The 55,720-nt window shown below is 66.9% G+C and carries 35 protein-coding genes; 24 read left to right on the top strand and 11 right to left on the bottom strand.

The genetic code is table 11. The features are described from left to right. Position 1: 1 nt before the first annotated feature. From GLA29479_RS05310 to GLA29479_RS05260, 11 genes are all read left to right on the top strand, one after another. Positions 2 to 610, top strand: a complete 609-nt coding sequence (locus GLA29479_RS05310; protein ID WP_144436362.1) for a hypothetical protein — start codon at positions 2 to 4, stop codon at positions 608 to 610. Positions 611 to 673: 63 nt separating this feature from the next. Next, the gene (locus tag GLA29479_RS05305) at positions 674 to 2,023 is read left to right on the top strand and encodes an XVIPCD domain-containing protein (RefSeq protein WP_057970996.1); all 1,350 of its coding nucleotides are present in this window, start codon (positions 674 to 676) and stop codon (positions 2,021 to 2,023) included. Between the two features lie 205 nt (positions 2,024 to 2,228). Beyond that, on the top strand, positions 2,229 to 2,528 hold the full coding sequence (locus GLA29479_RS05300; RefSeq protein WP_057970995.1) for a YciI family protein: 300 nt from the start codon (positions 2,229 to 2,231) through the stop codon (positions 2,526 to 2,528). Beyond that, on the top strand, positions 2,528 to 2,821 hold the full coding sequence (locus GLA29479_RS05295; RefSeq protein ID WP_057970994.1) for a BolA family protein: 294 nt from the start codon (positions 2,528 to 2,530) through the stop codon (positions 2,819 to 2,821). The genes GLA29479_RS05300 and GLA29479_RS05295 overlap by 1 nt, the downstream gene beginning before the upstream one ends. Positions 2,822 to 3,003: 182 nt before the next feature. Next, positions 3,004 to 4,044 (top strand): LacI family DNA-binding transcriptional regulator, encoded by a 1,041-nt coding sequence (locus tag GLA29479_RS05290; protein ID WP_057917843.1) that lies wholly within the window; start codon positions 3,004 to 3,006, stop codon positions 4,042 to 4,044. A gap of 103 nt (positions 4,045 to 4,147) precedes the next feature. Next, the gene (locus GLA29479_RS05285; protein ID WP_057917844.1) at positions 4,148 to 7,180 is read left to right on the top strand and encodes a TonB-dependent receptor; all 3,033 of its coding nucleotides are present in this window, start codon (positions 4,148 to 4,150) and stop codon (positions 7,178 to 7,180) included. 138 nt (positions 7,181 to 7,318) lie between these two features. Beyond that, positions 7,319 to 9,010 carry a glucoamylase family protein gene (locus tag GLA29479_RS05280; RefSeq protein ID WP_057970993.1) on the top strand — a complete coding sequence of 564 codons (1,692 nt, stop codon included), beginning with the start codon at positions 7,319 to 7,321 and terminating at the stop codon, positions 9,008 to 9,010. 67 nt (positions 9,011 to 9,077) lie between these two features. Further along, entirely contained in the window at positions 9,078 to 10,367 is a 1,290-nt protein-coding gene (locus tag GLA29479_RS05275; protein WP_057970992.1) for a sugar ABC transporter substrate-binding protein, read from the top strand. Then, a complete protein-coding gene (locus GLA29479_RS05270; RefSeq protein ID WP_057970991.1) occupies positions 10,364 to 11,242 on the top strand; it encodes a carbohydrate ABC transporter permease in 879 nt (292 codons plus the stop codon). The genes GLA29479_RS05275 and GLA29479_RS05270 overlap by 4 nt, the downstream gene beginning before the upstream one ends. Continuing rightward, positions 11,239 to 12,075 carry a carbohydrate ABC transporter permease gene (locus GLA29479_RS05265; protein WP_057970990.1) on the top strand — a complete coding sequence of 279 codons (837 nt, stop codon included), beginning with the start codon at positions 11,239 to 11,241 and terminating at the stop codon, positions 12,073 to 12,075. Before GLA29479_RS05270 ends, GLA29479_RS05265 begins: the two co-directional genes overlap by 4 nt. A gap of 134 nt (positions 12,076 to 12,209) precedes the next feature. Continuing rightward, the gene (locus GLA29479_RS05260; protein ID WP_057973076.1) at positions 12,210 to 15,365 is read left to right on the top strand and encodes a discoidin domain-containing protein; all 3,156 of its coding nucleotides are present in this window, start codon (positions 12,210 to 12,212) and stop codon (positions 15,363 to 15,365) included. 94 nt (positions 15,366 to 15,459) lie between these two features. On the opposite strand, the gene pgl is transcribed toward GLA29479_RS05260, so the two are convergent. The 4 genes from pgl to GLA29479_RS05240 all read right to left on the bottom strand — a co-directional run bounded on the left by pgl (position 15,460) and on the right by GLA29479_RS05240 (position 20,502). Continuing rightward, complete coding sequence (gene pgl, locus GLA29479_RS05255) at positions 15,460 to 16,206, bottom strand: 6-phosphogluconolactonase (RefSeq protein WP_082638296.1); 747 nt, start codon at positions 16,204 to 16,206, stop codon at positions 15,460 to 15,462. 198 nt (positions 16,207 to 16,404) lie between these two features. After that, positions 16,405 to 17,406, bottom strand: coding sequence for a glucokinase (gene glk, locus GLA29479_RS05250; RefSeq protein WP_057970989.1), 1,002 nt, complete (start codon positions 17,404 to 17,406; stop codon positions 16,405 to 16,407). Continuing rightward, positions 17,403 to 18,824 carry a glucose-6-phosphate dehydrogenase gene (gene zwf, locus GLA29479_RS05245; protein WP_057970988.1) on the bottom strand — a complete coding sequence of 474 codons (1,422 nt, stop codon included), beginning with the start codon at positions 18,822 to 18,824 and terminating at the stop codon, positions 17,403 to 17,405. Before zwf ends, glk begins: the two co-directional genes overlap by 4 nt. Positions 18,825 to 19,095: 271 nt before the next feature. Beyond that, a complete protein-coding gene (locus tag GLA29479_RS05240; RefSeq protein ID WP_057917849.1) occupies positions 19,096 to 20,502 on the bottom strand; it encodes a GH1 family beta-glucosidase in 1,407 nt (468 codons plus the stop codon). 108 nt (positions 20,503 to 20,610) lie between these two features. On the opposite strand from GLA29479_RS05240, the gene GLA29479_RS05235 reads away from it, so the two are divergent. The 3 genes from GLA29479_RS05235 to GLA29479_RS05225 all read left to right on the top strand — a co-directional run bounded on the left by GLA29479_RS05235 (position 20,611) and on the right by GLA29479_RS05225 (position 22,867). Next, positions 20,611 to 21,705 (top strand): ABC transporter ATP-binding protein, encoded by a 1,095-nt coding sequence (locus GLA29479_RS05235; protein ID WP_057917850.1) that lies wholly within the window; start codon positions 20,611 to 20,613, stop codon positions 21,703 to 21,705. 261 nt (positions 21,706 to 21,966) lie between these two features. After that, complete coding sequence (locus GLA29479_RS05230; protein ID WP_057970987.1) at positions 21,967 to 22,287, top strand: hypothetical protein; 321 nt, start codon at positions 21,967 to 21,969, stop codon at positions 22,285 to 22,287. A gap of 22 nt (positions 22,288 to 22,309) precedes the next feature. Then, positions 22,310 to 22,867: a hypothetical protein gene (locus tag GLA29479_RS05225; protein WP_057917852.1), complete on the top strand. Its 558-nt coding sequence runs from the start codon at positions 22,310 to 22,312 to the stop codon at positions 22,865 to 22,867. Between the two features lie 115 nt (positions 22,868 to 22,982). Here the strand turns inward: GLA29479_RS05225 and GLA29479_RS05220 are convergent, their stop codons facing one another. The 5 genes from GLA29479_RS05220 to GLA29479_RS05200 form a co-directional block, all read right to left on the bottom strand. After that, the gene (locus tag GLA29479_RS05220; RefSeq protein WP_211265034.1) at positions 22,983 to 25,205 is read right to left on the bottom strand and encodes a TerD family protein; all 2,223 of its coding nucleotides are present in this window, start codon (positions 25,203 to 25,205) and stop codon (positions 22,983 to 22,985) included. Further along, positions 25,206 to 26,450, bottom strand: a complete 1,245-nt coding sequence (locus GLA29479_RS05215) for an MFS transporter (protein ID WP_057970986.1) — start codon at positions 26,448 to 26,450, stop codon at positions 25,206 to 25,208. 249 nt (positions 26,451 to 26,699) lie between these two features. Next, positions 26,700 to 29,120, bottom strand: coding sequence for a TonB-dependent receptor (locus tag GLA29479_RS05210; protein ID WP_425599960.1), 2,421 nt, complete (start codon positions 29,118 to 29,120; stop codon positions 26,700 to 26,702). 88 nt (positions 29,121 to 29,208) lie between these two features. Then, positions 29,209 to 32,229, bottom strand: a complete 3,021-nt coding sequence (gene pgmB, locus GLA29479_RS05205) for a beta-phosphoglucomutase (RefSeq protein WP_057970985.1) — start codon at positions 32,227 to 32,229, stop codon at positions 29,209 to 29,211. A 264-nt stretch (positions 32,230 to 32,493) separates the two neighbouring features. Then, positions 32,494 to 33,519 (bottom strand): LacI family DNA-binding transcriptional regulator, encoded by a 1,026-nt coding sequence (locus GLA29479_RS05200; protein WP_338039929.1) that lies wholly within the window; start codon positions 33,517 to 33,519, stop codon positions 32,494 to 32,496. 331 nt (positions 33,520 to 33,850) lie between these two features. On the opposite strand from GLA29479_RS05200, the gene smc reads away from it, so the two are divergent. The 10 genes from smc (at position 33,851) to GLA29479_RS05150 (ending at position 50,402) form a co-directional block, all read left to right on the top strand. Further along, positions 33,851 to 37,354, top strand: a complete 3,504-nt coding sequence (smc, locus tag GLA29479_RS05195; protein ID WP_057970984.1) for a chromosome segregation protein SMC — start codon at positions 33,851 to 33,853, stop codon at positions 37,352 to 37,354. A 175-nt stretch (positions 37,355 to 37,529) separates the two neighbouring features. After that, positions 37,530 to 38,300, top strand: a complete 771-nt coding sequence (zipA, locus tag GLA29479_RS05190; protein WP_057917858.1) for a cell division protein ZipA — start codon at positions 37,530 to 37,532, stop codon at positions 38,298 to 38,300. Positions 38,301 to 39,155: 855 nt separating this feature from the next. Beyond that, the gene (ligA, locus tag GLA29479_RS05185; protein ID WP_057970983.1) at positions 39,156 to 41,687 is read left to right on the top strand and encodes an NAD-dependent DNA ligase LigA; all 2,532 of its coding nucleotides are present in this window, start codon (positions 39,156 to 39,158) and stop codon (positions 41,685 to 41,687) included. Continuing rightward, positions 41,684 to 42,670, top strand: a complete 987-nt coding sequence (epmA, locus tag GLA29479_RS05180) for an EF-P lysine aminoacylase EpmA (protein ID WP_057970982.1) — start codon at positions 41,684 to 41,686, stop codon at positions 42,668 to 42,670. The genes ligA and epmA overlap by 4 nt, the downstream gene beginning before the upstream one ends. Before the next feature lie 116 nt (positions 42,671 to 42,786). Further along, the gene (locus tag GLA29479_RS05175; RefSeq protein ID WP_057917860.1) at positions 42,787 to 43,503 is read left to right on the top strand and encodes a DUF3011 domain-containing protein; all 717 of its coding nucleotides are present in this window, start codon (positions 42,787 to 42,789) and stop codon (positions 43,501 to 43,503) included. A gap of 179 nt (positions 43,504 to 43,682) precedes the next feature. After that, positions 43,683 to 44,447, top strand: a complete 765-nt coding sequence (locus tag GLA29479_RS05170) for a DUF3011 domain-containing protein (RefSeq protein WP_237051775.1) — start codon at positions 43,683 to 43,685, stop codon at positions 44,445 to 44,447. Between the two features lie 156 nt (positions 44,448 to 44,603). Beyond that, positions 44,604 to 45,662 (top strand): S-methyl-5-thioribose-1-phosphate isomerase, encoded by a 1,059-nt coding sequence (gene mtnA, locus GLA29479_RS05165; RefSeq protein ID WP_057917862.1) that lies wholly within the window; start codon positions 44,604 to 44,606, stop codon positions 45,660 to 45,662. 530 nt (positions 45,663 to 46,192) lie between these two features. Then, on the top strand, positions 46,193 to 48,847 hold the full coding sequence (gene gyrA / locus GLA29479_RS05160; RefSeq protein ID WP_082638976.1) for a DNA gyrase subunit A: 2,655 nt from the start codon (positions 46,193 to 46,195) through the stop codon (positions 48,845 to 48,847). A 204-nt stretch (positions 48,848 to 49,051) separates the two neighbouring features. Continuing rightward, complete coding sequence (locus tag GLA29479_RS05155; protein WP_082638294.1) at positions 49,052 to 49,645, top strand: YceI family protein; 594 nt, start codon at positions 49,052 to 49,054, stop codon at positions 49,643 to 49,645. A 397-nt stretch (positions 49,646 to 50,042) separates the two neighbouring features. Then, positions 50,043 to 50,402: a DUF1428 domain-containing protein gene (locus GLA29479_RS05150; protein WP_057970981.1), complete on the top strand. Its 360-nt coding sequence runs from the start codon at positions 50,043 to 50,045 to the stop codon at positions 50,400 to 50,402. A gap of 132 nt (positions 50,403 to 50,534) precedes the next feature. Here GLA29479_RS05150 and GLA29479_RS05145 read toward each other — a convergent pair whose 3' ends face one another. Both GLA29479_RS05145 and GLA29479_RS05140 read right to left on the bottom strand, forming a co-directional pair. Beyond that, a complete protein-coding gene (locus GLA29479_RS05145) occupies positions 50,535 to 52,451 on the bottom strand; it encodes a M4 family metallopeptidase (protein WP_248842798.1) in 1,917 nt (638 codons plus the stop codon). Between the two features lie 917 nt (positions 52,452 to 53,368). Continuing rightward, positions 53,369 to 54,919, bottom strand: coding sequence for a M4 family metallopeptidase (locus GLA29479_RS05140; protein ID WP_057970980.1), 1,551 nt, complete (start codon positions 54,917 to 54,919; stop codon positions 53,369 to 53,371). Positions 54,920 to 55,720: the final 801 nt, after the last annotated feature.

Genomic DNA, 55,720 nt, shown 5'->3' with positions numbered 1-55,720 from the left:
AATGAACCAAGCAAGGACAGTCGCCGCCGCCCTGATGTTGGCGTTGGCGGGCTGCAACGCGCCCGAGGCCGGCAAGGCCAATCCGGCCGATCCGGCCGCGACCGCGACTCCGGCTTCCGCCGAGCCCGCTCCGGCCGGGCCCGCGGCCGCCCAGCCGGTGCCGGCCGAGGCCACGCCTGCGGCCCCCGCCGGCACGGCGGTGCAGTTGCCGGCCGAGGCTTGCGTGAAGAGCGAGGACGGCTTCGCCTCGTTCTTCGAGCAATTCGTCTACCAGGCGAACGTACGCTCCGCTTATTCGGCGCCGAAGATCGAGATCCGCGACCTCAAGGACCCGGGCAAGCTGCTGGAGTCGCAGACGCCGCAGCAGGCCGGGCCGTTCAAGATCGCCCTGGTCGACAACCAGTGGTCGTACGACGAGCCCGGCAAGCAAGCCGGCCAGCTCGACCGGGTCAAGATCGACCGGACCCTGAGCGGCGACCGCATGCGGGTCGACTTCGTCAAGGCCGAGTTCTCGCCCGACGAGGAAGTGGTCAAGACCCTCGGCAAGCCGGAAGCGTATGTGTTCGAGTTCAAGCAAGGGTGCTGGCAGCTGACTCAACAGTTGCGTTGAACCCCGGCCTCTCCCGCGAGCGGGGCAGGCCGTCCGGATAAACCATCGACAAGGAGAAGTACGATGCCCAAGTATTCGATCGTCGAATCGGTCGGTCGTGGCGTACAGCACGTCCACGATTACGAAGACCTCGAGCGCCACCATCCCACCCGCGGCAACGAGCGCGGCCGCGTCTACGGCACCGTCAACGGCGAGCGCGAAGAACTGCTCGGCAACTACGCCGGCACGCCGACCGTCTCGCGCGACGGCGACCACTACGTTTCCAAGGACTTCGTGCTGCAGGCTGGCGGCTCCAGCGCCGTCGCCGTGCCCGCGGTCGCCAACGGCTACATCGGCCGGGTCGACGCGCGCGACGGCATCGTCCAGATCTACGACCGCCCGGCCAACGACCCCAACCGCGAGATGATCGCGCAGTACCGCCACATGGACCTGCGCAACACCGAGCTGAAGGTCGGCGACCGCGTCGAATACGGCCAGCCGCTCGGCATCCAGGGCGGTTTCAACAAAGGCGATCCGAACGCCTTCGGCAAGCACGTCCACGTCGACATCAACACCGGCTACCTGCCGCAGATGGAGCGTTACGTCCGTGACATCGACAGCGGTGCGATCAGCACCGATCGCCGCCCGCCGCATTCGGACAACCTGACCGGCCCGGCCCAGGTGAGCAACGTCTCCGGCAACGGCCGCACCGTGCACACGCCGGGCGGCCCCGGTTCGACCACCCAGGCCGCGGCGATGGCCGACGGCGTGCTGCGCAAGGAAGAGCGCGGCCCCGAGGTCCAGGCGATGCAGGAACAACTGGCCCGGCTCGGCTACAAGGATGCGCAGGGCCATGCGATCGTGGCGGACGGCAAGTTCGGCCAGCACACCAAGGAAGCGGTCGAGGCGTTCCAGCGCGATCACCACCTCAAGGTCGACGGCATCGCCGGCCCGCGCACGCTGGAGGCCTTGAAGAAGGCCGAGCCGGCGCACGCGCACGATGCGCACGACCATGCGCGCACCGCCGCCGACCCGGCGCGCGCGCCCTTGCTGTCGGATGCCACGCATCCGAACAACGCCATGTTCCGGCAGGCCGTCGATGGCCTCGAAAAGCTCGGCCCGCAGGCCGGCTTCAAGAATCGCCAGGAAGTCGAGAACGCTGCGGCGACGTTGACCTACGAGGCCCGCGTCAGCGGCCTGACCAAGATCGACCACGTCGCCCTCAACGCCAACGGCAACGGTTTGTTCGCGGTGCAGGGCGGTCTCAACGATCCCACCCATCACCGCGCCTACGCCGACAAGGCGATCGCGGCGAACCAGCCGGTCGAGCAATCGACCCAGCGCCTGCAGCAGGACGTGCCGCAAGCGGCGCAGCAGGGCTCGCAGACGACGCAGCAGCAACAGCAGCAACCGGCGCGGCCGATGGTGGCGTGACCGCCGCGGCCAATGGTGGCGTCACCGCCAATGGCCCGCGTCGGCAGACGCGGGCCGCTTGGTCGATGCAGGGCCGGCACGCCGATGCGTCTGGGCGCGCGTCGCATGCGAATACAGCCGACCGGGTGCGCGCAAGCCGGCCCGTAGCCTGCGAGAATGCAGCCTCGCGCGGTGTGCGCGTCCCTCACGAGGTCGAAGTCCAGGCATGTGGTATCTGATCGAAGGTTATGACGTCGCCGACTCCTTGCCCGCGCGCGGCGCGGCGCGTCCCGCGCATCTGGCGCGCCTGACCGCATTGCGCGACCAGGGCCGCTTGTTGCTGGCCGGGCCGTGTCCGGCGATCGACGCCGAAGACCCGGGTCCGGCCGGTTTCAGCGGCAGCCTGATCGTCGCCGAGTTCGAATCGCTTGAGGCCGCGCGTGCTTGGGCCGATGCCGACCCCTATGTCGATGCCGGCGTGTACACGCGGGTCGAGGTGCGTCCGTTCCGCAAGGTGCTGCCGTAGTGGCCGGGCCGCTGCCGCGCGAGCAACGCGTCGAGGCGATCCGCGCCGCGATCGAGACCGCGCTGGCACCGGTTTCGCTGGAGGTCGAAGACGAAAGCCATCGTCATGTCGGCCATGCCGGCGCCCAGGACGGGCGCGGGCATTTCCGCGTCGCCGTGGTCAGCACCGCCTTCGTCGGCTTAAACCCGATCGCGCGTCATCGCGCGGTCTATGCCGCGGTCGGCGAGCTGATGAACACCGACATCCATGCGCTCTCGATCAGTGCGCGTACGCCGGACGAAGGCGCCGGCTGAAACGTCTGACGAACACGGCGGTTGAAGCGGTGCGCCGGATCGCACAGCGCATGTCGCGCTGCAGCATGCGCGCCTGTGCAGGAAGCCGCTAAACGCTTTTCATAACAAGCGCTTTACACTTGTTCTTGAAAACGTTTACAGTCGGGCCACTTTCCAGCCGCGAGGGGCGGTCCAGGAACGTGATGAGCGTGACGATCAAAGATGTCGCCCGTGCGGCGCAGGTGTCGGTTGCGACAGTGTCGCGGACCTTGAACGGCCATGGCAACGTGGCCGAGGAGGTCCGGCGTCGCGTGCTCGCGGTGGCCCAGGACCTGCGCTATACGCCGCACGCCGCCGCCCGCAGCCTCAGCAGTCGCCGCACCCATACCTTGGGCGTGGTCCTGCCGGACCTGCACGGCGAATTCTTCTCCGAACTGGTGCGCGGCGTCGACCAAGTCGCACGCGAGCATCGCCTGCACCTGTTGGTGTCGAGTTATCACGGCCGGCCCGAAGAGCAGGCCGCGGCCTTGCGCGCGATGCGCGGCCGGGTCGACGGTTTGCTGGTGATGTCGCCCTATGTCGCCGCGCAGGCGCCGATCGTCGATGAACTCGACGCGGCCATGCCGATCGTGCTGATCAACACCCAGAGCGCCGTGCCCGGCCTGTTGTCGCTCAGCGTCGACAATTACGGCGGCGCCCGGGCCATGGTCGAGCACCTGGTCGATTGCGGTCATCGCCGCATCGCCTTCATCGCCGGTCCGGAAGACAATTTCGATGCCCACGAGCGCCTGCGCGGCTATCGCGAAGCGCTCGCGCGGCTGTTGCCCGATGCGAGCGAATGGGTGTTGCCGGGCCAGTTCGACGAGGCCTCCGGCCATCGCGCCGGCCAGGCCTTGCTGGCCGCGCCGCAACGCCCCGATGCGGTGTTCGCGGCCAACGACATGATGGCGCTGGGTTGCTTGTTTTCGTTCGTGCAGGCGGGCCTCAAGGTGCCCGACGACATCGCGGTGGCGGGGTTCGACGATATCCCGCTTGCACGCTATGTCCACCCGACACTCACGACCATGCGGGTCAATATCGCCGAGCTCGGTGCCCGGGCGGCGCGTCTGCTGTTGACGCAACTGGGTACCGAAGCCGCTGCGCAGGAGCAACAACCATCCATGGACGAGCCGCGGCAGAGCGAACCGCTGCGGCCGGAACTGATCGTGCGCGAGTCCGGAGTACGCCGAGGGGGCGGTGGCTGATCGCGTCGAAAAAAATTTGGACGAACGTGTAAGCGATTACAGAGCAGAGATTGCTCCACCGTTGCAACCTTGCAGTACGTGCTCCTTGGAGGGAGGAAAGCATATGAACCCACACCACTCGCGTCGCTCCAGTTACAAATCCGAGAATAAATCCGACAGTTCCAGGCCCAGCCGCAGCCTGCTGGCCTGCGCGCTCGCCAGCTGCCTGGCGATGGCCGCGCCGATCGCCTTCGCCCAGGGCACCGCAGCGACGATCCGCGGTGTGGTCAGCGGCAACGCCGGCCCGGCCGCGAACGCCAGCGTCACCGCGACCAATCTCGCCAACGGCCTGACCCGCAAGGTCCAGACCGGCGCCGACGGCAACTACACCCTGGCCGGCCTGCCGCCGGGCACCTACCGCATCGACGTCAGCGCCGATGGCCAGAGCAATACCCGCAACGTCACCGTCGCCGTCGGCCAGGCCGCGACGCTCAACGTGTCGACCGGCGGCGTCGCCGAGGCCGCGCCGAGCGGCGAGGCGACCGACCTGGACAAGGTCACCGTCACCTCGACCGCGCTGGTCGAGACCCGCACCTCGGAAATCGCCACTTACGTCAGCAACAAGCAGATCGCCGCGCTGCCGCAGGCCTCGCGCAACTTCCTGGCTTTCGCGGACATCGTCCCCGGCGTGCAGTTCAAGACCGGCACCGAAGGCTCTACCTCGCTGCGCAGCGGTGCCCAGCTCAGCAACGGCATCAACGTCTACGTCGACGGCGTCGGCCAGAAGGACTACGTGCTCAAGGGCGGCATCACCGGCCAGGACTCCAGCCGCGGTAATCCGTTCCCGCAGCTCGGCATCGCCGAGTACAAGGTCATCACCTCCAACTACAAGGCCGAGTACGACCAGCTCAGCAGCGCCGCGATCACCGCGGTGACCAAGTCCGGCGGCAACGAATTCCACGGCAGCTTCTTCTGGGACCACACCTCGGACCAGTGGAACGCCAAGACCGTGCGCGAAGAAAAGGGCGAGGTGCCCAAGGCGCAGTCCAAGGAAGAGCAGTACGGCGCCTCCTTCAGCGGCCCGCTGATCCAGGACCGGATGCACTTCTTCGTCACCTACGAGGCCAAGGAATACAACTCGCCGCGAGCGATCACGCCCGGCCGCAATTTCCGCATCGACCAGTTGCCGGCACCGTTCCAGGAGATGGCGCGGCAATCGATCAGCGCGCCGTTCAAGGAAGACCTGTACTTCGGCAAGATCGATTGGGCGCCGGGCGATGCCCACCTGATCGAACTGACCACGAAATACCGCAAGGAAGACGAGCTGACCAACATCGGCGGCGCCCGGTTGGCCGAATACGGCACCCTCAAGGCCGGCGAGGAAACCCGCGTCGACCTGCGCTATCAGTACAGCGCCGCCGACTGGATCAACGACGCTCACATCACCTACGAGGACGTGACCTTCGGGCCGCGCCCGGCGACGCTGAGCAACGGCTTCAACCTGCGCGTGCCGCGCCAAGGCCAGGAAACGCGCAACAACCCGGAGATGGAGGAAGTCCTCAACTTCGGCGGCGGCGGCGACTTCCAGGACAAGGGCCAGAAGGGCTATGCCTTCCAGAACGATTTCACCTGGAACGGCTGGGAAGGCCATACCGTCAAGGCCGGCCTCAAGTACAAGGCCATCGACATCACCGCGATGGAGAAGCAGCCGTACACGCCGCAATACCGTTACGACATCCGCAACTTCGCCACGCCGTACGAAGTGCGGTTCTCCGGTTCGGCCACCGGCTTCCCGCCGGCGGTGAAGTCCAAGAACAAGCAATTCGGCATCTATCTGCAGGACGACTGGGAGGTCAACGAGCACCTGACCTTGAATCTGGGCCTGCGTTGGGATTACGAGACCACGCCGAGCTACGAGGATTTCGTGACCCCGGCCAACCTGGTCGCGGCCCTGAATGCCTACCCGAACATCCACAACGCCAACGTCGATTACGACATCAACGATTACATCAGCACCGGCAACAATCGCAAGGCGTTCAAGGACGGCTGGCAGCCGCGCCTGGGGTTCTCCTACGATCTCAACGGCGACGAGCGCCACGTGATCTTCGGCGGCGCCGGACGTTCGTATAACCGCAACCAGTTCGACTACCTGTCGTTCGAGCGGTATCGCCTGGCGTTCCAGCAGATCACCTACCAGTTCAATTCGCCGAACCACACCTGTACGGTCACGCCGACCGGCAACTGCTTCAACTTCGATCCGAGCTTCAACGACCCGGCCACTTTGGCGGCGTTGGCCCTGCAGCGCCCGAACGCCGGCAACGAGGTGTTCCTGCTCAACAACGACCTGAAGACGCCGTATTCCGATCAGTTCAGCCTCGGCATGCGCAACGCCTTCGCGATGTTCGGCCACGACTGGAATTCGTCGGCGACCCTGCTGCATATCCGCAGCCACGACGGCATCTTGTTCACCCTCGGCAACCGTCTCCCGAACGGCAACTTCTACCCGCCGGGGGTGAGCTTCGGCAGCCCGCCGTTCGGCCAGAACCTGCCCGGTTTCGGCAACTTCTTCATCGGCAACAATGCCGTCGAGACACGCTTGAACTCCTTGCTGCTGTCGCTGGACAAGCCCTTCACCGAGGAGTCGGGCTGGGGCGTCAGCCTGGCCTACACCTACAGCGACGCCAAGGAGAACCGCAACAACTCCGACATCTTCGCGTTCGATTATCCGAACCTGGACGACGTCGGCTTCACCCGCGCGCTCGGTATCTCCAAGCACCGCCTGGTGGCCACCGGCATCATGGATTTCTACGGCATGACCCTGTCGGGCAAGCTGACCCTGGCCAGCCCGGAAGCGGAGGAATCGCTGAACTGCATCACCAACGGGCCGAACCACTGCTACTTCCAGCCCTATACCCCGGGCGACACGATCGGCTTCAAGCAGTTCGACCTGGCCTTGCAGAAGGAGTGGGACACCGGCACCGACTTCAAGTTCTGGGTTCGCGGCGACGTGCTGAACGTCTTCAACTGGCGCAACTACATCGACTTCGACACCTTTCGCGGCGTAGTCGGCAATCCGAACGAACGCCTGGGCGAGCGTCGCGACAACATCGCGCTGCCGACCCGAAGCTTCAAGCTGTCGATGGGCTTCAACTGGTAAGCAACAGGCACCGGCCGTCTGCGGACGGCCGGTGCCGGGTTCTGCGATCGCGGGCCGGCACGGATGTTTGCGGCAACGAACTTTTCTTCATTGCATCGATCTAAATCCCAACACGAAGACACAGGGGTCTTTCGTTTCATGCACCACGCCAAGTCGACCACACGTGCGGTCTCCATCGCTGTCCTGGGCGCGCTGCTGCTCGTCTTGTCCGCGTGCAAGAAAACCGAGACCGGCTCGCAGACGCAGCCTATCGTGAGCGCCGAGCCGGTGGTGATCGAGCCGCTCAAGCAGGAGCGGCTGGAGCTGCCGCCGCTGTTCCGCGACATCGAAAAGCGCACCTTCCAGTTTTTCTGGGACACCACCAACGAACAGAACGGCCTGACCCCCGACCGGTATCCCTCGCGCCCGTTCGCGAGCATCGCCTCGGTCGGCTTCTCGTTGACCGCGTATCCGATCGGCATCGAGAAGGGTTGGGTCAGCCGCACCCAGGCGGTCGACCGCACCTTGCTGACCCTGAAATTCCTGCGCGACCTGCCGAGCGGCCCGCAGGCCAGCGGCAAGGGCAGTTACAAGGGTTTTTACTATCACTTCCTCGACATGCAGAAGGGCCAGCGCTACGACAGCTGGGTCGAGCTGTCGAGCGTGGACACCGGCTTGCTGATGATGGGCGTGCTGTTCGCCCAGTCGTATTACGACCGCGACGACCCGCGCGAGAAAGAGATCCGCGAGGTCGCCGACACCTTGTACAAGCGGGTCGACTGGACCTGGCTGCAGCAGAACAAGCCGCTGATCTCGATGGGCTGGTTCCCCGAGAGCGGTTTCATCAAACACGACTGGGTCGGCTACAACGAGGCGATGCTGTTGTACGTGCTGGCCTTGGGCTCGCCCTCGCATCCGGTCGGCCCGGAAGCCTGGACGGTGTGGACGCGCACCTACAACGATGTCTGGGGCGTGTACCAGGGCGAGGAGTTCCTCGCCTTCGGCCCCTTGTTCGGCCATCAGTACAGCCACGTCTGGATCGATTTCCGCGGCATCCAGGACGACTACATGCGCGAGCGCGGCATCGATTATTTCGAGAACAGCCGCCGCGCCGCCTACGCCCAGCGCGCCTACGCCATCGCCAACCCGATGAAGTGGGAAGACTACGGCCCGGAAGTGTGGGGCCTGACCGCGAGCGACGGCCCGCAGCAGACCTTGCAGGAGTACCGCGGCGAGCAGCGCCAGTTCCGCCATTATTCGGCGCGCGGCGCCGGCCTGCGCGAGAACTTCGACGACGGCACCATCGCGCCGACCGCGGCCATCGCTTCGCTGCCGTTCGCGCCGGAGATCGTGATCCCGACCACGGTGACCATGCACGAGCGCTACGGCGAGTACATCTATTCGAGCTACGGCTTCCTGGATTCGTTCAACCCGAGTTTCAAGTACGACATCCCGCTCAAGACCGGGCGCCTGGTGCCGGACCAGGGCTGGGTGTCCAGCGACTACATCGGCATCGACCAGGGGCCGATCCTGGCGATGATCAGCAACTACCGCAACGAGTTCGTCTGGAACGTGATGAAGCGCAATCCCTACATCCGCGCCGGGCTCGAACGCGCCGGATTCAAGGGCGGCTGGCTGGCCCCGGCCGATGCCAAGGGCGATGCTGCGAAGGACAAGGACGCGAAGGGCAAGGAAGGCGAGCCGGCGAAAGCCGGTGCCGCCGCGCCGGGCGCGCCGGCGAAACCGGCCGGTGCGATGGACCCGGCCACCGCGCGTGCGCTGGGCGAGGCCGAGTCGCGCGCGGGGCGCGGCAACGCGCCGTCCAAGCAGACCCCGCCCAAGCCGGAATGAGCGCTTGAACTGCCCATCGACGCCCGCGCATGACTCCTCCGCCCGCGGCGGCGGCTGGGGCAAGGCGTTGCGAGGCCTGGTGGCCTTGTGCGCGCTGGCGCTGCTCGGCAGTTGCAGCCATCGCGACGACGGCCGCGAAGTGGTCCGGTTCTGGGCGATGGGCTTCGAGGGCGAGGTCGTCACCCAACTGATTCCCGAATTCGAGCGTCGCCACCCCGGCATCCGCGTCGAAGTGCAGCAACTGCCGATCACCGCCGCGCACGAGAAGCTGCTGACCGCCTTCGCCGGCGACGCCTTGCCCGACGTGTGCGCGATCGGCAATACCTGGATCTCCGAGTTCGCCTTGCTCGATGCCTTGACGCCGCTCGACCCGCGTCTGGCGCAGACGCCGTCCGTGCAGGCGCGCGATTATTTTTCCGGCGCCTGGGACACCGGCGTGATCGACGGCCGCGCCTATGCGGTGCCGTGGTACGTGGAAACGCGCCTGCCGTTCTATCGCCAGGACCTGCTCAAGCAGGTCGGCATCGCGCGGCCGCCGACGACCTGGGCGGAATGGAAGACCGCGATGGCGGCGATCAAGCGCGAGGTCGGCCCGGATCGCTACGCCGTGTTGTTTCCGCTCAACGAGCCCGAGCCGCTGCTCAATCTCGGCATCCAGTCGCCCGACCCGTTGCTGCGCGAGGACGGCCGCTACGGCAATTTCCGCAGCCCCGGTTTCAAGCGCGCCCTGAGTTTCTACCGCGAAGTCTTCGACCGGCGTTGGGCGCCGCTGGCGAGCAATACCCAGATCGCCAACGTCTGGAACGAATTCGGCCGCGGCTATTTCAGTTTTTACGTCAACGGCCCCTGGAACATCGCCGAATTCAAGCGACGCCTGCCGGCCGATCTGCAACCGACCTGGATGACCATGCCCTTGCCGGGCGAGCACGGCCCCGGCGCCTCGGTCGCCGGCGGTGCGAGCTTCGTTCTGTTCCGCAGTTCGCAACACCAGGACGCGGCCTGGAAACTGATCGCCTATCTGTCGGAACCCGAGGTGCAGGTGCGCTTCCATGGCCTCAGCGGCAATCTGCCGCCGCGCCGTGCGGCCTGGGACGCGCCGGTGCTGGCCAACGATGTCTATGCACGCGCGTTCCGCGATCAGCTCGAACGTGCGCGGCCGACGCCGAAGGTGCCGGAGTGGGAGCGCATCGCCATGGAGATCAAACTGGTCGGCGAACAACTCGCCAACGGCCGCCTCAGCGTCGACGAAGCCGCGGCGGAATTGGACAGGCGCGCCGACCGTATTTTGGAGAAGCGGCGCTGGATGCTCGATCGGCAGGCTGCAGCCCAGATGCCCGCGGCCGGAGCGTCGCGATGAAGCCCGCCACCGCCGGTTGGGTGTTCGCCGCGCCCGCGTTGAGCGTGATCGGACTGTTCTTCGGCTTGCCGGTGCTGGCCGCGCTGGCGCTGAGCCTGACCGATTTCGACATCTACTCATTGGCGCATATCGACAACCTGCGTTTCGTCGCTTTCGACAACTACGTCAATTTGCTGCGCAACCCGCTGTTCTGGAGCGCACTCGGCAATACCTTGTATTTCGTGGTGGTCGGGGTGCCGCTGTCGATCGCGGTCTCGCTCGGCGCGGCGATGCTGCTGCATTCCAAGCTCGGCCTGTTCAAGCCGTTCTTCCGCACCGCGTTCTTCGCCCCGGTGGTGACCACGGTGGTGGCGGTGGCGGTGATCTGGCGTTATCTGTTCCACACCCGTTACGGCCTGGTGAACTGGGTGCTGTCGTGGGTCGGCATCGACCCGGTCGATTGGCTCGGCGACCCGCATTGGGCGATGCCGACCATCATTTTGTTCGCGGTGTGGAAGAACTTCGGCTACAACATGATCATCTTCCTGGCCGGCTTGCAGGCGATTCCGGAAGACCTGCACGAGGCCGCGCGCATCGACGGCGCCAGCCCGGGGCGCCAGTTCCGCCACATCACCTTGCCGATCCTGGGGCCGGTGCTGCTGATGGTCAGCATTCTGACCCTGGCCGGTTATTTCCAGTTGTTCGCCGAGCCCTACGTCATCACTCAGGGCGGACCGCTGCAGAGCACGGTCAGCGTGCTGTACCTGATGTACGAAGAAGGCTTCAAGTGGTGGAACCTCGGCAACGCCTCGGCGGTGGCCTTTCTGTTGTTCGTGCTGATGACGGCCGTGACCAGCGGCCTGATGTGGGTCGCGCGCCGCAAGGGGGTCGAATGAACGATTCCGGCCTGAGTCCGCGCCTGGCGAAGGCGATCGTCAACGGCTTGCTGATCGGCCTGGCGGTGCTGAGCCTGGCGCCGCTGCTGTGGATGTTCGCGGTGTCGCTGATGCAGCCGGGCGAAGCCAGCGCGTTTCCACCGCCGCTGTGGTCCTCGTCGCCGAGCCTGCACAATTACCATGAGCTGTTTTCGCGCATGGGCATGGGCCGTTACCTGTTCAACAGTTTCCTGGTCTCCACCCTGGTCACCGTGATCGCGGTGTTGCTCAACACCCTAGCCGGTTATGCCTTCGCCAAGCTCGCCTTTCCCGGGCGAGAACGGGTGTTCCGCCTGTTGCTCGCGGCCTTGGTGATCCCGGCCCAAGTCTCGATGATGCCGCTGTTTCTGATGCTCAAGCAGCTCGGCCTGATCAACAGCTACGCCGGTGCGGTGGTGCCGGGCATGGCCGGCATCTTCGGTATCTTCCTGGTGCGCCAATACGCGCGTTCGATTCCCGACGAGTTGCTGGAAGCGCCGCGCATCGACGGCGCCGGCGAATTGCGGATCTTCTTTCAGATCGTCCTGCCGGCCTTGCGTCCGATCCTGGTGACCTTGGCGATCTTCAGTTTCCTCGGCGCCTGGAACGATTTCATGTGGCCGCTGATCGTGCTCAGCAATGAGAACCTGCAGACCTTGCCGGTCGCATTGGCTTCGCTGTCGCGCGAGCACGTGCAGGACAACGAGATGATGATGGCCGGCTCGGTCGTGACCGTGGTGCCGGTGCTGCTGCTGTTCCTGGTGTTGCAGCGCTACTACCTGCAAGGCCTGCTGGTCGGCAGCGTCAAAGGTTAGAACCGTCCCGCCGCGCGCCCGCGCGGCGCCAAGAGGTGGAACGAATGTCGGAACGCAAGCAATCCGTCGCGCCGCGTGGGCGTGCGTACGTCACCCGTGCCGACAAAACGGTCGCGAACGCGTTCGCCCTGTGCCTGGCCCTGATCTCGGCGCCGCTGATCGCCCAGGAACAGCCCCGCCTGCAAGAGCCCCACCTGCTCGACGGCTTCGAGTCCGCGGCGCCGTGGACGGTGGTTACTTCCAACCAGGTCAGCGCGAGCCTGCGTTCGGTCGCGGGTGCGAAGGGCCGGGGCCTGTGCCTGGATTACGACTTCAACGGCGTTTCCGGTTACGCCGGCCTGCAACGCGAACTGCCGCTGGACTATCCGGACGACTATCGTTTCGCGTTCCAGATGCGCGGCGATTCGCCGCGCAACGACCTGCAGTTCAAGCTGGTCGACGCCAGCGGCGACAACGTCTGGTGGGTCAACAAACCCAAGTACGAGTATCCGAAACAATGGACGCCGGTGGTCTACAAGCAGCGCCATATCAGCCGCGCCTGGGGCCCGGCGGCCGATCCGGCCCTGCGCAAGAGCGCCAAGCTCGAGTTCACCGTCTACAACAGCGTCGGCGGCAAGGGCTCGGTCTGCTTCGATGAGCTGAGTTTCCAGGCCCTGCCGAAGGACCCCGGCGGTCCGCTGACCGCTACGGTGACGGCCACTTCGAAGGCCGATGGCAGCCGCGCCGAGTACGCGGTCGATGGCGATCCCAACACTGCGTGGCGCGCCGCCGGCCCGGCCGCCAGCCTGACCCTCGACCTGGGTCGCGTGCGCGAATTCGGCGGCGTGATCCTGCAGTGGGCCAAGGACGAACATGCCTCGCGCTATCGCATCGAGCTGTCTAAGGACGGCAAGCATTGGGACAAGCTCAGATCGATCGAGCGCGGCGACGGCGGCTCCGACTTCGTTCCGCTGCCGGAGGCCGAAGCGCGTTATCTGCGGCTGCTGGCGGAGCAGGGGCCGGGCCGGGGCTTCGGCCTGGCCGAACTGAGCGTGCAGCCATTGGCGTTCGCTGCGACGCCGAACGACTTCATCAAGGAACTCGCGCAACGCGCCCCGCGCGGCGACTATCCGCGCGGTTTCAGCGGCGAGCAGCCGTACTGGACCGTGCTCGGTACCGATGGCGGCACCTCGCACGGCCTGATCGGCGAAGACGGCGCGGTCGAGGCCTTCAAGGGCGGCTACAGCGTCGAGCCTTTGTTGCTGCTGGAGGACGGGGCATCGACGCGCGGCACGCTGAAGACCTGGGCCGACGTCAAGATCGGCCAGAGCCTGCAGGACGCTTATCTGCCGATTCCGAGCGTGAGCTGGGACGCCGGCGATCTGCAACTCAGCGTCACCGCGTTCGCGCCGCTGCTCGAACACCGCGATCTGATCGTCGCCCGCTACCGGCTCAGCAATACCTCGAAGCAGCCGCGCAGCACGACCCTGGCGCTGGCGATCCGGCCGTTCCAGGTCAATCCGCCGACCCAGTTCCTCAGCACGACCGGCGGCGTCAGCGGCATCCACCGTATCGAGATCGACGCGAAGGCGGGCAGAGTGAAACTCGACGGCCGTTCCAGCGTGAGCTCGTTGACGCCGGTGGGGACGGCCTTCGCCATGCCGTTCCAGGACGGCGACGTGGTGAGCCGTCTGCGCGCGTCGGCGACCCGCTCGGGCGAGCGCGAAGCCTACGACCTCAGCGGGCTGGCGTCGGCGGCTTTGTTGTACCCGATGCGGCTGGCGCCGGGCGAAAGCCGCGAGGTGGCGCTGTACCTGCCGCAGGATGGCTCGGATGCTCCGTCGTCGCGCGATCCGGCACAGGCCGCGCGATGGCAGGACGAGACAGCGGCGCAATGGCGCGACAAGCTCGACCGGGTCAAATTGCGCGTGCCGGCGCAAGGCCAGCATGTCGTCGACACCTTGCGCACCGGCCTGGCGCACATGCTGATCAGCCGGGTCGGCCCGCGCCTGCAGCCGGGTACGCGCTCATACGCGCGAGCTTGGATCCGCGACGGCGCGATGATCGGCGAAGGCCTGTTGCGCATGGGTCGCGAGGACGTCGCCGAGGAATTCCTGCGCTGGTACGCGCCGTATCAATTCGACAACGGCAAGGTGCCGTGCTGCGTCGACGACCGTGGCAGCGACCCGGTGCCGGAGAACGACAGCCACGGCGAATTGATCTTCACCGTCGCCGAGGTCTATCGCTATACCCGCGACAAAGCCTTGCTCGAATCGATGTGGCCGCACGTGGAAAAAGCGGTCGCGTACATGGACGAGCTGCGCCTGAGCGAGCGCACGCCGGCCAACCGCGCGCTGAACCCGGCCTTCTACGGAATGATGCCGGCCTCGATCAGCCACGAAGGCTATTCGGCCAAGCCGATGCATTCGTACTGGGACAACTTCTGGGCGTTGCGCGGCTACAAAGACGCGGTCGAGATCGCGCAATGGCTCGGCCGGGACGTCGAGGCGTCCGCTTTTGCCGCTTCGCGCGATCAATTCCGCGATGACTTGTATCGCTCGCTCGAAGCCGCGACCCGCGCCCACCAGATCGACTACCTGCCCGGTGCGGCCGAGCTCGGCGACTTCGATGCGACCTCGACCACCATCGCCCTGGCGCCCGGCGGCGAACAAGGGTTGTTGCCCGAGGCGTTATTGCACAACACCTTCGAGCGTTACTGGAAGGAATTCGTCGACCGCCGCGACGGCCGCCGCGAATGGAAGGACTACACGCCGTACGAATTGCGCACCATCGGCAGCTTCGTGCGCTTGGGTTGGCGCGAGCGCGCCCACGAAGCGCTGGAGTTCTTCTTCAAGGACCAGCAACCGCGCGCCTGGAACCAGTGGGCGGAAGTGGTTTCGCGCACGCCGCGCAAACCGTTCTTCGTCGGCGACCTGCCGCATGCCTGGGTCGAATCGGACTATGTGCGCTCGGCGCTGGATCTGTTCGCCTACACCCGCGACATCGATCAGGCATTGGTGATCGCGGCCGGCATTCCGGCCGGCTGGCTGCAAGGCGACGGCGTGAGCGTGGACGGCCTGCGCACGCCCTACGGCGCGTTGGGCTATCGCTTCAAGCGCGAAGGCCGACAGGCGAAGTTGGAGATCGCCGCGGGCATCGAAGTGCCGCCGGGCGGGTTGGTGCTGCGTTGGCCGTTCGCCGGCGCGCCCGGCAAGACCGTGGTGGATGGACGGCCGCGGACTTGGGAGAAGGACGAGCTGAGGATCGAGCGCGTACCGGCGACGGTGAGCATGGCGATCGATCAGGAATAGGCGCGGCGCGAGCCGCGAGCGCGGGGTTTCATGTTGGCCGCGCAGCAGCGTGCAAGACCGCGGTCGCGGCTCGCGCCGCTCCTACCCCGGAGTTTCAGGGGTACCAGTGCACTTCGAGCGGGGTGGCGCCATCGAGGCCGATCAGCACCGGCCAGCGCTGCACGTCGCCGCTGGCGAGCGCCTGCTGGAAGGCCTCGCGCTTGGCCTTGCCCTGGATCAGCAGGAAGCGCGATTGCGCCTGGGCCAGGCCGCTCGGGGTCAGGCTGATGCGTTTGCTCCACTGGCGCGCGCCTGGGCTGCCGCTGGCATCGACCACGACATAGGCGTGGCGCGAGGCCAGGCTGCGCTGCAGGTCGGGCATGTCGGGAAACAGCGAAGCGGTATGGCCGTCCTCGCCCATGCCGAGCACCGCCGCGGTGGCCGGCTGCAAAGCGTGGGCGTTGGCGAAGGCGGCCGACTCCTGGATGCTGCGGCCCGGCCGGGTCAGCGCTTCGAAGCGCGCCGCGGCGGCGTTGTCGCGCAGCAGATGCTGGCGGACCAGCCAGGCATTGCTGTCGGGGTCTTCGGGTTGCAGCCAGCGCTCGTCGACCAGGGCGACATCGACCCGGCTCCAGTCCAGCGGGGCGCGGGCGAGGGCGCGGTACACCGGCGCCGGCGTGGTGCCGCCGGACAGCAGCAGGCGCGCGCGCGGGCGCCGCGACAGATCGCGGCGCAGTTCGGCGGCGATCGCCACCGCGCAGGACCAGGTCCAGGTGTCGAAGCTGCGATGCTCGTGCCACCGGTACGGCACCGTGTCCGGTTCGGCGGGGTCGTGCGGAACGGGCGAGGGAGCGTCGAGCATGGCGACGATTCTGGCACGGCCGACTTCAAGACGGCGTGCTCGGCGAGGCGGCTGGGCGGCGGAGGCCGGGGTAGGCCGGCGTCCACAGGGGGCTCCCTCTGGCCGCAAGCCGCGAGTCCGGGCTTGCAGGCGTGCCGCGCAGCCACGTGTGCGATCGCGGTCGCGGCTCGCGCCGCTCCTACCCTGGAGCGCGGCCGCTCAGGCCGCGTCGGTGCGATCGGTGGCCGGGGCGAACTGCGCGGCCAGCGCCGCGGCGCCGAGCAGGCCCGGCTGCGGGTGGGTCACCGCCAGGGTCGGTACCCGTGCCATGGTCGGCGAGAACCGGCCCTTGTGCTCGAAGCGCTGGCGGAAGCCGGAATGGGCCAGCCACGGCATCAGTTTCGGCACCAGGCCGCCGGGCAGAAACACCCCGTCCCAGGCGCCGAGGGTCAGCACCAGGTCGCCGGCGGCGGCGCCGAACACCGCGCAGAACACGTCGATGGCGCGCAGGCAGCGGGCGTCGCCCTCGCGAGCCATCGCGGTGATGTCGGCCGGCTGCAGCGGGCCCGGGTCTTCACCGGCGATCTGGCTAAGCGCGCGGTGCAGATTGACCAGGCCGCTGCCGCTCAATAGGCGCTCGTTGGAGACGCGGCCGAACTCGCCCGACAGGCGCTGCAGCACTTCGATCTCTTCCGGCGTGCCGGGGGCGAAACTGACGTGGCCGCCTTCGGTTTGCAGCGGGTAGTAGCGGCCGTCGCGGCGCAGCAACGCGCCGACGCCGAGGCCGGTGCCGGCGCCGATGATGGCGTAGGTACGGTCGCCGGATTCGTTCCAGCCGCGCCAGGCGACGCCGCCGATCGCTACCACGTCGGCCGGTTGCAGCAGCGACACCGCCATCGCCTGGGCGGCGAAGTCGTTGACCAGGTCGATGCGTTGCAGGCCCAGGGCGATGCGGGTGCGTTCGGCCGAGATCACCCACGGGTGGTTGGTGATGCGGGCCTCGTCGCCGTCGACGCGCCCGGCCACGGCGAACACGCCATGGCTCGGGGCGGCGCCGGTACGGTCGAGATAATGCCGTGCGGCATCGGCCAGCGAGGGGAAATCGGCGACCGCGAAGATCTGCACGCTGTCGGGCAGCAACTGCGGCGCGGCGCGGTCGGGTTGGGCGAGGGCGAAGCGGGCGTTGGTGCCGCCGATATCCGCGAGCAGGGCGCCGCTCATGCCTGGCCTCCACGATGACCGTTGACCGGGGGCAGGAAGGCCTCGGCTTCGGCCGGCCCCCAGGAGCCGGCCGGGTATTCGACGATGGGTTGCGCGGTCTGGGTCCAGGCGCGTTCGATGCTGTCGATCCACTGCCAGGCCGACTCGACTTCGTCGTCGCGCACGAACAGGGTCTGATTGCCGCGCAATGCGTCCACCAGCAGGCGCTCGTAGGCGATGCGCCGCTGCGGCGAGGACGAGGCCTGCAGATCCAGCGACATCGGCCGCAGTTCCAGCGCGCCCCATTCCGGCGCGGCCAGGCTGCCCATCAGGCCCAGCTCGATGGTTTCGTCGGGCTGCAGGCGCATGCGCAGGTGATTGGGGCGTTCGCGGCCGCGGCGCGGGCGCTCGAACAGCCAATGCGCGACCGGCCGGAACGACACCACCACTTCGGTGGCGCGTTCGGCCAGGCGTTTGCCGGTGACCAGGCGGAAAGGAACGCCGGCCCAGCGCCAGTTGTCGATCCAGGTCTGCACGGCGACGAAGGTTTCGACCGGCGCATCGTGGACGAAGCCCTTGACCGCGCGGCCTTCGACCACGCCGGCGCCGTAGCGGCCGCGCACGGTGCTCGTGGCGACATCGGACGCGGTCATCGGCCGCAGCGCGCGCAGCACCTTGCGCTTTTCGTCGCGGATGCTGTCGGCGTCGAGCGCCGACGGCGGCTCCATCGCGATCAGCGCCAGCAGCTGCAGCATGTGGTTCTGGACCATGTCGCGCAGCGCGCCGTAATTGGCGTAATAGCCTTCGCGGCCGTCGACGCCGGCGGTTTCGCCGACGAAGATGTCGACCGATTCGATCCAGCGGTGTTGCCACACCGCTTCCAGCAAGGTGTTGCCGAAACGCAGCGCCAGCAGGTTCTGCACCGCGGCCTTGCCGAGGTAATGATCGATGCGGAAGATCCGGCTTTCGTCGAGGCAGGCGCGCAGCGCGGCGTTGATCGCGCGTGCCGAGGCCAGGTCGCGGCCGATCGGTTTTTCCAGGACCAGGCGCGACTCGCCTTCGAGCAGGCCGGCCGCCTTCAAGCCCTGCGCCACGGGTACGAACAAGTCCGGCGGCGTCGCCAGATAGCTCACGCTCGGGCGGTCGGCATAGCCGGCCAGGGCGGAGGCGATCGCGGCCTCGTCGCGCAGGTCGACCGAAACATAGGCGATCCGGCCCAGCAATTCCTCGACCACCGCCGGGTCGTCGGCGACCTCGTTGGCCATGCGTTCGCGCAACCAGGCGCGGAACTCGTCGTCGCTCAGGGCCTGGCGGCCGACCGCTACGATGCGGAATCCGGGCGACAGCAGGCGGTCGCGCCACAGGTGGACCAGCGAGGGAAACAGATAGCGCTGGGAGAGATCGCCGGTGGCGCCGAACAGCAGCAGGGTGTCGTGCATGGAACCCGCAAACCAAGTGGGAGAGGGAAGTCGAACGAACGCCGCCGCGGCGTCCTTTACGCCGCCGGGATCGCCGATCCCGGCCGGGGTCCAAGCATATCGCCGCTTGAGCGCCCGGCGGCAACATTCGACGCCGCAGGGTGACGATACTTCGCGCGGCACACACAAACAGCGCCGCCGCGGTCGCTTGCGCTGCCGTCCCCGCTGCCGCGCGAACGATGCCGGGGCCTTACGCCACGACCCTAGCCTCGGCCGCGGCGTGCGGCCGGTCTCAGTACGGCAGCGGTTCGCCGAGGTGGGTGCCGTTGCTGGCGATCACCTTGGAGTACCAGCGTGCGCTGTCTTTCGGCGTGCGTTCCTGGGTGCCGTAGTTGACGTGGACCACGCCGAAACGCTTGGAGTAGCCCAGCGACCATTCCAGGTTGTCGAGCAGCGACCACACCATGTAGCCGCGGATGTCGCAGCCGGCCTGGATGGCGTCGTGGATCGCGCCGATATGCTTTTGCAGGTAGTCCATGCGCAGCGGGTCGCGCACTCGGCGCTCGCCGCTGGCATCGGGTTCGGCCACCGGCGGATCGAAGAAGGCCGCGCCGTTCTCGGTGATGTACATCGGGATGTCGCCGTAGCGCTGCTTGACCCAGGTCAGGGTGTCGGTGAGCCCCTGCGGGAACACTTCCCAGCCGGTCTCGGTGTAGGTGCCGAGCGGTTGGCGCACTACGCCGGTGTTGAGCGGATAGCTCTCGGCGGCCTTGGTGACGCTGCGGGTGTAGTAGTTGACGCCGATGAAGTCGAGCTTCTGCTTGATCAGCTCGAAGTCGGCCTGCGGCCATTCCGGCCAGGCTTCGCCGAAGATTTCGCGCAGTTCCGGCGGATAGCTGCCGAGCAGGGCGGGGTCGAGGTATTGCTCGTTCATGTAGGCATGGGCGCGCTCGACCGCGGCGGCGTCTTCGGCCGAATCGGTGGCGGCGTATTTCGGCTCGATGTTCACCACCAGGCCGATCTCGTGCTTGCCCTCGGCGCGATAGGCCTGGACCGCGGCGCCGTGCGCGCGCATCAGGTTGTGCGAGGCGATCGGCGCTTCGAAGCGGCTGCGGTGGCCCGGCGCCAGCGCGCCGTGCAGGTAACCGCCGTCGGTGATCACCCAGGGTTCGTTGAGGGTGACCCACTTTTTGACCCGGCCGTCGAGGGCGCGGTACATGACCCGACCGTACTCGGCGAACCAGTCGGCGCAGTCGCGGTTGAGCCAGCCGCCGCGGTCGTCGAGCGCGGCCGGCATGTCCCAGTGGTACAAGGTCAGCAGCGGTTCGATGCCGTTGGCGAGCAGCTCATCGACCAGGCGCGAATAGAAATCCAGACCGGCCTGGTTCACCCGGCCGGTGCCTTCGGGCAGGATGCGCGACCAGGACACGCTGAAACGGTAGGCCTGCAGCCCCAGTTCGCGCATCAGCTTCACGTCGTCCTTCCAGCGCCGGTAGTGGTCGCAGGCCACGTCGCCGGTGTCGCCGTTGAGGGTCATACCGGGGGTGTGGGCGAAGCGGGTCCAGATGCTCGGGCCGGCGCCGTCGGCCATCGGCGAACCTTCGATCTGGTGGGCGGCGGTGGCGGCGCCCCACAGGAAACCCTCGGGAAAACGACGCTCGGACGTGGGGCGAACAGCAGCAGGGCGGGGATCGGTCATTCGTCGTGGCCTCCGGAGCCAATCGGACGTGCATGAAAACGGTTACATGGCAGAATAGCCCAGGGCGAGGACAAATGCATCGCTCCGGTCGCATTGTCGGGAGAATTCATGGCGAAGGTCACGTTGGATCGTCTGCGCAAGGTCTATCCGAACGGTTACGTCGGCGTCGCCGATGCCAGCTTCGAGATCGAGGACGGTGAATTGTTGGTGCTGGTCGGCCCCTCGGGCTGCGGCAAGTCGACCCTGTTGCGGATGGTCGCGGGGCTGGAAACGATCAGCTCGGGCGAGCTGAGCATCGGCGAGCGTCGGGTCAACGACATGCCGCCGAAGGACCGCGACATCGCCATGGTGTTCCAGAGCTATGCCCTGTATCCGCACATGACCGTGGCCGACAATCTCGGCTTCGGGCTCAAGCTGCGCGGCATGGGCAAGGCCGAGATCGCCGAACGCGTCGGCGCGGCGGCGGCGATGCTGGAGCTGGAGCCGCTGCTGCAGCGCAAACCGGCGGCGCTGTCGGGCGGGCAACGCCAGCGCGTCGCCCTGGGACGCGCGCTGGTCCGGCAACCGCAGGTGTTCCTGCTGGACGAGCCGCTGTCGAATCTCGACGCCAAGCTACGCATGGGCATGCGCGTGGAGATCGCGCGCCTGCACCGCCAGCTCGGCACCACCATGATCTACGTCACCCACGACCAGATCGAAGCGATGACCCTGGGGCAGCGCATCGTGGTGATGAAGGACGGCAAGATCCAGCAGATCGACACGCCGATGGCGTTGTACAACCGGCCGGTCAATCTGTTCGTCGCGACCTTCCTCGGCAGCCCCAAGATGAACATCCTGTGGGGCCAGGTCGATGAGCGCGACGGCGACCTGTCGCTGCGCATCGGCGAGGGCGTCGCGCTGAATCTGCGCCCCGATGCCGAGACCCGCGAAAAGGTGCGCGCCTATGTCGGGCGCGAACTGACGATCGGCCTGCGCCCGGAAGACATGCACCTGGCCGAGGCCGGCCCCGACACCCTGGCGGCCCAGGTCGAAGTGGTCGAACCGGTCGGCAACGAGGCCTTCCTCAACCTCGGTTGCGGCGGTTGCGACCTGGTCGTGCGCCTGCCGCCGTACAACCTGCCGCGCGCCGGCGACACCGTGCATCTGTCGTACGCCGCCGAGCGCATGCATTTCTTCGATCGCGAAAGCGAGCTGCGCCTGTAGCCGATGCCGTAGGGCCCGGCATGCAGGCATGGCACCTGCACTCGAGCTGCCCGCGCTGCGCCGCACTTGAGTCCGACGATGCAGTGAGGGCACACTGCCACGCTGCGCCGGGGGACACGGCGACGGGTCGCGTGCGATCCGTACGGTGGGCGCAGATCGCAGCGAGTGCTAACGTGGCCGGGCCCGAGGGCGCCGGTCGCGATGCTTCACCGCATTCGCCGCTGCACGATCCAAGCGCCATTCCAGGTTCGCAGCCTGGCCTTGTTCGGCCTCGTGTCGGCCGAAGCCTCGTTGCGTTTCGCGCGCCGTCTGCGGCGCGTTCCGTTTCGCTATTCGACCCTCATGACCGACGAAAACGATATCGACCGAACCTTCGCCCGTCTGGTCGAGGCGGCCAGGCACCAGGACGGCGCCGCCTTCAAGGCGGCGACCCAGGACTATGCCCAGTCCGCCGAGGGCCAGGCCTGGTTGCAAAGCGGTCACGACCGATACCAACAGATCAAGGCGAACCTCCAGGCGCGGGCGCAAGCCGCGCAGTCGCCGCTTGGCGGCTCCAGCTCCGGCCCAAGCTCCGGTCCATAACCCGCCCTTAGGGAGAACCATCGTGCAGGACGCGCAAGACCTGAAACGACTCGCCGCCGATCTGGCGGTGTTTGCCCAACATCTGCAAGACCAGAGCGAACGCGCGGTGCAGCATGTCGACCGCAGCGCCGAAGAACTGCATCGCGCCGCCCAGGGCGTGGGCGCCGGTGCGCAGGAGCTCGCGCAACAGATCGTGCAAGCGGTGCAGGCGCAGGCCCAGGAAGCGGTCGGCCGCGGCGCCGAATTGGCTTTCGGCTCGATCGGCACGCAACTGCGCGACAGCGCCGACGTCGCCACGCGCGCGGCGCAGGCGCTGGACGATCAACGCAAGAAGATCGAACGCGCGCAGCAGAACCTGATCTACAAGAGCGCCGTGGCCCTGCTGATCGGCTCGCTGCTGGCGGTCGGCGGCAGTTGGTACTTCGCCCGCAAATCGCTGCGCCTGATCGAACGCGCCGAGTTCGGCGCCGAGATTCTCGATGCGACCAAGGCCGGCACCCTGACCCGCTGCGACGGCAAGCTGTGCGCGCGCGCCGGCAAGCGCTTCGGCGCCAAGGGCGAGTACGTGCTGATCGAATGACCGGCGCAACACGCGGGTGGCTTGACGGCTTGCGGCGTTCGTCGCGGGCCGCTCGCGGCGCTTGAGCGGTCCGGCTGTTGCGAGCGCCTCGCCCGAGCGGGCGCGGCGAGGGGAATCATAGAAATTCCGCGCGAATCCGGTCGACGTCGAAGGGGGTAACGCCTTCGCGCATCGAGAACACCGTATCGGCTTGATCCGGCGATTCGACCACGCGGCCGCGGGCCTGCGCGTGCAGTTCGAACAAGGTGTGCAGATCCGGCGTCGCCAGTGCGGTCATCGCACGCAGGATCAGGGAAATGCCGCTCAGGTGGTTGGCCGCGTTGTTCCAGCGCGGATAGCCGCCCAGGCCGATGTCCGTCCAGAGGATCTGATCGGTTTCCAGGTCCAGCACGAAGGGCAGGCAGCTTTGCTGGTTCGAGGCGAGGTCGAGCCGGTCCTCTACCGTGCGCGCCTCGAACGGTTCGCCCGAGTTCGCATCGCTGCGCGCCATCCATCCGGCGAAACACTCCGGCAAGTCGCAATACGGTTGCTCGGTGTAGCTGTGAATGCTGACCACGACGAAACGCAGGCCGAGCCCGCGCAAGCGCTGCAGATCCAGGTCGATGAACTCGGCGGCCCCCTGCGGCGCATTGACGATATCGCCGCTGTGGTGGCCGCCGTACCCGCGCAGGTTGTAGTAGGAGACGACGTCGCGATACACGAAGTTGCTGTCGAAGAACGCCGCCGACAGATCGATATCGGTGCGTTGGCGGCCGTTGCTCCACCACAGGAACAGGCGGATGAAACGCGTATCGGGCAAGGGCAGGCGGCTGCCGCGCACCAGGGTGCGCAGCGCGCGCGAGGCCGAGCGCTGCGCCAGCGGCGCGCGCATATGCGCCAGGGCCGGATCGATGTAGCAACGGCCCAGCGGCGGCAAACGTGCGAAGCGGGCGCGCAATGCATCGCGGCAGACGGCGATGGCATCGCTCAGGACCCGGGCGTCGATCGGCGCGCGCCGGTCCTTGAGCGCCCAAGCGCGCGCGGCGTCGCCCTTGGGAAAAAAGGTGCGCAGCGGCGATTGCCCGCGATGTTCGAACTGGCTCAAAGCCTGCAGCAGGACCGGAGTGGACACCTGTTCGGCGACGCCACGGAAACGTTCCAGCACCGCCTGCGATTCGCTGCCGCTGCGCAGCAGATGATCGAGCCGGCGCGCGAACTCGCCCGGACGCGCGGCGAGCCGTTGAGCGACCGCGCCGGTGCGGCCTTGCTCCAGCGCGTGCTCGATCGCGCCGTTGAAGCTCGCGAACGCCAGGTTTTCGCGCAGTACCCGAAAGGCGCGCCAGGTCTTGGGGAAACGTTCGCGGTAATCGCCCGGATGCAGCACTTCGCCCAGGCGTTTCCAGCGCTCGCCCCAGCGACGCATGTCTTCGGTGGGGTCGTCGAGGGTTTCCAATTGCCGCAGCAGAAAACGGCGCTCGCCGCGTTTCATGGGTTTGAAGCGGGTCGGTTCGGCCAGCGATACGTCGCCTTCGCTGAGAGCCACCGCCAGGCGCAGGGTATCGGTCGCGGTTTTGAGATGCGTTCGCAGGAACTCGTCGGTGGGTTCGCCGGGCGCATGGCGCAGCAGGCCCGCGCCGATGACGGCCAGATTTTCCTTGAACGGAATCTCGACAGGCAGCAGCCGGACGACCTGTGCGCGGTACTGGGCGATGAACCAGCCCAGGTCGGCTTTGTCCTGCAGCGACAGCGAGGTGCGCGAGGCGGCGAGCGTGGTGCAGATGTTCTCGTAGTCGTCCAACGTGCCCAGCTCGATCTCGCGCGGGGCGCGGCCGTTGAGCAGCGGCACGGTTTCGGCCGGTTGTTGCAGATGCAGTCGGCGCCGGGTGACGTAGTGATACACCGTACGCATGTACAGCTCGGCTTCGGCCAGCGCCAACGAGCCCCGGGGGAAATCCGGGAACAGTGGCCGATGCTCGCGGTGCGCGCCGGTCATCGCCGCCAGGTGCTTGCGCAATTCGCGCAGGACGCGGGTGAGTTGCTCGGTCGACAAGGTGCCGAGTCGTTCGATCACCGCTTCGGACAAGATGAACCCGAACGCTTCGGTTTCCTTCTGTACCATCGCGACTTGCGCCGCGCTTGCGCCGCCGTCGCCGGCCTTGAGATACAGCTTGCCGCGTCGGCGCAGGTAGATTCCGTTCATGTCCCTCTCCAATGAAAAGCCCGCCGAGAGGCGGGCGATGTGGGAAGCGGGCACCCTAGTTTCAGAGTAGAAGGAAGGACGCCCATAGCCACGAGGCCGAGCATAGCCGAGCCTCGCGAGAAAGAGAACGCCGCCGATCGGCGGCGAACGGCTGGGCAATCAGGAGGGCGCCATGGCTGCGCGTTCGGCCAAGCCGGACTGGCGCTTGAGCAAGGCGATCGCGAGCAACAGCATGGCCATCGGCAGCAGCGACAGATAGAACGCGGTGCCGCCGCCGATACGGGCGAACAGCTGACCGGTGATGAACGAACCGGTGGTGCCGCCGAGCGCCGAGAACACCACGATCAGGCCGGTCATCGCCGCGTGCCGCGACTTCGGCAGCGAACTCAACACCACCGAATTGATCGCCGGATAGATCGGTGCCATGAACAGCCCGATCAGCGGGAACACATAAGCTGCCAGTGGTGCATGCGCCCAGCTCATCGCCGGGTTCGGCTGCAGGTTGCGCGCCAGCGGCAGCGCCAGCAGCACCAGCGCCGCCATCGCCAGCACGCAGACCATCAACAACCAATGCCAGGGCACCCGGCGCAGGGCCACTCCGGCGGCGAGGCGGCCGAGCGCCAGCGACACCGCGAAGATGCTCGCCGCCTGCACGCTCATCGTGGTCGGCAGGTGCAGGATTTCGCGGTTGAAGGTCGGCAGCCAGGTGCCGACGCTTTGTTCGATCAATACATACAGGAAGGCCGAAACCAGGAACACCGCGACCAGCGGCTGGGCGACGAGGCGGAACATGTCGAGAAACGAATCGCCGACCGCGTGGCCGTCGCTGGCGGCGCGTTCGTCCATGCGTGAGGTCGCGAGCAGGGCAAGGATCGCCGCGGCGATCGCCGCGAGCAGCCAGTACACGCGCAGCCAGACCGGGTCGCCCGGCGATTGCGGGTCGATGAACCAGGCGAAGATCCAGTAACCGGCGAGCACGCCGACCATGAACCAGCCTTCGATGGTGCTGGTCAGGCTGGCGTGGGCCTGTTTGTCCTCGGTGAGCAGGCCGATCGAGGAATACACCGAGACCTTGACCAGGGCGAAGGACACGCCGGTGGCGACGAACAGCAGCTTGGTCATCCAGAACGAGGCCAACAGCGGCATCAGCAGGCAAGCCGCGCCGACCAAGCCCAGGCCCAGCATCATCGCGCGGCGATAGCCCAGGCGCGGCATCAGCGAGGCGGTCAGGAACGAGACGATGGCGATCGGCAGGTCCTTGAAGGCTTCCAGAATGCTGGCGTCGCTCTTGCTGATGCCGAAGCCCTGGATCGACTGCAGGATCACCGTGCCGACGCTGTTGAGCAAGATCCCGAACACCATGTAGGTGAGGATCATCGCCAGGATCATGCGGCCTCGGTTCATGCGGGCGTGGCTCCGGTGAGCGCTCCGGCGCGGCGCCGGAGAGCGGATAAGCGGTCCGGCGCGAGGCCCGACCAGGAGATAAAAGACCGTTCGCGACGGTTTGCCAAGTGCGCACGCCGGAGAGAGGGGGAGGGCGGCAGCTTCGGGCAAGCTCGGCGCGAACGGTGAGGTAAGAGGAAACCGAGCAAGCGGCATCGAGCCGCCCGGTGGAACTCCGCGCCGCCGCCGGGCGGCGACGCGGAGCCCGGATCACCAGCGGTAGGCGGCCGAGAACAGGTAGGAGCGGCCGGCGATCGGACGGCCCATGAACACGCCGCCGGTGGCCGCGCCGGGCACGCGCACGTTGCCTTCGGTCAGGCCGAGTTCGTTGGTGACGTTGCTGCCGGTGAGGGCGAACTCCCAGTTTTCGCCGACATGCATGTTCGCGCCGACGTCGAGCGTGTGGTACGAGGGCAGCTTCTGGGTGTTGGCCAGGTCGGCATAGCGGTCGCCGATGCGCGAATAAGTGGCGAACACCTTCAGGTCGCCGAACGGCAGGTTCCAGAAATAGCTCGGGGTGAAACGGAACTGCTGCTTCGGCTGGCGCATCACCTGGTTGCCGGTGAACTCGCGGTAGTTCTCGTACTTGGCGTCGAGCCAGATGCCGGTCAGGGCCAGTTCGAGCCCGCCGACCGGGCGCACCGCCGCTTCCACTTCGACGCCGTAGGCTTCCGAATCGCCGGCGGTGGTGAAGTTGGTGCCGTCGTCGAGGAAGGCCTGGAACGGCGAGTTGGTGAAGCTGTTGTAGAACGCCGTCAGGTACAGGTCGTAGACCGAGTTGCCGGACTTGAAGCCGAGTTCGTACTGGTCGATTTCCTGGGTCTTGGTGTTGCCGTCGCGCAGGTTGTCGAACGCCGGCAGCTTGTAGCCGGAGTTGGCGCGCGCGAACAGGCTGGCGCTGTCGTTGAGCTTGTAGTTCAGGCCGAGGGTCCAGGAGAAATGCTTGTCGTCCTGGTCGATGCGGCGCGAGGTCGGCAGCGAGATCGAAGTGGCGTTGTCGTAGAGCGTGTTCGGATTGCCGTCCAGGTCGACCGAGGCGACGTCGTGCACGGTGCCGTCGATTTGCTGCCACTCGTAGCGGATGCCGCCGTCCAGGCGCAGGCGATCGTTGATCTGCCACTCGTCGGCGAGGAACACCGCGGTGTTTTGGCCGTCGTAGTCGCCGCGCAGCGAGAAGAACGAGGTGCCGGTGAAACCGTCGCGGGTGACCTGGCGGCCGTCGGCGAGGCTCAGGTTGATCCGGCGCGCGTTGTTCTGCGCGGTCAGCAGCATGTTGTTGCCGAGGTACCAGGTGTCCTTGGACGAGTAGCGCGCGTAGTAGACGCCGGCGGTCAGGGTGTTGCCCTCGAACAGGTCGCGGCTGAAGCGCAGGTCGTTGGTGAACGATTCCAGCTCCTTGTCGACCACCCAGAAGCCGGCGGTCAGGACCTGCTGGTTCGGATCGACTGCGCCGCCGCCGTTGACGTAGGTGGCAGTGCCGGCGCTGCCGTAGCCGGCGATGAAGTCGGCCATGGTCTTCGGGCTGGCGCCGGTGAACAGGCCGTTGGTCGGCGCGCTGCCGCTGACGTAGTTGACCCGGTCGCTGATGGTCCAGTCGCCGACGTAGAAGTCCATCGAGGCGCCGAACACGTCGAGATTGATGCCGCGGCCCTCGGCGAGATCGCGGGTGATGCTCTGGCCGTTCGGACCGGTCGGCAGGGTCACGTGGCGGAAGTCGTTGCCGAGCAGGGTGCCGGTCTGTGCGTCCAGGCCCGGGAAGCTCGACAGGCTGCTGCCGTTGTTGCGCGAGAGCAGCGGGATCGGGGTGAAGAAAGCGTTCTTGTCGTTGGTGTGGCGGGCATACACGGTCACTTCGCCGCTGTCCCAGCTGTGGGTCAGGGTGGCGCTGAGTTGGCCGCCCTTGTCGGCCGGGAACTGGGTGTCGCGGACGCCGTCGGTGGTGCGGTAGAAGCCGCCGACGCTGTAATACCAGCCTTCGCCGAGCTTGCCGCTGTTGAACAGGTCGACGCGGCGCAGGTTGTCGCTACCCAGGCCGACGCGGACGCTGCCGGCCGGCTCTTCGCCGCCCTTCTTCTGGATGAAGTTGACCGTCGCGCCGGGCTGGCCGTTGGAGAAGATCGGGCTCGGGCCGCCGCGCAGCACTTCCATGCGCTCGATGGTGTCGTCCATGCGGAACAGGGTCGAGTTCTCGAGGAAGGACAGGGTCGGAGGCGGATACAGCGGCGCGCCGTCCATCTGCACGGTGACGAACGGGGCGTCGCCTTCCGAGGGCATGCCGCGCACGAAGATGTTGGCGCCGGTGCTGCCGCCGGCCGATTCGGCCCAGATGCCCGGCACGACCTTGAGCGCGTCGGCAGTGCTCAGCGGCACCGCTTCCTGGATCTGTTCGAGCGAGGCGGTGGTGATCGAGAAGCTGGCGTCGCGCTTGCGGATGCCCTTGAAGCGCGCGGTGCCGCTGACGATGACCGCGTCGAGGGTGGTCGCCGATTCGCTGCCGCTTTCGGCCTGCGGCGCCGCTGCCTGCGCGGCGGCGTCCTGGGCCAGGGCGTAACCCGGCGCCAGGATCGCGGCGATCGCCGCGGACAGTGCGAAACGCATCAGTTGGCGTTGCTTGGTAGACGTGTGCTGCATCGTGTTCTCCCCACTCATCTTGTATTGGTTATGCAAACGGATCGATCGGTGGTGGTATCCCCGCCGCGGCGGTGCATGCCGCGCGCGGTCAGGGCAAAACGAAAGCGTCCAGGTCGAAGGAAGCGACATCCGGCAGGCAGGCATCGGCGCGCGCCAGGGCGAGGGCATCGCCGATGCCGACCGCGGCCATCCCGGCCGACTTGATCGCGACCACGCCGGCGGCGGCGTCTTCCACGCCGATGCAGTGCGACGGCGGTACGCCGAGCGCGGCGGCGACGGTCAGGAAGATTTCCGGATCGGGCTTGGCGCGGGCGATGCGCGCCGAGTCGGCGATGTAATCGAAGCGGTCGGCGATGCCCAGCCGTTCCAGCAGCGCGCCGGCGTTGCGGCTGGCCGAGGCCAGGCCGAGCTTGAGGCCGCGCGCGCGCGCGCGTTCGAGCAGGCGCTCGACGCCGGCGAACAGATCCTTCGGCGTGACCTCCTGGATCGCCTCGACGTAGTAGGCGTTCTTGCGTTCGGCCAGGGCGAGCTTTTCGTCGCGGTCGAGCACGCGCCCGGCATGGCGCAGGATGATGTCGAGCGAGGCCATGCGATCGACGCCCTTGAGCAGTTCGTTGACCTGCTCGTCGAACGGAAACCCTTCCTCGTCGGCCATGCGCTTCCAGGCGCGGTAATGGGTCTGGGCGGTGTCGGTGAGCACGCCGTCGAGGTCGAAGATCAAGGCGCGTGCCGGACGCGGAAAGGCGCGCGGGGCGGGGCCGCCGGGTGCGGCCAGCGGCGCGCGCAGGCTGGCATCGCGGCTGAGCTCGACGCGGCGGTCTTCGTGTCCGATCGTCAGCGGCGCGCCTTCGAGCAGGCTGTATTCGACGCCGTCGCGGCTGACCCGCAGGCGCAGGCGCCGGCCCTGCCAGCGCAGGCCGAAGCCGTAGCCGTTCCAGCCGGAGGGCAGGGTCGGGGCGAAATGCAGCGCACCGTCGACCGCGCGCAGGCCGGCGAAGCCGGAGACCAGGCCGAGCCAGGTGCCGGCCAGGGCGGCCATGTGCACGCCGTGGTCGGTATTGCCGTGCAGGTCGTCGAGATCGACGCGCAGGTTCTCGGCGAAATATTTCGCGGCTTGTTCGGCATGGCCGACTTCGCTGGCTAGGATGCCGAACACCGAAGCCGACAGGGTCGAGTCGTGGGTGGTCACCGCTTCGTAGTAGTCGAAGCTGCGGCGCTTGACCTCGGCGGAGATGCCGTCGCCGGCCAGCACCAGCGCCATCACCACGTCGGCCTGCTTGCAGACCTGGTGGCGATACAGGGTGAGCGGATGGAAGTCGAGCAGCAGCGGACGATGTTCGCCCTCGTGCTTGGGAAACGGCCAGCGCGGCTTGTCGAGGAAGGTGTCGTCCTGGGCGTAGATGCCCAGGGCCTCGTCGTAATGCAGGAACATGGTTTCGCCGGCGCGGCGCCAGGTGTCGACCTCGTGCGCGTCCAGTTGCAGTCGCGCCGCCAATGCCGCGGCCTGTTGCGGACGCTCGCTCTGTAACCGCTGCCACACTTGCACCGCGCGCAGCAGGTGCTGCTGGGCCATGCGGTTGGTGTAGAAGTTGTTGTCGACCAGGGCGGTGTATTCGTCCGGACCGGTGACTTCGTGGATGCAGAACGCGCCGCCGCGGCGCGGGTTGAAGTGGCCGATCTGCGGCCAGATGCGCGCGGTCTCGAACAAGACCTCGGCGCCGCTTTCGAGCAGGAAATCGATATCGCCGGTGGCGTCGAGATACAAGCCGACCGCGTAGGCGACCGCGGCGTTGATGTGATACGCGGCCGAACCCGAGGGATAGTGCGCCGAGCATTCGCCGCCGGTGATCGTGCGCCAGGGGAACAGCGCGCCGCGCGGATGGTTCATCTCGCGTGCGTGCCGGCGCGCCGGCTCCAACGCGAGGTAACGCGCATGCAGCATGGCGCGGGCGACCTCCGGAGCGGTGTACACCATCACCGGCAGCATGAAGGCTTCGGTGTCCCAGAAATAATGGCCTTCGTAGCCTTCGCCGGTGAGGCCCTTGGCGGCGGTGCCGTTGACGCCGTCGCGGCCGGCCGACTGCAGCAGGTGGAACAGGTTGAAGCGCAGCGCCTGTTCGGCGGACGCATCGCCGTCGATGGAGAGTCCGGCGCCGTCCCAGAATTCGGCCAGGGCGGTGGCCTGTTGCGCGGCCAGGGCGTCGAACCCGGCGGCGACGGCGCGTGCGACCGTGTGCGTCGCACGTTCGACCAATTCGCTGTCTTCGCTGCCGCTGGCGTAGGCGACGAATTTTTCCAGGGTCAGCGAAGCGCCGGGCTGCAGCGCGCCGTCGTAGCGTTGCAGCACGTGTTCGTCGGCGCGTTCGGCGCTGCCGAAACCCAGGCCATCGTCGAGGCGGTGCGCCTGCGCGCAGGCCACACGCAGGTTGCTGTGGCGGGTCGATTGCAGGACGTGGGCGCCGAGCTCGTCGGCCTGCGCCGACAACAGGCGCAAGCCTTCCGACACCGCCACGCCGATGCGCGGGTCGTCGCCCTGTTCGGCGGCCTGGTGGCCGCATTCGATCGCCGAGGCCAGGCGCAGCGGGCCGCTGTAATCGATCGATTCGACCCGGTAGCGGATCGCCAGCAGGTCGACGCCGGATGTCGCGGCGTCGAAGGGCAGCACGCGTTCGGCATGGATTTCCAAGGTCTGGCCTTGGGCGGTACGCAGGCGCAGGCGGCGGCTGAGGCGGCCGCTGCGCAGGTCGAGTTCGCGCTCGAAGCCGAGCCATTGCGCGAGATCGATGTCCAGGCGCTGGTCGCCCAGCCAGACCGCGATGCGTTGGCCGTCGGCGACCGGCAGGCGGGTGTCGGTGCTGCGGGCGAAGCCCGGGAACCGTTCGTGGTAGTGGATCGGATGCTTTTCGTAGACCGAGGCCAGGAAGCTGCCGTCGCTGCCGCCGTCGGCTTCCTCGAAGCCGCCGCGCACGCCGAGCGAGCCGTTGGCGAGGGCGAACAGGGTTTCGTCGCGGCGGCGCTGGGACGGGTCGAAGCGGTCCTGGCGCAGGCGCCAGGCATCGGCCTGTGCGGACGCTGGGGGGAGGTGCGGTGCGGCTTGGGGCTGGATCACGCGGCGGGGACCTGAGTGCGTCGTTGCCGCGGACCGTAGAGAGGCATTGTTATCGATGTCAAGTTATCGATAACAATCGACTGCGCTAGTGTGCTCCAGTGCCTGTTGTTGCGGGTCTATCGTCGCGTTTCGCTGGTGGTTTAAGCGATTCGAATCAGTGGCTTAAGCGGCGGCCGCGGCAGGGGCGACGGGTTTCGATTTCGGCCCGAGGCGACAAGATTCGCGTTGCGATGCAGCATCGCGCTGCGCATCGGGTCGAAACGCTCAGGTGACGCGCGCGACCAGGTGGGTCGGCAGGATCTCCGACTGCGCCGGGCGGCCTTCGATCATCGCCAGGATCTTGCGCGCCAGCGACACCCCGGCATCGACGAAGTTCTGGTGGATCGAGGTCAGCGGCGGCAGATAGGTCGCGCCGAGCGGGGTGTCGTCGTAGCCGATCACCGAGACGTCTTCCGGCACCCGCCGGCCGCGCTCGATCAGGGCGCGGATCGCGCCGATCGCGAGCAGATCGCTGGCTGCGAACAGGGCGTCGAACTGCGGATGCTCGTCGAGCAACTGGTGCACCGCCTGGGCGCCGGCGCTGACGGTGAAGTTGGCCACGGTCGGGGTCAGCGGCACGATGCCGTGCTCGGCCAGGGTGTCGACGAAACCCTCCAGGCGCTCGGCGAATTCGCCGTGGGCGCTGTCGCCCAGGAACACCGGCCGGCGCCGGCCCAGGGCCAGGAAACGCTCGGCGGCGAGCTTGCCGCCGCGGTGGTTGTCGCTGCCGACCACGACCTGGGTCTCGTGCCGGCTGACCGCACCCCACACCACCATCGGCCGGCCCCAGCGCTGGACCTCGTGCATCGCGTCCTCGTGCGCGCCCTGGCCGAGCAGGATCACCCCGTCGGCGGCCTGCACGCTCGGCAGGGCGCCGCCCTGCAGCGAGGTCAGCAGCACGCTGTAGCCGGCCGAGGTCAGCTCCTGGCTGATGCCGCCGAGCAGATCGAGCGGGTAAGGCCCGGACATCTGCCGCTCGACGGTCGGCTTCATCTCGACCACCACCGCCACGGTCATGCTGCGGCGCAGGCGCAGATTGCGCGCGCTGATATTGAACTGATAGCCCTGTTGCTCGGCCAGTTCCTTGATCTTGGCCCGGGTCTCGGGATTGACCAGGGGGCTGTCGCGCAGGGCGCGCGAGACGGTGATCGCGGAAACGCCCGCCAGTTCGGCCAGATCGGCCATGGTCAGGTGTTCGCCGGCCTTGCGGGCCGGATTGGGTTCGCTGGGACGGCTGCTGCGAGAGCTCATGCGATGCCGTGTCACTCCCTGTCATGGCGGCGGGCGAATGCGGTCGATTCGCCGAATCGGCCATGTTTACCATGAACGCGCGGCGGGACGGAGCCCGTCCGGCGCGGCGCCGGGCAAATCGGCCCGGATCGGCCGCCGTTGCCGGCGCGCCCGCCTGAGGCAGCGCTGAAGCCGTTCGCGGCGAGCCTCGCGCTGGCCCGCTATACTCGCGAGGGAGCGCCGTCCAAAGCGGCATCTCTTCCAAGTGATTCAATAACTTGGGTAGGTTGTCTCATCCATTTTCATGTTTTCACGGCAGCGCCGCCCGGCGCGCCAGGGACCACACCCGCGCATGCGTCTGTCCACGATCAAGCTGTCCGGTTTCAAGTCCTTCGTCGATCCGACCACGCTGCATCTGCCCACCAACATGACCGGTGTGGTGGGGCCCAACGGCTGCGGCAAGTCGAACATCATCGACGCGGTGCGTTGGGTCATGGGCGAAAGCTCGGCCAGCCGCCTGCGCGGCGATTCGCTGACCGACGTGATCTTCGCCGGCTCGTCGGCGCGCAAGCCGGTCTCGCAGGCGATGGTCGAGCTGATCTTCGACAACTCCGACCACACCATCACCGGCGAATTCGCCGCGTTCAACGAGATCTCGGTCAAGCGCACGGTCAGCCGCGACGGCACCAGCCAGTACTATCTCAACGGCGGCAAATGCCGCCGTCGCGACATCACCGACCTGTTCCTCGGCACCGGCCTCGGGCCGCGCAGCTACTCGATCATCGAGCAGGGCATGATCAGCCAGATCATCGAGGCCAAGCCCGAAGACCTGCGCGTTTATCTGGAAGAAGCCGCCGGCATTTCCAAGTACAAGGAACGGCGCAAGGAAACCGAAACCCGCATCCGCCACACCCGCGAGAACCTCGACCGCCTCAACGACCTGCGCGAAGAAGTCGGAAAGCAGCTCGAACACCTGCGCCGGCAGGCACGCCAGGCCGAGCAGTACCAGGCGATCCAGGCCGAGCGCAAGGTCAAGGACGTGGAATGGAAGGCGCTGGAATACCGCGCCCTGGACCAGAAACTGCAAACCCAGCGCGAGCGGCTTTCGCAGCAGGAAACCCGCCTGCAGCAATTGATCGCCGAGCAGCGCGAAGCCGAGCGCGAGCTCGAGACCGGGCGCGTGCGCCGCGAAGAAGCCGCCGAAGCGCTCAACAAGGCCCAGGCCGCGAGCTACGAGGTCGGCGGCGTGCTGGCCCGGGTCGAACAACAGATCCAGCACCAGCGCGAAATGTCCGGCCGTCTGCACAAGGCGCGCGACGAGGCGATGGCGGCCCTGGCCGAGATCGGCGAGCACATCGGCAGCGATCAGTCGCGCCTGGACGTGTTGCTGGCGGCGGTCGCCGATGCGGAACCACGCATCGAGGCGATGCGAGAGGACGACGAGGCGCGTCAGGACGCGCTGCGCGATGCCGAAACCAAGCTCAACGACTGGCAGCAACGTTGGGACGCGCACAGCCGCGAACAGTCCGAAGCCGCGCGCGCCGCCGACGTCGAGCGCACCCGTCTGGAAGGCCTCGATCGGCAGACCCTCGAAGCCGATCGCCGCCGCGAGGCGATGACCAGCGAACGTACCGGCCTGGACGTCGCCGCGCTCGCCGAGGCCTTCGAACAATTGCAGAGCCAGCACGACCTGCAGAAGGAATCGCTGGAAAGCCTGACCGACGAGTTGGAGACCCGCAAGAGCACGGTCTCGGACCTGCAGGAACAACAGCGCGCCACCCAGAACCAACTGGCCGAGGTGCGCAAGCAGGCGCAGACCTCGCGCGGCCGTCTGTCCTCGCTGGAAACCCTGCAGCAGGCCGCGCTCGGCCTGGAGCAGGGCGCCGCGCTGACCTGGCTGCAGGCGCGCGGGCTGGACTCGGCGCAACGCGTCGGCGAAACCCTGACCGTCGAGGCGGGCTGGGAAAACGCGGTCGAAAGCGCGCTCGGCCAACTCATCGAGGGCGTGCTGGTCGAAGCGCCGGAAGCGCTGGTCGACGCGATCGGCGAACTCGGCGAAGGTCGCCTGACCCTGGTCTCGCCCGCGCGCGACGACAGCGTCTACGCACCGACCTCGCTGGCCTCGAAGGTGCAGGGCCCGGCGGCGATCCGCCGCTTGCTGTCGCGCCTGCACGGCGCCGACGACCTGGCCGCCGCGCGCGCGCTGCAGCCGTCGCTGGGCGCGGAAGAAACCGTCATCACCCGCAACGGCGAGCGTCTTGGCGCCGGCTGGGTGCGGGTGCTGCGCTCCGGCGCGGCCAAGCAGGGCGCGCTGCTGCGCGAGCGCGAGATCCAGAGCCTGCGTGCCGAGATCGAGACCCTGCAGAGCCGCGAGCGCGAACTCGAACAGACCCAGATCCAGTTGCGCGATCGCCTGTTGGCGTCCGAGCAACAGCGCGAGGACGCCCAGCGCGCCCTGTACATGGCCCACCGCGGCGTGTCCGAACTGGCCGGGCAGTTGCAGAGCCACCAGGGCCGCCTGGACTCGGCACGTAACCGCATCGAGAAGATCGATGCCGAGCTCGAACAACTGCTGATCCTGATCGATGCCGGCGGCGAGCAGGCGCGCGAAGCGCGCACCCGCCAGGAAGCGGCGATCGAACGCATGGGCGAGTTGGAAGATGCCCGCCTGGAGCTCGAATCCGAACGCCGCCGCCTGTTCGAGGCGCGCGACGCCGCGCGTAACGCCGCGCGCGAATCGCGCGACGCCGCGCATGCATTGAGCCTGACCCTGGAAACCCAGCGCGCCCAGATCGCCGGCCTGAGCCAGGCGCTGGAGCGCATGGGCGGCCAGCGCGGCCAGCTCGATTCGCGTCTGGGCGAACTGTCGGCCCAGCTCGCCGACGGCGACCAGCCGGTGGTCGCGCTGGAACAACAGCGCCAGGTCGCGCTGGAACAGCGCGTCGTCGCCGAACACGACCTGACCGCCGCGCGCACCGCGCTCGACGGCATCGACAACGACCTGCGCAAGTTCGAGCAGACCCGCCAGCAACGCGACGAGCAGGCCCTGCAACAGCGCGAAGCCATCGGCCAGCGCCGCCTGGAACAGCAGGCGCTGGTGCTCAAGGCCGAGACCCTGACCACGGCCATCGCCGAGGCCGGGGCCGTGCTCGAAGACGTGGTCAACGCGCTCGACGAGAACGCCGAACCGCAGGTCTGGGAGCGCACGGTCGCCGAACTCGACGGCAAGCTGCGCCGCCTGGAACCGGTCAACCTGGCGGCGATCGCCGAACACGCCGAGGCGGCGCAGCGCAAGGACTACCTCGACGCCCAGTTCACCGATCTCAACACCGCGCTGGAAACCCTGGAGGATGCGATCCGCAAGATCGACCGCGAGACCCGCGGCCGCTTCAAGGACACGTTCGACCGCGTCAATTCCGGCGTGCAGGAACTGTACCCGCGCCTGTTCGGCGGCGGCCACGCCTACCTCGAACTGACCGGCGAAGACCTGCTCGACACCGGCGTGGCGATCATGGCGCGTCCCCCCGGCAAGCGCGTGTCGAACATCTCGCTGCTGTCCGGCGGCGAGAAGGCGATGACCGCGGTCGCGCTGGTGTTCGCGATCTTCCGTTTGAACCCGGCGCCGTTCTGCCTGCTCGACGAAGTCGACGCGCCGCTCGACGAAGCCAACGTCGGCCGCTTCACCGCGATGGTCAGCGAGATGAGCGAACAGGTACAGTTCCTGTTCGTGAGCCACAACAAGGCGACGATGGAAGCCGCGCAACAACTCTCCGGCGTGACCATGCGCGAGCCCGGCGTCAGCCGTCTCGTCTCGGTCGACCTGGCCGAGGCGACGCGCCTAGCCGGTGCGGCGTAAGCCGCGCGGTCGGGATGAATGATTCGGGACGCAGGGCGGGCGACAGCCGGAGCCTGCGTCGTATTCGTGATTAAGTTCGGGAGTCGGGATAGGGCAGGGAATCGAGAACCGGCGCAGCCGCTTTGACGAATCCCGAATCTCCAATCCCGAATCCCTGCATCAAAAGGAGCAACCGATGTCCGACGTGACACTGCTGCGGATCGGCATCCTCATCGCCGGTCTGATCCTGATCGGCGCGATCGTGTTCTTCGGCCGCCCGCGCAAGCCGGGGCAGGGCAAGCGCGTGGCCCGTGAGGAAGCGCCGCGTGCCGGCGAGCGCAAGCCCGGCGTGAGACAGGAGCCCTCGTTGGGCGAGCAGATCGAGAACGAACTCGGCGAATCGTCGACGGTGCCGGGCGAGGCCACCACCCAGGCCGAGCTGGAACTGTTCGACCGCACCCTGGAAGGCGGCGCCAATGCCGCCAACAGCGATCTCGGCCGTCGCGTCAGCGAAGAGTTCGACAAGATCGTGACCCTGTACCTGGCCGCGCGCGCCGGGCAGAAGCTGCACGGCCCCGACATCGTGGTCGCCGCCGAGAAGGCCGGCCTGGTCTACGGCCACATGGGCGTGTTCCACCGCCTGGTCGAAGGCCACCCTGAGCGCGGCCCGGTGTTCAGCGTCGCCAACATCATGAAGCCCGGCAGTTTCGACATGGCGACGATCCAGTCGTTGGAGACTCCGGCGGTGGCGTTCTTCCTGACCCTGCCGGCGCCGATCCCGGCGCTGGACGCCTGGGAAACCATGCTGCCGACGGCGCAGCGCATGGCCGAGCTGCTGGATGCGGTGGTGCTGGACGAGCAGCGCAATGCCCTCGGCCGCCAGCGCATCGCTCACCTGCGCGATGAACTGCGTGCCTACGATCGCCAGCGCGAAGCGCCGCCGTTGAGCAAGCCGACGCGTTGGTGACGGATAGCGGCGCGATCCGTGCCGCTGCGGTGTCGTAGGGTTCGACCTCGGCTTTCCTGTAGGAGCGGCGTGAGCCGCGACCACGGGACGCGCAGAAGCCGCAACGCCGATGCCGTTCATCGAAGCGGCGTACCCTCGCAGGGGTAGGAGCGGCGCAAGCCGCGACCCCGGGACGCGCAGAGTCCACAACGCCTCCGTCGATGGTCGAAGACGTGAGCTGTCGTAAGGGTAGGAGCGGCGCGAGCCGCGACCGCGTCGCATCGGTCTTGCGGCGTATCGCTCAAGCAAGCACAAGATCAGGATCAGGATCAGGATCAAACGCCAAAAGCTTCCGCCACTAAAGCGGCGGGTTACTTTCTTTTGTCATAAGCAACAAAAGAAAGGTAACCAAAGAAAAATGCTTTTCTTTGAATCACAGGCCCGCACGATCGGTGCCTCCGCAGGGATTTTTCATACGGGACATCCCTGTCCCGATGAAAAACGGCCCGCATCCATGCGGGCCGCCCTCCGGGTCTTCTTTAGCCTTCGCGAGTGCATGGCGGCGCACAGCAACAGCAACAGCAAACGGTGATTCGGATGCGGAGGGGCTGTTTGGGAATCGATGCGGCGTGCTTGTCGCAGCACTCGGCGCTGAATCCGGCGATAGCCCGAAGGCCGAATCCCCCAAAGTGCGTGCCAATCCCGCCGAAGGATTTCCCCCCTTTGAAAAAGTGGGGCTAGAGGGGATTTGCTCTTCCGCTCGCCGGTATCGCCAGCTCGGTCGCGTCCTCGGCGACGCCAACCATCCACAATCGTGCGAATCCCGTTCAAAATGCCATCCGCCCCGCCGTATCGGCAGCGCCAGGACCCACGCCCGTGACGACCGAATCCAAGCAAGACGCCGCCCAGGCCGCGAAGCGCGCCGCCGAGCTGCACCGCCAGCTCGAAGACGCCAACTATCGTTATTACGTGCTCGACGATCCGACCCTGGCCGACGCCGACTACGACCGTCTGCTGCGCGAGCTGGAAGCGCTCGAAGCCGCGCATCCGGACCTGGCCACGCCCGATTCGCCGACCCAGCGCGTCGGCACGGCGCCCTCGGGGGCCTTCGACGAGGTTCGTCACGCGGTGCCCATGCTCTCGCTAGGCAATGCCTTCGCCGACGAGGAAGTGGCCGATTTCGTCCGCCGCATCGAGGAGCGCCTGGACTGCAGCGCGCCGGCTTTCTCGGTGGAACCCAAGCTCGACGGCCTGGCGATCAGCCTGCGCTACGAGGGCGGCCGTTTCGTCCAGGGCGCGACCCGCGGCGACGGCGCCACCGGCGAGGACGTCACCCAGAACCTGCGCACGATCAACGCCATCCCGATGCGCCTGCGTGGCGAGCATTGGCCGCCGGTGCTGGAAGTCCGCGGCGAAATCTACATGCCCCTGGCCGCGTTCAAGGCCTATAACGAGAAGGCCCTCGGCGAGGGCGGCAAGGTCCTGGCCAATCCGCGTAACGGCGCCGCCGGCTCCTTGCGCCAGCTCGACCCGCGCATCACCAAGCAGCGGCCGCTGGCGTTCTACGCCTATGCGGTCGGCCTGGTCGAAGGCTACGAACTTCCGCCGACCCATTCGGCGACCTTGAAACAGTTGCGCGATTGGGGCTTCCCGGTCAGCACCGAGAGCGGCGTCGTCGCCGGTACCGACGGCCTGCTCGGCTATTACCGGCAGATGGGCGCCAAGCGCGATGCGTTGCCGTTCGACATCGACGGCGTGGTCTACAAGCTCGACGACTACGCCGGCCAGCGCGAGATGGGTTTCGTCTCGCGCGCGCCGCGCTGGGCGATCGCGCACAAGTTCCCGGCGCAGGAACAATCGACGGTGCTGGAAGGTATCGACATCCAGATCGGCCGCACCGGCGCGGCGACCCCGGTCGCGCGCCTCAAGCCGGTGCAGGTCGCCGGCGTGGTCGTGACCAATGCGACCCTGCACAACGCCGACCAGATCGCCCGCCTCGACGTACGCATCGGCGACACCGTGATCGTGCGCCGCGCCGGCGACGTGATCCCGGAAATCGTGCGGGTGGTGCCGGAATACCGCGACCCGAACGCGCCGCAATGGCAGATGCCGGGCGAATGCCCGGTGTGCGGTTCGGAGATCGTGCGCGAAGAGGACGGCGTGGTGTGGCGTTGCTCCGGCGAGTTGACCTGCGCCGCGCAGCGCAAGGAGGCGATCCGCCACTTCGCCTCGCGCCGGGCGATGGATATCGAAGGCCTTGGCGAAAAATTTATCGACCTGTTTGTCGAAACCGAGGTCGTAAAATCTCCGGCCGATATATATGCACTTACTCTGGATGACCTTATCCTAGTTAAGCTCGTGCTAGATGCTAATCCTTCTACGGTTGACTCATCTTTACGAATGCACTTGTCAGCGGAGCAGGGAGTGGAGGCTGCTAAACTCTTCGAAGACCCGTCTGCGTTTCGTCTCGATAATTTAGTCGATGTGGATGGCGATGAATGGCGCCCAGACGGGCGTCAGTACGTCATCCGATTAGTGCGTGATCATAAGGTTCGCTTCGAGTGGAATAGGAAGAAGGTCGCGACCAAGTGGGCCGATAATCTGATCGAGGCGATCGACCACAGCCGCAGCACCACGCTCGAACGCTTTTTGTTCGCGCTCGGCATCCAGCACGTCGGCGAGAGCACGGCCAAAGCCTTGTCGGTGTGGTTCGGCGATCTAGAGTTGATCCGTCGCCTGCCGTGGCCCTTGTTCAAGCGCGTGCCCGACGTCGGCGGCGAAGTCGCGCGTTCGCTCGGCCATTTCTTCGATCAGCCCGGCAACCAGCAGGTCATCGACGACTTGCTCGAACGCAAGGTCAAGATCGGCGATACCCACGCGCCGTCGCCGAAGCTGCGCGAAAGCCTGAACCTGGCGACCTTGCTGGTCGACATGGAAATTCCCAAGGTCACGCGGATCCGCGCCGATCAACTCGCGGCCGCGTTCGGCAGCGCCGAGAAGCTGCGCGATGCGCCGGAACATGCCTACATCACCGCCGGCTTGCCGGCCGACAGCGCGCAGGCGCTGACGACGTGGTTGAACGTGGACGAGAACGCGCGCTTGCTGACCCGCGTCGGCGAGGCGCTGGCGCGACTGGATGCGCTGACGCCGGCCGCCTCGGCCGCCGCGAGCGGCCCGCTCGACGGCCAGACCGCGGTGCTGACCGGCAGCCTGACCGCACTGACCCGCGACGAGGCCAAGCTGCGTCTGGAAGCCCTCGGTGCCAAGGTCGCCGGCAGCGTGTCGAAAAAGACCAGTTTCGTCGTCGCCGGCGAAGCGGCCGGTTCCAAGCTCGACAAGGCGCAGGAACTCGGCGTCGAGATCTGGGATGAAGCCAAGCTGCTGGCATTTCTGGCCGAGCACGAATGAACCGCGACCGGCCGTGGCAGCCGTCGGCCTCGTTCGAGACGCTGCGTTTGCGCGCGGGGCTCAACGTCGCGATCCGCGCCTTCTTCGCCGAACGCGGGGTCGTCGAGGTCGAAACTCCGGTGCTGTCGGTCGCCGGCAACACCGATCCGAACATCGCTTCGTTCTCGCTGCAGTTCAGCGGCCGCACCGACGGTGCGCCGCGTACGCGTTGGCTGCGTACCTCGCCGGAGTTTCCGCTCAAGCGTCTGCTTGCGGCCGGCTTCGGCGATTGCTACGAACTCGGCCGGGTGTTCCGCGACGGTGAGGCCGGCGGCCGCCACAACCCCGAGTTCAGCATGCTCGAGTGGTATCGGGTCGGTTGGGATCATCGCCGCCTGATCGACGAAACCGCGGCGCTGGTGCGCATGGCGCTGGGTCTGGTGGGGCGCGATGCCGGCTTGCAGTCGATCGCCTATCGCGAGTTGTACCGCCAACGCCTCGGCCTGGACCCTTTCACTGCCGACGAGTCGGTACTGCGCGCAGCGCTCGGCGAGGTGGTCATCGATCCCGAGGGGTTGAACCGCGACGATTGGCTCGACCTGTTGATGACCCATCGCCTGCAGCCGACCTTCGCCGCCGACGGTCTGCTGGCCGTGCACGATTACCCGGCCTCGCAATGCGCCCTCGCGCGCCTGCGCGACGACGGCGACGGCTGGCCGGTGGCCGAGCGCTTCGAGCTCTATCTCGGCCCGCTGGAACTGGCCAACGGTTATCACGAACTGGCCGATGCGGCCGAGCAGGGCGCTCGTTTCGACCGCGACCGCGCGCTCCGCGCCGAGCGCGGCGTGCCGGCGCCGCCGCGCGACGAGGCCTTGCTGGCCGCGCTCGGCAGCGGTTTCCCGGCCTGCGCCGGCGTCGCCCTCGGCGTCGACCGCTTACTCATGGCGATGCTCGGCACCGACCGCATCGCCGATGTGCTGAGCTTCGATTTCACGCGCGCGTGACCGCGATGAACCCCGCATGCGGCGGCGAACGGTAACTGCCTCGTTTTGATTGCAGTTTCATCGATCGCGGTTAGAGTGATCGGGTCGGGTGCGGGGGGACGTGCATGCGTGGTGTGATGATCGCGATCCAATGGCTGGCGTTCGCCGGTTTGGCGTGCACGCAGGCTCGCGCAGAGCCGGTGGGCGAGCGTCTGTACGGTGGGCGCCTGTTGCGCTGCGCTTCCAGCGGCGAGGAAGTCGTGCGCTGTCCGGCCGATACCCGCGAAGGCGTGCGCCTGGTCCATCGCACTTCGGGAAAGCCTTGCGTCGAGGGAACGAGCTGGGGCGCCGATCGCGGCGGTGTGTGGGTGTCGCAGGGCTGTGCGGCGGATTTCGTGCTCGGCAAGGGCGGCAGCGGCCGCGACAGCACGACTGGTGCACGCGTGATCAAGTGTGAGTCGCGCGGCGGCCGCTGGAACCATTGCCCGGCCAAGATCGGCGAGGGCGTGGTACTGGCCCAGCAACTTTCCAAACAACCTTGCCTGCGCAATCAAAGTTGGGGCGCCGACAAGCAGGGCATCTGGGTTTCGGGCGGTTGCCGCGCCGAATTCCGTCTGCTCGGTGTCGAGGAACCGACCGGACAGGCGCGCAAGCCCTTGCTGCGTTGCGAATCGCAGGACCGGCGCGCACGCCGTTGCGATGGCGAAACCGGCCTGGGCGTGCGCATGGTCAAGCAGTTGTCGAAGACCGAGTGCATCGAAGGTCGCAGTTGGGGCTACGACGCGCACGGGGTCTGGGTCGAGGACGGCTGCCGTGCCGACTTCGAGCTCGACTATCGCCGCAACGGCGGATGATCCGACGGCGTGCCACGGCCGGCAGTTTGCCGATCGAGGTGCGACGCTGCACTGCAACAACGGCGCAAACTAAGCGAGTCATGAACGTTTTTGGCTCTCCGCCACGAAGGGCGAAAATCTTGAGCTGGCGTTAAGCGGGTTCAGATAGAGTCCTTGGCACATTGACAAGGAGCATGAACATGTCCGCACGCATTCTTTCCGGTTTGAGCTTGATGGTCGGCCTCGGCATGGCCGCCGGCGCCGCACAAGCCGCGCCGCAATACGACGATTACGGTTACAACAACGTGATCCGTTGCGAATCCACCGACAACCGCGAGCGTCGTTGCGACGCCGATACGCGCGGCGGCGTGCAGCTCAGCCGGCAGTTGTCCAAGTCTTCGTGCAGCCAGGGACGCAGCTGGGGTTACGACCGCTCGGGCATCTGGGTCCGCGAAGGTTGCCGCGCCGAGTTCACCCTCGGCCGTGGCGGCGGCGGTTGGAACGGCGGCGGTGGTGGCTGGAACGGCGGTGGCGGCAGCGGCGAAGTCGTGCGCTGCGATTCCAACGACAACCGCCCGCGCACCTGCCGCATCGACGGCAATCGCGCACGTCTGCAACGGCAGATTTCGAGCTCGCCGTGCATCGAGGGCCGCAGTTGGGGTTCGCGCCCCGGTGAGGTCTGGGTAAGCGACGGTTGCCGCGCCGAATTCGTCGCTTCGCGCGGCGGTGGCGGCGGTGGTGGCGGCTGGAACGGAGGCGGCGGTGGCGGTTGGGGCGGCGGCCAGGAAGTCAGCTGCGAGTCGCGCAACAATCGCCAGAACCGCTGCAACATGTCGATTCGCCGCGATGCGCGCCTGATCAAGCAGAACTCCGGTTCGCCTTGCATCGAAGGCCAGACCTGGGGCTGGGACCGCAACGGCGTGTGGGTCGCCGGCGGCTGCCGCGGCGTGTTCCGGGTCAACTGATCGCAATACCCGCATCCTGCGCATGCACAGACGCCCCCGGTCGCAAGGCCGGGGGCGTCGTCGTTTCGGCCGCTGTTCCGGGGCGAATGTTTTCGCGGCCGGTGCTTCGGGGGCCGGTGTTTCGGGGCCGACACGCGCATCCGTTAAACTGCGCGCATGAACGACGCCATCGATTTCGACCGCTACGACCGCATCCGCCCGATCCGCTGGACCGGAGACGCCCTCGAACTGCTCGACCAGCGCAAGCTGCCTTTCGCCGTGGAGTACGTGCGCTGCGACGACAGCGATGCGGTCGCCGCGGCGATCCATGCGCTGACCGTGCGCGGCGCCCCGGCGATCGGCATCGCCGCCGCCTGGGGCGTGGTCCTGGCCGCGCGCGAGGTCGAAGCCGGCAACGGCGTCGAAGCCCTGGCGGCGATCGAGCCGGCCCTGCAGCGCCTCAATGCGGCGCGCCCGACCGCGGTCAACCTGGCCTGGGCCCTGGCGCGGATGCGCCGGGTGTTGGCCGGCGCCGGCGGCGATTGGCGCGAGGTCCTCGCCCGCGAGGCGCAGGCGATCGCCGATGAAGATCTGGCCGCGAACCGGCGCATGGGTGCGCTCGGCGCGGCGCTGATCGAGCCCGGCAGCGGCGTACTGACCCATTGCAACACCGGCTCGCTCGCGACCGCCGGCTTCGGTACCGCGCTCGGCGTGATCCGCGCCGGCGTGGCCCAGGGCCGCATCGATGCGGTGTTCGCCGGCGAGACCCGGCCCTGGCTGCAGGGCGCGCGCCTGACGGTGTGGGAGCTGGAACAGGACGGCATCGCGCCGACCCTGATCGCCGACTCGGCGGCTTCGCACCTGATGAAGACCGGCAAGGTGCGCTGGGTCATCGTCGGTGCCGACCGCATCTGCGCCAACGGCGACACCGCCAACAAGATCGGCACCTACCAGTTGGCCATCGCCGCGCGCCATCACGGCGTGCGCTTCATGGTCGCCGCGCCGTCGTCGACGGTCGACATGGACACCTTGTCGGGCGACGCGATCGAGATCGAAGAACGCGACCCGGGCGAGTTGTTCGCGGTCGGCGGCACGCGCACCGCGGCCGAGCGGGTGGGTGCCTGGAACCCGGTGTTCGACGTGACCCCGCACGAGCTGATCGACGCCATCGTCACCGAGCGCGGCGTGATCGAGCGCCCCGACGAGGCGGCGATGCGGGCGGCGTTCGGCGGCTGAGCCGGCGCCTCGGCGGCCGGCCGAGGCTTCTGCGGGCCGTCCGCAAGCCGGGCAGGGCACCGGCGCGGTGACGGTGCACAGCGCTCGCTGGCGGCGTCCAGGGCGCTGGCCGAAGCGGCCCGGCCAGGGCTTGCTCGACTCCCCGCTGGCTTCGTCCGCCGGGCCGACCGTCTTCCGGGCCGGCCGTCTTTTCGGGCCTGCGGACGGCGTTCGCGGGCTGCCTGGCAGACCGGTTTCGCGGCCTGCGCGAGCGGCTTTGCGGCCGCCGGCAAACCGCCTTGGCCGAGCCTGCGGCGATCCCCCCGCGACGGATGCTGCAGCGCAGCTGAAAATCACATCCAAGTGATTGTTTCTGCGTGGGAATCAGGCCCCTGTGAAACCGCGTTTCGTGGTATGATTTCCAGTCACTTTTACGCCGCCCCGAGCGAGCTGCAGGACAGGCCCGCTGGGACCCTGTTGGCGGCATTCCGACTGGAATGCCGGTGCCGTTCGTCCGGGGCGTCCGAATCACCGCACGCAACGGAACCCTGATGGCCGAACTCGCCAAGGAAATCATCCAGGTCAATCTCGAAGACGAGATGCGCCGCAGCTATCTCGATTACGCCATGAGCGTGATCGTCGGGCGCGCGCTTCCTGACGTTCGAGACGGCCTCAAGCCTGTGCACCGCCGCGTCCTCTACGCCATGAGCGAGCTGGGCGCTCACAGCAACAAGCCGCACTTCAAGTCGGCGCGTATCGTCGGTGACGTGATCGGTAAGTACCACCCGCACGGCGATCAGTCGGTCTACGACACGCTGGTGCGCATGGCGCAGCCGTTCTCGCTGCGTTATCTGCTGGTCGACGGCCAGGGCAACTTCGGTTCGGTCGACGGCGACTCCGCCGCGGCGATGCGTTACACCGAATCGCGCATGGCCAAGCTCACCCACGAGCTGATGGCCGACATCGACAAGGAAACCGTCGACTTCCAGCCCAACTACGACGAGAAAGAGCTCGAACCCACGGTCATGCCGACCCGGGTGCCGAACCTGCTCGTCAACGGCTCGGCCGGTATCGCCGTGGGCATGGCGACCAACATTCCGCCGCACAACCTGTCGGAAGTGATCGAGGCGACCATCGCCCTGATCAACGATCCCGAGCTGGACGTCGATGCGCTGATGGAATACATCCCCGGCCCCGATTTCCCGACCGCCGGCATCATCAACGGCACCGCCGGCATCATCAACGCCTACCGCACCGGTCGCGGCCGCGTGCGCATGCGCGCGCGCGCCGAGATCGAGGTCAACGAGAGCACCGGCCGCGAGGCGATCGCGGTCACCGAGATCCCGTACCAGGTCAACAAGGCCCGTTTGATCGAAAAGATCGCCGAGCTGGTCAAGGAAAAAAGGCTCGAGGGCATCAGCGAGCTGCGCGACGAGTCCGACAAGGACGGCATGCGCATCTTCATCGAGGTCAAGCGCGGCGAATCGGCCGAAGTGGTGCTCAACAACCTCTATCAGCAGACGCAGATGGAGTCGGTGTTCGGCATCAACATGGTGGCCTTGGTCGACGGCCGCCCGCAGTTGCTCAACCTCAAGCAGATCCTCGAAGCCTTCATCCGTCACCGCCGCGAAGTGGTGACCCGCCGCACCATCTTCGAGCTGCGCAAGGCGCGCCAGCGCGCGCACATCCTCGAAGGCCTGACGGTCGCGCTCGCCAACATCGACGAGATGATCGAACTGATCAAGACCTCGGCGAACCCGAACGAAGCGCGCGAGCGCATGCTCGAGAAGACCTGGGAACCGGGTCTGGTCGGTGCGCTGCTCGGCGCCGCCGGCGCCGAGGCCTCGCGTCCGGAAGACCTGCCGGCCGGCGTCGGCCTGGCCGACGGCCGCTATCAGCTGACCGAGGTCCAGGCCACCCAGATCCTGGAAATGCGCTTGCACCGCCTGACCGGCCTGGAGCAGGAAAAGCTCACCGAGGAATACAAGCTGCTGTTGGAAGCGATCCGCGGCCTGATCGAGATCCTCGAGAATCCCGACGTGTTGCTGGAAGTGATCCGCACCGAACTGCGCAACCTCAAGGAAGAATTCGGCGATGCGCGCCGCAGCGAAATCCGCGCCAGCGAAGAGGATCTCGACATCCTCGACCTGATCGCGCCGGAAGACGTGGTCGTGACCCTGTCGCATTCGGGCTACGCCAAGCGCCAGCCGGTCAGCGCCTATCGCGCGCAGAAGCGCGGCGGCAAGGGCCGCAATGCGGCCTCGACCAAGGACGAGGATTTCATCGACAAGCTGTGGTTGGTCAACACCCACGACACCTTGCTGACCTTCACCAGCGCCGGCCGGGTGTTCTGGCTGTCCGTGCACCAACTGCCGGATGCCGGCCCGAACGCGCGCGGCCGTCCGATCATCAACTGGCTGGCGCTGGAAGCCGGCGAGCAGGTGCAGGCGGTGTTGCCGGTGCGCGCCTACGACGACGATCACTTCGTGTTCTTCGCCACCCGTAACGGCACGGTCAAGAAGACCCCGCTGAGCGAGTTCGCCTTCCGTCTGGCGCGCGGCAAGATCGCGATCAACCTCGACGACGGCGACGCCTTGGTCGATGTGGCTCTGACCGACGGTCAGCGCGACGTGATGCTGTTCGCGAGCAACGGCAAGGCCGTGCGCTTCTCCGAGAGCTCGGTGCGCGCGATGGGCCGCACCGCGACCGGCGTGCGCGGCATCCGTCTGGCCGAAGGCGACGAGGGCGCGAGCAACGCCTTCGTCGTCAGCATGGTGGTGATCGACGGCGACGGCGACATCCTGACCGCCAGCCAGCGCGGTTTCGGCAAGCGCACCGCGGTCGAGGAATACCCCTGCAAGGGCCGCGGCACCCAGGGCGTGATCGCGCTGAAGACCACCGACCGCAACGGCGCCCTGGTCGGTGCGATCCAGCTCAGCGACCACCACGAAGTGCTGATGATCTCCGACGGCGGCACCCTGGTGCGCACGCGCGCCGACGGCATTTCGCAGGTCGGCCGCAACACCCAGGGCGTGACCCTGATGCGTTTGGCCGAGAACGAAAACCTGCAGACCATCGAACGCCTCGACGCATCGCTGGACGATGCCGAAGAAGGCGGCGAGACCGACCTGCCGGCGGTGCCGGGCGGCGCGGTCGAGGCCGCTCCGGCCGCGGATGCGCAGGAGCCTTCGTCGCCGGAAGCCTGATACGGCCGGTGTAACGATCCAGGAAAACGCCGCCTTCGGGCGGCGTTTTTTTTGCGCCGGCATCGGAATGAACAGGCGCGAGCTGACGCACAGATGACGCCGGAATGACGAGTTTGAGCGTAAGCGCTCAGTTCGGGCGCTCGCGGTTGCGGCCCGCGAAGCGACGGTGCTAGTTTGCCGGCACCTCCAGCTCGGATTTCCGCGATGAACTCAGTCACCCGTTCGGCTCTGGCTACGTTGGCGCTGTTGGCCGGTTCGTCCCTCGCAGGCGGCGCTCAGGCGGCGCCGGTCGCCTACAAGATCGATCCTTCGCATACCTATCCGAGTTTCGAAGCCGATCACATGGGCGTGTCGGTGTGGCGCGGCAAATTCAACAAGTCCGAGGGCACGGTCGTGCTCGACAAGAAGGCCGGCAGCGGTACGGTCGAGGTCACGATCGATACGAAGAGCATCGACTTCGGCCTGGATGCGATGAACGAGCATGCCAACAAGCCCGAGCTGTTCGACACCGCCAAGTTTCCGACCGCGACCTACAAAGGCAAGTTCGCCGATTTCGTCGCCGGCGCGCCGACCCGGGTCGACGGCGAGCTGACCCTGCACGGCGTGACCAAGCCGCTGAGCCTGAAGATCGCCAAGTTCAAATGCATCCCGCATCCGATGCTCAAGCGCGAGCTGTGCGGCGCCGACGCCAGCGCGAGCTTCCAGCGCGACCAGTTCGGCATGGCGGCCGGCAAGGAGTACGGTTTCAGCATGAACGTGGATCTGCGCATCCAGGTCGAGGCAGTCGCCGCCGAATAAGCAGCGAGCCGCCGAGCGGGCCTCGGCAAATCTATGACGCAACGCGCCGCCTTCGAGGCGGCGCGTCTGTTTTGACGCACCGCCCGACGATCGCCGAGCGGTCCGCGTCAGGGGCCACGCCAGGCCGCGCCGTCGTTGCCCAGCCGGTGCACTGGTCCAGCGCCCGATTCCACGCAATGATCACGCTGCGTTTCCAGTGGCTGGGTTACTCCTGCGCGGGCCCGTCATTGCAGGCGCGGCTATCGCTGCTTCCTGCGCAGCGTCGCTGCCGGTCCGCCATACCGATACGCGATGGCAGGCAGGCGCGCTAGTCCGGACGCAGCTTCCGAGTGGAACCGGTTCGTAATCGGACCTGTTTCGCCCTTGAAACCGGGGACTGTCCCCGCTAGGAGGAGGTATGAGTTACGTCGATGGTTTCGTATTGGCGGTACCGAAGAAGAATCTCGCCGCTTATCGCCGGCTCGCACGCAAGGCCGGCAAGATATGGATGGAATTCGGCGCGCTGCAGTACGTCGAATCGGTCGCCGACGACGTCAAGCCCGGCAAATCCACCTCGTTCCCGCAGGCGGTGAAGCTCAAGCCGGACGAGGTCGTCGTGTTTTCGTGGATCGTGTACAAGTCGCGCGCGCAGCGCGATCGCATCAACAAGAAGGTCATGGCCGACCCGCGCCTGGCCGACATGATGGACCCGAAGGCCTTGCCGTTCGACGGCAAGCGGATGATCTTCGGCGGTTTCAAGTACGTGGTGTCTTACTGAGCTCCAAGCCGGAACCTGCCGTACGACCGCCCGCGATCGCAGACGGGATCTCGCGCGGAACAGAAAACCCCGGCCGTAGCCGGGGTTTTCCTTGTCCTCAACCGGACGTGTTCGTTACCGGAGCGATCCGGATCAGAACGTGATGCTCCAGGTGTCGATACGGCCGACGTCCGCATTGGCGTTGTCGTTCACGCGCAGCTTCCAGGTACCGTTGAGCGGTTCGCTGGACAGGTTGAAGGTGAAGGTGCCGCTGAGGTTGTCGGCGCTGCCGCCGGCGCGGTTGCTGATGTTGTACAGCGAGCCATCCGGAGCCACCAGGTCGACCTTCAGGTCGCCGCGGTAGGTGTGGATGATGTTGACCGACACCGAAGCGTTGGTCGGGGCATTGCCGGTACGGCCGGACACGGTGATCGGGCTGTCGACGGTGGAGTTGTCGTTGATCGCGTAGTCGGTGCCGTTGGTGTACGTCGTGCCCGGACCCGGGCCCGGGCCGCCGGGGCAGTCGACGCCGACGGTCAGGAACGCGGCCGAGACGTCGGCGACGGTATAGCCCAGATCCGTGGCGGCCTTCTCGACGCCGCAGGCGCCGTTGATGAAGTCGGTGCTCGGGGTCCAGTAGTCCTTGTTCGCCTTGGCGAAGGCCTTGAACGCCTTCGGCGTATCCCAGCCGGCCTTGGTGGCGAGCAGGTAGAACGCCTTGTTGAACACGCCGGACGAGTAGTGCACGTCCATGCCCGAGGTGTAGTTGCTGGCGTGACCGATCGAACGGCCGTCCTGCGGCGGGTTGGCCATGTAACGCAGCGCGCCGGTGCCCTTGAAGATCTGCGCACCGACGAGGAAGTCGTTGGTGCCGTTCATGAAGAACTCGGCGGCTTCGCCGGCGATGTCGGAATAGGCTTCGTTGATGCCGCCGGACTGGCCCGAGTAGATCAGGCCCGACTGCTGTTCGGTGAAGCCGTGCGAGACTTCGTGCGCCGACACGTCCAGGCTCACCAGCGGGTAGAACGTGGTGCGGCCGTCGCCGAAGGTCATGGCCGAGCCGTCCCAGAACGCGTTCTCGTAGCTGTTGCTGTAGTGCACGCGCATGCTCAGCTGGAACGTCAGCGGCGGCAGGCCGACATAGCTGTTGTACATGTCGAACACGACCTTGCCGAAGTAGTGAGCGTCGTTCAGCGGCGAGAACGCGCCGTTGATCGCCTTCACCGTGTTGCGCGGGCAGGTGAACGAATACGCCGTGCTGCCGCTGGTGCCGTGATTGAGGTTCACGGTCTTCACGTTGGCGTTGTTCATCGTGCAGGTGCTGCCGCTCTGCGTGACGTCGTTGAAGCCGAAGTTGGTGCCGTACTCGTACTGGCCCGTCTTCTGGTTGCCGCCGGGGCCGGTGGCGACCAGCGCGTGGTTCAGGCCTTCCCACTGCTTCAGGACCTTGCCGCTGTTGGCGTCGACGATCACGAACGGACGCGTCGGCTCGCCGCCCTGGGCGGCATCGGCGAAGTAGTTGACGACATAAGCCATGTGGGCGCGGCCGTTGTCGTCGATGTAGATCATCTGACGGCTGCTTTCATTGCGCGTCTGCAGCGCGCCGACGCGCTTGCCGAGGGCGGCGCTCTTGGCCACGCTCAGGGCCTGCGCCTGGCTCAGCTTGGGCGAGGTGGCCGGCAGTTCGGCGGCGAGGCCTTCGACCGAACGGCCGAACAGGCTGCGCACGTTGCCGCTGGCATCTTCGCTGACGACGACGTGCTCGCCGAAGATCGGCACGCCGCGGAAGCTCTGCTGGTAGCGATAGTTGCGGGTGCCGTTGTCGTCCTGGCTGCTCTTGAGCACGGTCAGGCTGGAGTTGGAGTCCAGCGCGATCAGTTCGGCATGGCGGACGTTGGCCTTGGCGGCGGCGCCGGACTTGGCGATGGCGGCCTGGTACTGCTTGTTGAGCTGAGCGACGTCCTTCTGGTGCAGGTCGACGCGCTGAGCGGCGCCTGCTGCGCCCGAGATGAGCGCGAACGACATGGCGATGGACAGGGCATGCAGGGTCGGTGATACGTTGCGATTCACTGGTATTACCCCCGAAACGAGTGTGGATGATGGCCGCGGGCGCGGCCGGCTCATTGCTCGTGCATCCGTTCCCCCGTAGCCCGACACCCCAGCCACCGATGCGATGTGGTTGCGGCGAGTGGGTGGGCAAGCTCCGTGCGGATACCGCGTCGACGTGCGGCGCGGCGGAGGGACGCTATGGGCGGGTCAAAAAATCCGTCAAACCGGGCTACCGAAGTCACACACCGAATGCGACTTGTGCATGAGCATCGGCAAAATGATTTCTTCTGAAAGTGTTCTGCCGCCTCACTTACGGCGATTCGCGCCGCGAACGCGCTCACGAAAACGTCCGTAATAATGTTTCACTTATGTTGCTGCATTGCAGCAGGGTATTGCGGATCGGGTAGGGCGGATAAGGCCTATTTGCGTTGGATTAATGTGACCGCGGTCGTCCGCGGGCGGCGAATCGTGGCGCAATGCGCACCGCGATAACTACCTGCGTTGGCGCCGAAATGCGCAATTCGTTGCCGGATCGATTATGTCCATTACCCGCTGTGATGCTTGCACGCGTGGTTCTGCTAGCTCCATTGCAGTATTCGATCATTATGTTTGCTCATAAGGCGATGCGGTTTTCCGGAAACCGGAACGGTGCCTCAAATCGGCGCCGGCATGCGGCGGTGGATAGAAGGGAACGGGCGCGGTGCATGGCGCGGACGGGCGTCCGGTACGGGCTGGGGCCGGGCCGATACCGCGTCTGAAGGCCTTAACGGCAAAGAAAACCCCGGCCATGGCCGGGGCTTTCGATGCTTCGTCTTGTTTCCAATTTCCAAGGTGCCGGTTGAGGGCTCGCCGCGGCGGGGCGTCGGTGAAACCCGGCCTTGCCTGCGGCGGTGCTGATCGTCTGGCCCGTGTTGCGACGTGGGGTCGGCGGCAACGATTTATTGCGCGGTCACGCCCACCTGGGCGAATGCGTCGACCACGTCGGCGGCGTTGAAGCCCAGGTCGGTCGCGGCCTGCCGGACGCCGACGCCGCCCTGGTTGAAGTTGGTGCTCGGCGTCCAGTAGTCCTTGTTGGCCTTGGCGAAGGCCTTGAATGCTTTGACCGTGCCCCAATTCGGCTTGTTGGCCAGCAGATAGAAGGCCTTGTTGAACACGCCGGAGGAGTAATGCACGTCCAGCCCGCTGGTGTAATCGCGGGCATGGCCGATGGAGCGGCCGTCCTGCGGCGGATTGGCGAAGTAGCGCAGCGCGCGGCCGCTGGCCTTGAAGATGTCGGCGCCGACCAGGAAGTCGTTGCGGCCTCGCAGATAGAACTCGGCCGCCTCGCCGGCGATATCGGAGAAGGACTCGTTGATGCCGCCGGACTGGCCGGAGTAGATCAGGCCCGACTGCTGCTCGGTAAAACCATGCGAGGCCTCGTGCGCGACCACGTCGAGCGAGACCAGCGGATGGAAGGTGGTGCGGCCGTCGCCGAAGGTCAACGTGCGGCCGTCCCAGAACGCATTCTCGTAGTTGTTGCTGTAATGCACGCGCAGGCTCAGCTGGAAGGTCAGCGGCGCCACGCCGACGTAGGCCTGGTAGGTGTCGAACACGACCTTGCCGAAGTAATGGGCGTCGTTGAGCGGCGAGTAGGCGCCGTTGATGGTCTTGACCGTGTTGCGCGGGCCGATATACGAGTAAGCGGTGGAGCCGCTGATGCCGTGGTTGAGGTTCACCGTCTTCACGTTCGGCGTGCTGAAGGTATAGCGGCTGCCGCTGCGGGTCACGTCGATGAAGCCGCGGCCGCTGCTGCCGTACTCGTACTGGCCGATCTTCTGGTTGCCGCCGGGGCCGGTGCCGATCTCGGCGTGGTTCAGGCCTTCCCACTGCTTGAGCACCTTGCCGCTGCGGGCGTCGACGATCACGAACGGACGGCTGGGTTCGCCGCCGCTGGGCGCGTCGGCGAAGTAATCGACCACGTAGGCCAGGTGAGCGCGGTCGGCCTCGTCGAGATAGATGACCTTGCGGCTGTTCTCGTTGCTGACGCGTTGGGTCGCCGCGCGCTTGCCGAGGGTGGTGCCCTTGGCCAGGCCGATGGCCTGGGTGGCGCCGAGCTTGGCGTCGAGGGCGGGCAGGTCGGCGGCCAGGCCGGCGACCGAGCGGCCGAACAGCGCCCGCACGTTGCCCTTGGCGTCTTCGCGCACGACCACGTGCTCGCCGAACACCGGAACGCCGCGGAAGTTCTGTTGGTAGCGGTGATTGATCGAGCCGTCGCCATCCTGGCTGCTCTTGAGCGGGCTCAGGGTGGAGTCGGCGTCGAGCGCGATCACCTCGGCGTGGCGCACGTTGGCCTTGGCGGCGGCCCCGGACTTGGCTGTCGCGAGCCGGTATTGTTGGTTGAGCTTGGCGACGTCCACGCTGTGCAGATCCACGCGCTGGGCGGCAGCGGCGGCGCCGGTGGCAAGGACGAGCGAAACGGCGAAGGACAATACCGATACATTACGGTTCATTGGATAAGCCCCGAGATTGAGTGATTAAGTGATGGCCGCGCCAGCGGCCGCCTGCAAGGTTTTCGCCTTCGCCTCCGATCGCCGTCGAATACCCCTTTGGATGGGGGTTTTTCTATCGACGATGGCGGCGGCTGCGCTCGCCGCGCGAATCAGTCGTGCGGCGGAATCGACGCTAGGGAGCGGCCGGGCGCTCGGTCAAATCGTGGCGCCGCGAATGTCGTCGTTGCCGCGTAGCGATTTACCTGCAGCGTTGGGAGATTGCGCGAAAGCCTTGCCTGGAGCGGGTTTCGCTATTTTCCAGTAAATGCTGACGAATATTATTCGGTAGCCATTCGAGGAAAATAAATGTTGCACTGCAGCATAGAATGCGGGTGCGAATCTTGGGGTTTCGTTTTTATTATGTGACCGCGATGGGGTTCTGGGAGAGCGCCGCATGGGCTGTCAAGGCGGAGCGGCAGTCACGAATGGTGACGGCCCGTATTAGGATCGTGCAGTCAATCCTGGAACGTGATGTTTGCGGCCTGGATTATGTGATGCGTCCTGGATTATCGGAAGATAATCCGGGCCATAACCTTTCGTCATGGCCGGGGGTATATGGCGGAAACCGGAGTCTCGCCACAGATCGATGCGCAAGCCGGGCGACGAATCTGTCCGCCAGCGGCGTCCGGCCGACGCCCGAACAGCGATCGCTGCGCAGTGACAAGCCGTTGGGTTCACAGCCGCAGCGTGCCCACGTCCTGCATCCATGACATAGAGCACAACGATTACCGCTTGCGTGCGCTGGCTCTATACTCCGTCGCA

The organism is Lysobacter antibioticus (genome assembly GCF_001442535.1).
In the GTDB taxonomy this organism is placed as follows: domain Bacteria; phylum Pseudomonadota; class Gammaproteobacteria; order Xanthomonadales; family Xanthomonadaceae; genus Lysobacter; species Lysobacter antibioticus.
The sequence above is the reverse complement of the archived record's forward strand: the minus strand, read 5'-3'. Positions and strand labels throughout refer to the sequence as shown.

Excerpts from the sequence above, each read along its gene's own strand:
- GLA29479_RS05310 (WP_144436362.1), top strand. The coding sequence starts at position 2 with ATGAACCAAGCAAGGACAGTCGCCGCCGCCCTGATGTTGGCGTTGGCG.
- GLA29479_RS05305 (WP_057970996.1), top strand. The coding sequence starts at position 674 with ATGCCCAAGTATTCGATCGTCGAATCGGTCGGTCGTGGCGTACAGCAC.
- GLA29479_RS05300 (WP_057970995.1), top strand. The coding sequence starts at position 2,229 with ATGTGGTATCTGATCGAAGGTTATGACGTCGCCGACTCCTTGCCCGCG.
- GLA29479_RS05290 (WP_057917843.1), top strand. The coding sequence starts at position 3,004 with ATGAGCGTGACGATCAAAGATGTCGCCCGTGCGGCGCAGGTGTCGGTT.
- GLA29479_RS05285 (WP_057917844.1), top strand. The coding sequence starts at position 4,148 with ATGAACCCACACCACTCGCGTCGCTCCAGTTACAAATCCGAGAATAAA.
- GLA29479_RS05280 (WP_057970993.1), top strand. The coding sequence starts at position 7,319 with ATGCACCACGCCAAGTCGACCACACGTGCGGTCTCCATCGCTGTCCTG.
- GLA29479_RS05270 (WP_057970991.1), top strand. The coding sequence starts at position 10,364 with ATGAAGCCCGCCACCGCCGGTTGGGTGTTCGCCGCGCCCGCGTTGAGC.
- GLA29479_RS05265 (WP_057970990.1), top strand. The coding sequence starts at position 11,239 with ATGAACGATTCCGGCCTGAGTCCGCGCCTGGCGAAGGCGATCGTCAAC.
- pgl (WP_082638296.1), bottom strand. The coding sequence starts at position 16,206 with ATGCTCGACGCTCCCTCGCCCGTTCCGCACGACCCCGCCGAACCGGAC.
- glk (WP_057970989.1), bottom strand. The coding sequence starts at position 17,406 with ATGAGCGGCGCCCTGCTCGCGGATATCGGCGGCACCAACGCCCGCTTC.
- zwf (WP_057970988.1), bottom strand. The coding sequence starts at position 18,824 with ATGCACGACACCCTGCTGCTGTTCGGCGCCACCGGCGATCTCTCCCAG.
- GLA29479_RS05240 (WP_057917849.1), bottom strand. The coding sequence starts at position 20,502 with ATGACCGATCCCCGCCCTGCTGCTGTTCGCCCCACGTCCGAGCGTCGT.
- GLA29479_RS05235 (WP_057917850.1), top strand. The coding sequence starts at position 20,611 with ATGGCGAAGGTCACGTTGGATCGTCTGCGCAAGGTCTATCCGAACGGT.
- GLA29479_RS05215 (WP_057970986.1), bottom strand. The coding sequence starts at position 26,450 with ATGAACCGAGGCCGCATGATCCTGGCGATGATCCTCACCTACATGGTG.
- GLA29479_RS05210 (WP_425599960.1), bottom strand. The coding sequence starts at position 29,120 with ATGCAGCACACGTCTACCAAGCAACGCCAACTGATGCGTTTCGCACTG.
- GLA29479_RS05200 (WP_338039929.1), bottom strand. The coding sequence starts at position 33,519 with ATGAGCTCTCGCAGCAGCCGTCCCAGCGAACCCAATCCGGCCCGCAAG.
- smc (WP_057970984.1), top strand. The coding sequence starts at position 33,851 with ATGCGTCTGTCCACGATCAAGCTGTCCGGTTTCAAGTCCTTCGTCGAT.
- zipA (WP_057917858.1), top strand. The coding sequence starts at position 37,530 with ATGTCCGACGTGACACTGCTGCGGATCGGCATCCTCATCGCCGGTCTG.
- epmA (WP_057970982.1), top strand. The coding sequence starts at position 41,684 with ATGAACCGCGACCGGCCGTGGCAGCCGTCGGCCTCGTTCGAGACGCTG.
- GLA29479_RS05175 (WP_057917860.1), top strand. The coding sequence starts at position 42,787 with ATGATCGCGATCCAATGGCTGGCGTTCGCCGGTTTGGCGTGCACGCAG.
- GLA29479_RS05170 (WP_237051775.1), top strand. The coding sequence starts at position 43,683 with ATGTCCGCACGCATTCTTTCCGGTTTGAGCTTGATGGTCGGCCTCGGC.
- mtnA (WP_057917862.1), top strand. The coding sequence starts at position 44,604 with ATGAACGACGCCATCGATTTCGACCGCTACGACCGCATCCGCCCGATC.
- gyrA (WP_082638976.1), top strand. The coding sequence starts at position 46,193 with ATGGCCGAACTCGCCAAGGAAATCATCCAGGTCAATCTCGAAGACGAG.
- GLA29479_RS05155 (WP_082638294.1), top strand. The coding sequence starts at position 49,052 with ATGAACTCAGTCACCCGTTCGGCTCTGGCTACGTTGGCGCTGTTGGCC.
- GLA29479_RS05150 (WP_057970981.1), top strand. The coding sequence starts at position 50,043 with ATGAGTTACGTCGATGGTTTCGTATTGGCGGTACCGAAGAAGAATCTC.
- GLA29479_RS05140 (WP_057970980.1), bottom strand. The coding sequence starts at position 54,919 with ATGAACCGTAATGTATCGGTATTGTCCTTCGCCGTTTCGCTCGTCCTT.